The sequence below is a fragment of the Aquimarina rubra genome (assembly GCF_042684305.1).
In the GTDB taxonomy this organism is placed as follows: Bacteria; Bacteroidota; Bacteroidia; order Flavobacteriales; family Flavobacteriaceae; genus Aquimarina; species Aquimarina rubra.
Genome location: NZ_JBHULE010000035.1, coordinates 519,045 through 576,715, shown reverse-complemented (window position 1 = coordinate 576,715; position 57,671 = coordinate 519,045). Strand labels below are relative to the sequence as shown.

At 33.4% G+C, this 57,671-nt stretch carries 57 protein-coding genes (2 of these 57 cut by a window edge); 35 read left to right on the top strand and 22 right to left on the bottom strand.

The window, feature by feature from the left end; genetic code table 11:
* The 5 genes from ACFSR1_RS22350 to ACFSR1_RS22330 all read right to left on the bottom strand — a co-directional run.
* A protein-coding gene (locus ACFSR1_RS22350; RefSeq protein WP_378295248.1) for a thioredoxin family protein crosses the window boundary here: on the bottom strand, positions 1 to 412 show its 5' portion. Its footprint begins 29 nt before the window's first position; only the first 412 of its 441 coding nucleotides appear in the window; its start codon is at positions 410 to 412; the stop codon falls past the left edge of the window.
* A gap of 485 nt (positions 413 to 897) precedes the next feature.
* Complete coding sequence (locus ACFSR1_RS22345; protein ID WP_378295247.1) at positions 898 to 1,404, bottom strand: ferritin; 507 nt, start codon at positions 1,402 to 1,404, stop codon at positions 898 to 900.
* Positions 1,405 to 1,640: 236 nt separating this feature from the next.
* Positions 1,641 to 2,147: a cupin domain-containing protein gene (locus ACFSR1_RS22340; protein ID WP_378295246.1), complete on the bottom strand. Its 507-nt coding sequence runs from the start codon at positions 2,145 to 2,147 to the stop codon at positions 1,641 to 1,643.
* 76 nt (positions 2,148 to 2,223) lie between these two features.
* Positions 2,224 to 3,417, bottom strand: a complete 1,194-nt coding sequence (gene sucC, locus ACFSR1_RS22335) for an ADP-forming succinate--CoA ligase subunit beta (RefSeq protein WP_378295245.1) — start codon at positions 3,415 to 3,417, stop codon at positions 2,224 to 2,226.
* A gap of 157 nt (positions 3,418 to 3,574) precedes the next feature.
* The gene (locus ACFSR1_RS22330) at positions 3,575 to 4,210 is read right to left on the bottom strand and encodes an LON peptidase substrate-binding domain-containing protein (RefSeq protein ID WP_378295244.1); all 636 of its coding nucleotides are present in this window, start codon (positions 4,208 to 4,210) and stop codon (positions 3,575 to 3,577) included.
* 181 nt (positions 4,211 to 4,391) lie between these two features.
* On the opposite strand from ACFSR1_RS22330, the gene lysA reads away from it, so the two are divergent.
* Positions 4,392 to 5,624 (top strand): diaminopimelate decarboxylase, encoded by a 1,233-nt coding sequence (gene lysA / locus ACFSR1_RS22325; RefSeq protein WP_378295243.1) that lies wholly within the window; start codon positions 4,392 to 4,394, stop codon positions 5,622 to 5,624.
* An 81-nt stretch (positions 5,625 to 5,705) separates the two neighbouring features.
* Here lysA and ACFSR1_RS22320 read toward each other — a convergent pair whose 3' ends face one another.
* Entirely contained in the window at positions 5,706 to 7,235 is a 1,530-nt protein-coding gene (locus ACFSR1_RS22320; RefSeq protein ID WP_378295433.1) for an amidohydrolase family protein, read from the bottom strand.
* Positions 7,236 to 7,501: 266 nt separating this feature from the next.
* Here ACFSR1_RS22320 and ACFSR1_RS22315 point away from each other — a divergent pair, with 266 nt between their 5' ends.
* Positions 7,502 to 8,014: an SRPBCC family protein gene (locus ACFSR1_RS22315; protein WP_378295242.1), complete on the top strand. Its 513-nt coding sequence runs from the start codon at positions 7,502 to 7,504 to the stop codon at positions 8,012 to 8,014.
* 1 nt (position 8,015) lies between these two features.
* On the opposite strand, the gene ACFSR1_RS22310 is transcribed toward ACFSR1_RS22315, so the two are convergent.
* From ACFSR1_RS22310 to guaA, 4 genes are all read right to left on the bottom strand, one after another.
* On the bottom strand, positions 8,016 to 8,240 hold the full coding sequence (locus tag ACFSR1_RS22310) for a DUF3820 family protein (protein ID WP_378295241.1): 225 nt from the start codon (positions 8,238 to 8,240) through the stop codon (positions 8,016 to 8,018).
* A 21-nt stretch (positions 8,241 to 8,261) separates the two neighbouring features.
* The gene (locus ACFSR1_RS22305) at positions 8,262 to 8,795 is read right to left on the bottom strand and encodes a DUF922 domain-containing protein (protein ID WP_378295240.1); all 534 of its coding nucleotides are present in this window, start codon (positions 8,793 to 8,795) and stop codon (positions 8,262 to 8,264) included.
* Between the two features lie 362 nt (positions 8,796 to 9,157).
* On the bottom strand, positions 9,158 to 11,326 hold the full coding sequence (locus ACFSR1_RS22300; protein WP_378295239.1) for an amino acid ABC transporter substrate-binding protein: 2,169 nt from the start codon (positions 11,324 to 11,326) through the stop codon (positions 9,158 to 9,160).
* Positions 11,327 to 11,386: 60 nt separating this feature from the next.
* Positions 11,387 to 12,919, bottom strand: coding sequence for a glutamine-hydrolyzing GMP synthase (guaA, locus tag ACFSR1_RS22295; protein ID WP_378295238.1), 1,533 nt, complete (start codon positions 12,917 to 12,919; stop codon positions 11,387 to 11,389).
* A 134-nt stretch (positions 12,920 to 13,053) separates the two neighbouring features.
* Here guaA and ACFSR1_RS22290 point away from each other — a divergent pair, with 134 nt between their 5' ends.
* Together ACFSR1_RS22290 and ACFSR1_RS22285 are read left to right on the top strand one after the other, a co-directional pair.
* Complete coding sequence (locus ACFSR1_RS22290; protein ID WP_378295237.1) at positions 13,054 to 13,833, top strand: dienelactone hydrolase family protein; 780 nt, start codon at positions 13,054 to 13,056, stop codon at positions 13,831 to 13,833.
* Between the two features lie 82 nt (positions 13,834 to 13,915).
* A complete protein-coding gene (locus ACFSR1_RS22285) occupies positions 13,916 to 14,461 on the top strand; it encodes a pyridoxamine 5'-phosphate oxidase family protein (RefSeq protein ID WP_378295236.1) in 546 nt (181 codons plus the stop codon).
* On the opposite strand, the gene ACFSR1_RS22280 is transcribed toward ACFSR1_RS22285, so the two are convergent.
* Positions 14,458 to 15,468 (bottom strand): ThuA domain-containing protein, encoded by a 1,011-nt coding sequence (locus tag ACFSR1_RS22280; protein ID WP_378295235.1) that lies wholly within the window; start codon positions 15,466 to 15,468, stop codon positions 14,458 to 14,460. The genes ACFSR1_RS22285 and ACFSR1_RS22280 overlap by 4 nt on opposite strands.
* A 287-nt stretch (positions 15,469 to 15,755) precedes the next feature.
* On the opposite strand from ACFSR1_RS22280, the gene ACFSR1_RS22275 reads away from it, so the two are divergent.
* From ACFSR1_RS22275 to ACFSR1_RS22230, 10 genes are all read left to right on the top strand, one after another.
* On the top strand, positions 15,756 to 16,286 hold the full coding sequence (locus ACFSR1_RS22275; protein WP_378295234.1) for a hypothetical protein: 531 nt from the start codon (positions 15,756 to 15,758) through the stop codon (positions 16,284 to 16,286).
* A gap of 260 nt (positions 16,287 to 16,546) precedes the next feature.
* Complete coding sequence (locus tag ACFSR1_RS22270) at positions 16,547 to 18,076, top strand: CocE/NonD family hydrolase (RefSeq protein WP_378295233.1); 1,530 nt, start codon at positions 16,547 to 16,549, stop codon at positions 18,074 to 18,076.
* A 222-nt stretch (positions 18,077 to 18,298) separates the two neighbouring features.
* Entirely contained in the window at positions 18,299 to 18,715 is a 417-nt protein-coding gene (locus ACFSR1_RS22265) for a hypothetical protein (RefSeq protein WP_378295232.1), read from the top strand.
* A gap of 71 nt (positions 18,716 to 18,786) precedes the next feature.
* Entirely contained in the window at positions 18,787 to 19,809 is a 1,023-nt protein-coding gene (locus ACFSR1_RS22260) for a hypothetical protein (protein WP_378295231.1), read from the top strand.
* A 261-nt stretch (positions 19,810 to 20,070) separates the two neighbouring features.
* Complete coding sequence (locus ACFSR1_RS22255) at positions 20,071 to 20,451, top strand: nuclear transport factor 2 family protein (RefSeq protein WP_378295230.1); 381 nt, start codon at positions 20,071 to 20,073, stop codon at positions 20,449 to 20,451.
* A gap of 48 nt (positions 20,452 to 20,499) precedes the next feature.
* Positions 20,500 to 21,090: an HD domain-containing protein gene (locus ACFSR1_RS22250; RefSeq protein WP_378295229.1), complete on the top strand. Its 591-nt coding sequence runs from the start codon at positions 20,500 to 20,502 to the stop codon at positions 21,088 to 21,090.
* 161 nt (positions 21,091 to 21,251) lie between these two features.
* A complete protein-coding gene (locus tag ACFSR1_RS22245; protein ID WP_378295228.1) occupies positions 21,252 to 21,707 on the top strand; it encodes a hypothetical protein in 456 nt (151 codons plus the stop codon).
* Between the two features lie 278 nt (positions 21,708 to 21,985).
* Complete coding sequence (locus ACFSR1_RS22240; RefSeq protein ID WP_378295227.1) at positions 21,986 to 22,900, top strand: M12 family metallopeptidase; 915 nt, start codon at positions 21,986 to 21,988, stop codon at positions 22,898 to 22,900.
* A 198-nt stretch (positions 22,901 to 23,098) separates the two neighbouring features.
* The gene (locus ACFSR1_RS22235; RefSeq protein ID WP_378295226.1) at positions 23,099 to 23,635 is read left to right on the top strand and encodes a helix-turn-helix domain-containing protein; all 537 of its coding nucleotides are present in this window, start codon (positions 23,099 to 23,101) and stop codon (positions 23,633 to 23,635) included.
* Positions 23,636 to 23,755: 120 nt separating this feature from the next.
* The gene (locus tag ACFSR1_RS22230) at positions 23,756 to 25,432 is read left to right on the top strand and encodes a serine hydrolase domain-containing protein (protein ID WP_378295225.1); all 1,677 of its coding nucleotides are present in this window, start codon (positions 23,756 to 23,758) and stop codon (positions 25,430 to 25,432) included.
* A 31-nt stretch (positions 25,433 to 25,463) separates the two neighbouring features.
* Here ACFSR1_RS22230 and bshC read toward each other — a convergent pair whose 3' ends face one another.
* Positions 25,464 to 27,059, bottom strand: a complete 1,596-nt coding sequence (bshC, locus tag ACFSR1_RS22225) for a bacillithiol biosynthesis cysteine-adding enzyme BshC (protein WP_378295432.1) — start codon at positions 27,057 to 27,059, stop codon at positions 25,464 to 25,466.
* Positions 27,060 to 27,272: 213 nt separating this feature from the next.
* Between bshC and ACFSR1_RS22220 the strand changes: the two genes are divergently transcribed.
* The 12 genes from ACFSR1_RS22220 (at position 27,273) to ACFSR1_RS22165 (ending at position 39,332) form a co-directional block, all read left to right on the top strand.
* Positions 27,273 to 29,753 (top strand): M14 family metallopeptidase, encoded by a 2,481-nt coding sequence (locus tag ACFSR1_RS22220; RefSeq protein WP_378295224.1) that lies wholly within the window; start codon positions 27,273 to 27,275, stop codon positions 29,751 to 29,753.
* Between the two features lie 245 nt (positions 29,754 to 29,998).
* Positions 29,999 to 32,167 (top strand): M3 family metallopeptidase, encoded by a 2,169-nt coding sequence (locus ACFSR1_RS22215; RefSeq protein ID WP_378295223.1) that lies wholly within the window; start codon positions 29,999 to 30,001, stop codon positions 32,165 to 32,167.
* 45 nt (positions 32,168 to 32,212) lie between these two features.
* Positions 32,213 to 32,863 carry a DinB family protein gene (locus ACFSR1_RS22210; RefSeq protein WP_378295222.1) on the top strand — a complete coding sequence of 217 codons (651 nt, stop codon included), beginning with the start codon at positions 32,213 to 32,215 and terminating at the stop codon, positions 32,861 to 32,863.
* 8 nt (positions 32,864 to 32,871) lie between these two features.
* Positions 32,872 to 33,582 carry a hypothetical protein gene (locus ACFSR1_RS22205; RefSeq protein ID WP_378295221.1) on the top strand — a complete coding sequence of 237 codons (711 nt, stop codon included), beginning with the start codon at positions 32,872 to 32,874 and terminating at the stop codon, positions 33,580 to 33,582.
* Positions 33,583 to 33,595: 13 nt separating this feature from the next.
* Positions 33,596 to 34,108, top strand: a complete 513-nt coding sequence (locus tag ACFSR1_RS22200; RefSeq protein ID WP_378295220.1) for a GTP cyclohydrolase — start codon at positions 33,596 to 33,598, stop codon at positions 34,106 to 34,108.
* A gap of 67 nt (positions 34,109 to 34,175) precedes the next feature.
* Positions 34,176 to 34,799, top strand: coding sequence for a hypothetical protein (locus ACFSR1_RS22195; protein ID WP_378295219.1), 624 nt, complete (start codon positions 34,176 to 34,178; stop codon positions 34,797 to 34,799).
* A gap of 527 nt (positions 34,800 to 35,326) precedes the next feature.
* Positions 35,327 to 35,452: a hypothetical protein gene (locus ACFSR1_RS22190; RefSeq protein WP_378295218.1), complete on the top strand. Its 126-nt coding sequence runs from the start codon at positions 35,327 to 35,329 to the stop codon at positions 35,450 to 35,452.
* A gap of 45 nt (positions 35,453 to 35,497) precedes the next feature.
* A complete protein-coding gene (locus ACFSR1_RS22185; protein WP_378295217.1) occupies positions 35,498 to 35,662 on the top strand; it encodes a hypothetical protein in 165 nt (54 codons plus the stop codon).
* A gap of 165 nt (positions 35,663 to 35,827) precedes the next feature.
* Positions 35,828 to 36,763 (top strand): AraC family transcriptional regulator, encoded by a 936-nt coding sequence (locus tag ACFSR1_RS22180; protein WP_378295216.1) that lies wholly within the window; start codon positions 35,828 to 35,830, stop codon positions 36,761 to 36,763.
* Positions 36,764 to 36,857: 94 nt separating this feature from the next.
* Positions 36,858 to 37,571, top strand: coding sequence for a pirin family protein (locus ACFSR1_RS22175; protein WP_378295215.1), 714 nt, complete (start codon positions 36,858 to 36,860; stop codon positions 37,569 to 37,571).
* Between the two features lie 12 nt (positions 37,572 to 37,583).
* The gene (locus ACFSR1_RS22170; protein WP_378295214.1) at positions 37,584 to 38,213 is read left to right on the top strand and encodes an NAD(P)H-dependent oxidoreductase; all 630 of its coding nucleotides are present in this window, start codon (positions 37,584 to 37,586) and stop codon (positions 38,211 to 38,213) included.
* A gap of 615 nt (positions 38,214 to 38,828) precedes the next feature.
* The gene (locus tag ACFSR1_RS22165; RefSeq protein WP_378295213.1) at positions 38,829 to 39,332 is read left to right on the top strand and encodes a hypothetical protein; all 504 of its coding nucleotides are present in this window, start codon (positions 38,829 to 38,831) and stop codon (positions 39,330 to 39,332) included.
* Here the strand turns inward: ACFSR1_RS22165 and rimO are convergent.
* A complete protein-coding gene (gene rimO / locus ACFSR1_RS22160) occupies positions 39,329 to 40,630 on the bottom strand; it encodes a 30S ribosomal protein S12 methylthiotransferase RimO (RefSeq protein WP_378295212.1) in 1,302 nt (433 codons plus the stop codon). The two genes, ACFSR1_RS22165 and rimO, sit on opposite strands and share 4 nt — an antisense overlap.
* A 140-nt stretch (positions 40,631 to 40,770) precedes the next feature.
* On the opposite strand from rimO, the gene ACFSR1_RS22155 reads away from it, so the two are divergent.
* A complete protein-coding gene (locus ACFSR1_RS22155; protein ID WP_378295211.1) occupies positions 40,771 to 41,868 on the top strand; it encodes a serine hydrolase domain-containing protein in 1,098 nt (365 codons plus the stop codon).
* 6 nt (positions 41,869 to 41,874) lie between these two features.
* Here ACFSR1_RS22155 and ACFSR1_RS22150 read toward each other — a convergent pair whose 3' ends face one another.
* Genes ACFSR1_RS22150 through ACFSR1_RS22140 form a run of 3 tightly spaced genes read right to left on the bottom strand, consistent with a single transcriptional unit; the run spans position 41,875 to position 45,862 of the window.
* Entirely contained in the window at positions 41,875 to 44,424 is a 2,550-nt protein-coding gene (locus ACFSR1_RS22150; protein WP_378295210.1) for a TonB-dependent receptor plug domain-containing protein, read from the bottom strand.
* Positions 44,384 to 45,295, bottom strand: a complete 912-nt coding sequence (locus ACFSR1_RS22145; RefSeq protein ID WP_378295209.1) for a FecR family protein — start codon at positions 45,293 to 45,295, stop codon at positions 44,384 to 44,386. The genes ACFSR1_RS22150 and ACFSR1_RS22145 overlap by 41 nt, the downstream gene beginning before the upstream one ends.
* 48 nt (positions 45,296 to 45,343) lie before the next feature.
* On the bottom strand, positions 45,344 to 45,862 hold the full coding sequence (locus ACFSR1_RS22140; protein WP_378176928.1) for an RNA polymerase sigma factor: 519 nt from the start codon (positions 45,860 to 45,862) through the stop codon (positions 45,344 to 45,346).
* A 112-nt stretch (positions 45,863 to 45,974) separates the two neighbouring features.
* On the opposite strand from ACFSR1_RS22140, the gene ACFSR1_RS22135 reads away from it, so the two are divergent.
* The 4 genes from ACFSR1_RS22135 to ACFSR1_RS22120 all read left to right on the top strand — a co-directional run bounded on the left by ACFSR1_RS22135 (position 45,975) and on the right by ACFSR1_RS22120 (position 50,422).
* Positions 45,975 to 47,054, top strand: coding sequence for a hypothetical protein (locus ACFSR1_RS22135; protein WP_378295208.1), 1,080 nt, complete (start codon positions 45,975 to 45,977; stop codon positions 47,052 to 47,054).
* A gap of 35 nt (positions 47,055 to 47,089) precedes the next feature.
* The gene (locus ACFSR1_RS22130; protein ID WP_378295207.1) at positions 47,090 to 47,809 is read left to right on the top strand and encodes a hypothetical protein; all 720 of its coding nucleotides are present in this window, start codon (positions 47,090 to 47,092) and stop codon (positions 47,807 to 47,809) included.
* A 623-nt stretch (positions 47,810 to 48,432) separates the two neighbouring features.
* On the top strand, positions 48,433 to 49,470 hold the full coding sequence (locus ACFSR1_RS22125; protein ID WP_378295206.1) for a zinc metalloprotease: 1,038 nt from the start codon (positions 48,433 to 48,435) through the stop codon (positions 49,468 to 49,470).
* A 118-nt stretch (positions 49,471 to 49,588) separates the two neighbouring features.
* Positions 49,589 to 50,422: a M57 family metalloprotease gene (locus ACFSR1_RS22120; RefSeq protein WP_378295205.1), complete on the top strand. Its 834-nt coding sequence runs from the start codon at positions 49,589 to 49,591 to the stop codon at positions 50,420 to 50,422.
* Between the two features lie 79 nt (positions 50,423 to 50,501).
* Here ACFSR1_RS22120 and ACFSR1_RS22115 read toward each other — a convergent pair whose 3' ends face one another.
* The 5 genes from ACFSR1_RS22115 to rpmB all read right to left on the bottom strand — a co-directional run bounded on the left by ACFSR1_RS22115 (position 50,502) and on the right by rpmB (position 53,955).
* Positions 50,502 to 52,172: an amidase family protein gene (locus ACFSR1_RS22115; RefSeq protein ID WP_378295204.1), complete on the bottom strand. Its 1,671-nt coding sequence runs from the start codon at positions 52,170 to 52,172 to the stop codon at positions 50,502 to 50,504.
* Between the two features lie 101 nt (positions 52,173 to 52,273).
* Positions 52,274 to 53,227, bottom strand: a complete 954-nt coding sequence (ftsY, locus tag ACFSR1_RS22110) for a signal recognition particle-docking protein FtsY (protein WP_378295203.1) — start codon at positions 53,225 to 53,227, stop codon at positions 52,274 to 52,276.
* Positions 53,228 to 53,351: 124 nt separating this feature from the next.
* Positions 53,352 to 53,504, bottom strand: coding sequence for a DUF4295 domain-containing protein (locus ACFSR1_RS22105; RefSeq protein WP_378295202.1), 153 nt, complete (start codon positions 53,502 to 53,504; stop codon positions 53,352 to 53,354).
* Positions 53,505 to 53,508: 4 nt separating this feature from the next.
* A complete protein-coding gene (gene rpmG / locus ACFSR1_RS22100) occupies positions 53,509 to 53,691 on the bottom strand; it encodes a 50S ribosomal protein L33 (protein WP_013868805.1) in 183 nt (60 codons plus the stop codon).
* 24 nt (positions 53,692 to 53,715) lie between these two features.
* Entirely contained in the window at positions 53,716 to 53,955 is a 240-nt protein-coding gene (gene rpmB, locus ACFSR1_RS22095) for a 50S ribosomal protein L28 (RefSeq protein WP_118461811.1), read from the bottom strand.
* Between the two features lie 513 nt (positions 53,956 to 54,468).
* Here rpmB and ACFSR1_RS22090 point away from each other — a divergent pair.
* From ACFSR1_RS22090 to ACFSR1_RS22075, 4 genes are all read left to right on the top strand, one after another.
* Positions 54,469 to 54,870, top strand: coding sequence for a hypothetical protein (locus ACFSR1_RS22090; RefSeq protein ID WP_378295201.1), 402 nt, complete (start codon positions 54,469 to 54,471; stop codon positions 54,868 to 54,870).
* Between the two features lie 135 nt (positions 54,871 to 55,005).
* A complete protein-coding gene (locus ACFSR1_RS22085) occupies positions 55,006 to 55,410 on the top strand; it encodes a hypothetical protein (protein ID WP_378295200.1) in 405 nt (134 codons plus the stop codon).
* Between the two features lie 287 nt (positions 55,411 to 55,697).
* Complete coding sequence (locus ACFSR1_RS22080) at positions 55,698 to 56,099, top strand: hypothetical protein (protein WP_378295199.1); 402 nt, start codon at positions 55,698 to 55,700, stop codon at positions 56,097 to 56,099.
* Between the two features lie 253 nt (positions 56,100 to 56,352).
* Positions 56,353 to 56,754, top strand: coding sequence for a hypothetical protein (locus ACFSR1_RS22075; RefSeq protein WP_378295198.1), 402 nt, complete (start codon positions 56,353 to 56,355; stop codon positions 56,752 to 56,754).
* Between the two features lie 7 nt (positions 56,755 to 56,761).
* On the opposite strand, the gene ACFSR1_RS22070 is transcribed toward ACFSR1_RS22075, so the two are convergent.
* A protein-coding gene (locus ACFSR1_RS22070; protein WP_378295197.1) for a CinA family nicotinamide mononucleotide deamidase-related protein crosses the window boundary here: on the bottom strand, positions 56,762 to 57,671 show its 3' portion. It continues 332 nt past the right edge of the window; the window shows 910 of its 1,242 coding nt (coding positions 333-1,242); the start codon falls outside the window, past its right edge; the stop codon is at positions 56,762 to 56,764.

Here is a 57,671-nt window from a genome sequence, read left to right as displayed (position 1 = left end):
TATATGCATCAGGAGTAACCTTTTTATAACCTATTTCTCCAAGTTTTTTTCCTTCTTTATCCAGCATTACTACCAATGGAAAACCACCACTTTTGTTATAAGCTTCTGCCAATTGCTTATTTTGTTCTTGTAAGTTCTCTGGTAGTTGGTTTTTCCTTTTTCTTGGAAAATCTGCTTTCACCAGAATATAATTCTCTTTTGCATATTTTAGAAACTTTTCAGTATTCAAAATTTGTCTTTCTAATTTTATGCAAGGTGCGCACCAATCAGAACCGGCAAATACTAGAACTATATTTTTATTAGTATTAGAAGCAATATCTTTAGCTTCATTAAAATTAGTTAACCACTCTTGTGCAGTCAATGAACTCATACTCATTAACATTAAAGTGATTATAGAAATAATTTTTCTCATAGGATATGTATACCTAATCATAACTAGTAAAATAAACTATTAGTATTAGAAGCCATTAATAAAAGTATGACTAACACTCACCTTCAAATATGACAAAAATCATACCCCAAATATTTATAATTAATACTGTAAGAAAGATAATCCAAAAATAGTACACCAAACAAAAAAGCGAATATATCCGAGACATATTCGCTTTTTTGTGATAACTATATATTTATTGAAAGGAATACTCTTATAATTTAGGGCATCTCTTACAATTTGATTTACCTTTTTTCTTGTATTTCTTGCAACATTTTTTCTTTTTTCCTCCACAACTAACCTCACAATTTAAGGAAGCACAAGGAGAATATAAAGAGGGTATATCGGAGCTCTGCACTAGTCTTTAATTTTTATTGAATCTAAATAAAGCGCAAAAATATAAAAAAAAGGCTCTTAAAAAAAGAATCTTTTAATTTTATTTAGTCACTTATTAACAACGAGTTACCCTACTCCTGTTGTGAATTACTTATCTGAAAAGTATTGATATCCCTGTCAAATAAATAATGACCTGATTTATCATCGCCAATAATTTTTAATTTATCCAATAATGTTCTCGCCACTGCTTCTTCTTCTAATTGCTCTGCTACATACCACTGCATAAAATTATGAACGTTATAATCTTTATGTTCTAAACATTGAAAAATAACATTATTGATCTGCGCAGTTACAAACTCTTCACTTTCTAAGAAAATTTCAAATAATTCTCTTAATGACTTAAAATTATCTCTTGGTTTTTCGATTGCAGGTATTACTGCCTGTCCATTTCTTTCATTAATGAATTTGACCAGTTTAGTCATATGGACACGTTCTTCTTCAGATTGTGTATAAAAAAAGTCAGCGATCCCATTGTAGCCATTTACATCCGCCCAACATGCCATAGAAAGGTATTGTGCAGATGCTGTAGCCTCATATCGTACTTGTTCATTTAATGATTTCTCTATTTCAGGTATCATATTTATTTAATTTCTTGTATTTGTAATATTATTAAATATAAAAAAACAACTCGCCAATAATCATCTCCGATATTCATCAAAAATCTTATTGTAGTCCGTTTCATTGTAATTACTTAAAAATACAATAATTTATAACCTATTCAATAGTTTTGATTAGTGTTTCACTCTAATTTAAAATAAGACTATTTAATAATCAAAAGATCTGAAATGGTTCTCACTGTATTTTCTTTATAAAATTATTGGCGGGTATATTGCATAATTATCTCAGAATGATCTGGATATTGACTTACCAGATCATCCTTACTGGCCAACTCAAAATCTTCAAAATCAAAACCCGGTGATACCGTACATCCTACAAAGGAATAACCTTCTACATCTTTTACACTAGATGCAAACCAACAACCCGCAGAAACTACCAATTGAGGAGTTTCTCCTTGATCCAGGTTCATTCCTACTGTGTGTTTAATATACTCTCCTTCTGCTGTAATCACATGAACATATAACGAACTTCCTCCGTAAAAATGCCACATCTCATCTTGTTTAATACGATGAAATGCTGAAAAATTTTCTGAAGTAAGTAGAAAATATATTGCAGTACAATAATTACGATCTCCAGAGAATCCTTCTTTTAGCACTGCTTTAGGTATTATACCATCACTTCTATATGTCTCCTTATAAAAACCACCTTCTGGATGTGGTTTCATATGTAATCTGGCAACTATTTCTTCTACTTCTTTACTCATACTATAAGTTTTTCATATAAAAAAGAAGCGATCCAAAATATGGATCGCTTCAGAGTTTACTATATTATTTCAGACATTATGCCAGCACTGCTTGCACTTTATCTGCAGCTTCCTGGAACTGTACAGCACTTTGCACATCCAATCCACTGTTATCGATTAATTCTTTAGCGATATCTGCATTCGTTCCTTGCAAACGTACAATGATAGGAACATTAATAGCATCCCCCATATTTTTATATGCATCTACAACACCTTGAGCTACTCGATCACAACGAACAATTCCTCCAAAGATATTAATCAGTATTGCTTTTACATTAGGATCTTTAAGAATAATTCTAAAGGCTCCTTCCACACGTTTAGCATCCGCAGTTCCTCCTACATCTAAGAAGTTAGCAGGTTCTCCTCCCGCTTGCTTAATTAAATCCATTGTTGCCATCGCAAGACCAGCTCCATTTACCATACATCCCACATTTCCATCAAGGTCTACATAGTTAAGTCCAACTTCATTGGCTTCAACTTCAATAGGATTCTCTTCACGAATATCCCGCATATCCACATAATTCTTATGACGGTATAATGCATTGTCATCTATAGTCACTTTTGCATCAACAGCCATGATCTTATCATCACTGGTTTTTAAAACAGGATTAATCTCAAATAATGAAGAATCTGATTTTACATAAGCAGTATACAAAGCCATCACGAACTTAGTCATTTCTTTAAAAGCAGTACCGCTTAACCCTAGGTTAAAAGCAACACGTCTTGCCTGAAAAGGTAATAATCCAACAGCAGGATCAATTTCTTCTGTAAAAATTAAGTGAGGAGTTTCTTCTGCTACCGTTTCGATATCCATACCCCCTTCTGTAGAATACATAATCATATTACGCCCGGTAGTACGATTTAGCAATACAGACATATAAAATTCATCTGGCTCACTATCTCCAGGATAATACACATCCTCTGCAACTAATACCTGATGTACTTTTTTACCTTCGGCAGATGTTTGAGGAGTTATCAAATTCATACCGATGATCTGTCCTGCTATTTCTTCTACTTCCTGAAGATTTTTAGCAAGCTTTACTCCACCACCTTTTCCACGACCACCTGCGTGTACTTGTGCCTTGATCACGTGCCATCCGGTACCCGTCTCAGCAGTTAGTTGTTTTGCAGCAGCCACTGCTTCTTTTGCATTCTGTGCAACAATACCGCGCTGGATACGCACACCAAAGCTATTTAATATCTCTTTACCCTGATATTCGTGTAAGTTCATAGTCTTATTTTTAACCTTTTGAATAGGAGTCCCAAAAATAGGAAAAGTGAAGTTACTGTGCCAATCTTTTGTAGTAAAAAAAATGATACCGAAATCGCGGTTATATAATTAAAAAAAATAAAGAAGCTAATTATTAAAAACCTAAATAATGAGTTTATTATAGTTTAAAATCCTCAAAATCTAATGGATCGAAATTCTTAAAATGCCCATTCATTTTAATCACTTCTTTGGCACGGTTCATTTCTCTAACTACCGGAATCGTAATTTTAAGATGGCCTATAAGGTAGTTAAGTCGTTCAAGTTCGCTGCGCAGTTTTAACAAATGATATTCTTGATGTAATGCCAGTCCAACTTTATGAGCCACCTGATAACTCACAAATGGGATATTGAAAATTGGAGGTTTTTCGATGGTTAGTTCTACATATAGAATGGCAATATTTTTTAACAATTCTTCTTGAAGCTCTTCTATTCCATTTTCGCTATCTTCTAAATATTCAACCTCTCCTCCTGCATATAATTTGCCGGGCATTTGTGGATAAAAACTTTTGATTCTAAAAACTCTTGTACCCATACAAACCACATCACTAGCACCATTAGGATACTTTTTTTCTACTTTTTGTAATGTAACCTCGGTACCATATTCCAGTTTTTTATCAATAAAAGTAGGCACACCAAATGAAATTCCCTCACTCTCGCAATCCGAAATCAATTGCTGATACCTTTCTTCGAAGATATGAAGTGGTAACCGTTCACCGGGATACACTACCAATTGTAAAGGAAAAAGCGCTAACATGTTTTTGTTTTAAAAATACTAAATAAAATGACGACTATTTGTACGATATCTGTTCAAAAATTGAAAATTCGTTATTTGAAGCTTGTTTTTTTCAAGTTTAGATAATTTTATACTAATTACGCGCCTCTTAGAGATAATCTATCGTAAAAATAGTAATTTCGTATGCTTAATTTTAATTAAAATGGAAAACGCAAATTTATTAGCAATCGCAAAAGAATTTGGGAGTCCTGTATATGTTTATGACTCCGAAAAAATTGTTTCACAGTATGAACGCCTAACTAGTGCTTTTAAACAGGTGAAACATGTAAAATTGAACTATGCTGTAAAAGCATTGTCTAATCTTGCGATATTGAAACTAATGAATTCGTTAGGAGCTGGATTAGACACCGTATCTATACAAGAAGTTAAACTAGGCTTGCTTGCAGGTGTAGAGCCTGGAAATATAATTTTTACTCCTAATGGTGTTTCGTTAGAAGAAATTGAGAAAGTTTCTGAAATGGGTGTGCAGATAAATATAGATAACTTATCTATATTAGAACAATTTGGAACCAAACATCCTGACGTACCTGTTTGTATTAGAATCAATCCACACGTTATGGCTGGCGGAAACAGTAACATTTCTGTAGGACATATTGATAGCAAATTTGGTATTTCTATTCATCAGATTCCGCATATACTACGAATCGTAAAAAATACGGGGATGAATATCAACGGAATCCATATGCATACCGGTAGTGATATTTTAGATATCGATGTGTTTCTATACGCCAGTGAAATATTATTTGAAACTGCCAGAAATTTTAAGAATCTAGATTTTATAGATTTCGGAAGTGGTTTTAAAGTTCCTTATAAAGAAGGAGATATTGAAACCAATATTGAGGAGTTTGGAGAAAAACTCACAAAACGTTTCAATACCTTCTGTAAAGAATATGGAAAAGAATTAACGCTTGGTTTTGAACCGGGAAAATTCCTGGTCAGTGAAGCCGGTTATTTTCTAGCAAAAGTAAATGTAGTAAAACAAACTACTTCGACGGTTTTTGCCGGAATCGACAGTGGATTTAATCATTTGATCAGACCTATGCTTTATAATTCTTATCACCATATTACAAACATCTCAAACCCAAAAGGTAGAGAACGTTTTTATTCTATCGTCGGATACATCTGTGAAACTGACACCTTTGCCACAAACAGAAGGATTTCAGAAATTACAGAAGGTGATATTTTAGTCTTTAAAAATGCTGGAGCCTATTGTTTTTCTATGGCTAGTAATTACAATTCTCGTTTTCGCCCAGCAGAGGTACTTTGGCACAACAATGAAGCTCATTTGATTCGTAAACACGAAACCTTTAAGGATCTTACTAAAAATCAGGTAGATGTGGATATTTTTTCTAAAGTCACAGCACCTGCTTCATAAATAGTGTATAATGTTTAGAAAAAATGCATCAAGATATAACTACTTGATGCATTTTTCTTTTTAATAATGTTTGTTATAAACTTATTCCTTCATTCCTGGTTGAGTTATGGTGTAATCCTCATTACTTTTAGCTTCATCAACCATTCTTTTTACATCTGTGAGCAATTCTTTCGCATTATAAATGATACCATCTTTTATGGTATATTTAATTCCACCTGCTCTTATTACTTTATTTTCTTCTGTGAGCCTAATAGCGCCTGTACCATATAACACTTTTAAATTTTTAAGAGGGTTTTCATCAACCAATACAAAATCTGCCAACTTACCAACTTCTACTGATCCTATTTCATCCGAAACTCCTAAAGCTTCAGCTCCATTTAATGTAGCCGCTCGGATTACTTCTAAAGGGTGAAAACCTGATTCTCTTAAAAGCTCTAATTCCCTAATATATGCAAAACCATATAGCTGAAATATAAATCCAGAATCTGAGCCGGTAGTAACTCTCCCTCCTCTATTTTTATATTCATTAATAAAGGTCATCCAGAGTCTATAATTTTCTTTCCAGACTACTTCTTGCTCTGTTCCCCAATCGTGCCAATACGATCCGTGTGAAATTTTACTTGGCTGATAAAACTTCCATAAAGAAGGTAGTGTATAGGTTTCGTGCCACTCTGCTCTTCGTGCTCGTTGCAGATCTCTACTCGCTTCATAAATATTGAAAGTAGGGTCTAATGTAAAGTCTAATTCCAAAAGCTCATTCATTACTTTATTCCAATGATCAGAATATGGTTTAGCAGCTTGTTTCCATAACTTTCCGGCTTCTTCAAACCGATGTTGTTCATTCTGATAATTATAGTCTAAAGGATAATGCTGAATGGTTTTATCTTCAAACAATGCTTCTGGCAAACCGTACCAGTGCTCCATAGTTGTTAATCCGGCTCTGGCCGAATTAAGGACGTTCCAGCGAGCTACATCTGTTTGTGCGTGATGACAAGCAGAACCTAATCCTAATTTTTTATTCTCATCAAGAGCTGCTTTCATAATTTCTGGAGCGGCACCAAAAAACTTTATACCATCTGATCCTTTTTTTGCATTTTCCCGAACCCATATTCTGGCCATTTCCGGAGTACTTATAGGATCTTTACTTCCTTGACCAAAACCGGTGTATGCATAAATACGGGGAGCGATAATTTCATTTTTTTCGCTAGCTTTTTTAAGCTTCAGTGTCCAGTCGATTCCTCTTCCGCTTGGTTCCCTGACTGTTGTGATTCCGTGAGCCATCCATAATTTAAACACATAGTCTGAATCAGCTCCTTGGGCAACTCCTCCAATATGACCGTGCATATCGATAAAGCCGGGCAAAAGATACATTCCCTGAGCATCTAACTCTTTACCTCCCGGTTTCAGTTTTGGTCGTTTCGTATCATCTATCTCAACTCCGGGATAACCTACCACTACTATATTCTTAATGATATTCTTTTCTACAACAATATCTACAGGGCCTCTTGGCGGTGCACCGTTACCATTAACTAAAGTAACTCCTCTAATAATTAGCTGAGAAAAGGGGCCTTCGCTGAATTTTTGAGAATGGGTTTTGGTTTGAAGAACCATAAAACAAATAAAAAAAGCGATGAATGGTTTACATATTTTCATATAAAAAATGATTTGCATGATACAAAGTAACTGATAAAATTTCTTCAGAAATAAAGTTACCCATTTCTTAGTGGAATTATATAGTTCCTAATTAAAGTTTAGCCAAACTCGTGATAAATAATATTTAAAAACTTGAAAATAAGACTTTTAACACTTTTGGCTGACTAAGTTTAAGGCAGATTTTTCTTATATTTAGTATGAAACTAATCCAAATTTTTAGTAGCATGAAAAAACTACAGTGGAATTCATTTACCAAGAAGATTTATATTCATTCTTCAGCTAAAAAACTATATCATTTATGGGCAACCACAGAAGGAATTACATCGTGGTTTCTTAGAGAAGCCGAATATATTTCTAAGACCGGAAAAAAAAGAAAACAATCCGAACCCTTTCAAAAAGGAGATTCGTACACCTGGTATTGGCACAACTGGGATGAAAAGGAAGAAGGAGAGATTCTGGAAGCTAATGGGTCCGATTATTTAGCGTTACAATTTGGTGGTTGCAAAGTATCGATTACATTAGAAGAAAAAAAAGACATTACTATTGTAATACTAAAACAATTTGAAATTCCGGAAGATGATAACAGCAAATTGGAACTGCATTATGGCTGTAGCAATGGATGGACTTTCTGGCTTACCAACTTAAAAGCCTATGTAGAACATGGTATCCTATTAAATGAGAAAGAGATTGATCTGCGAGGGCACGAACTTGCAGGATATCAATTTGTAAATATGTAGCCTAAAGTTTCCTGATATTTCTTATTAGATATTCCAAACCATTTAATTTTAGCTCATAAACGGTCTGCATCTGCTGGCCTAGTGTTCCTTTTGGAAATCCTTTGTTATGATACCAAACAATATAATGCTCCGGAAGATCAATAAGATACCTGTCTTTATATTTACCAAAAGGCATTTTGGTATTGGCTAGTTTTATTAAAAAATCCTTCTGGGATTGCGAATTCATAAATTTGTAGAGAAGATAAATCTATTTAGCATATGCTCTGTAGTACCACATTAGGTTCTTTACCTTTTTTTCCCACGTCTTTTGACTTACCTTATTTTTAGAGTGGTCTGTTTCTAGATCGTATTGCTCCTGCATGTTAATTCTCATCCGCTCCACTCTTTTATACATTTTATTCAGTTCCTTACGAACATTCTTTCCTGGTTTGTATTCTTTCAATTTCTTACGCATAATCCTTGCGTGTAATTCTGAAATATCAAAGTGAAGTTGTTCATGTAATAGCAGGTATTGAGTAGACTGACCTTTCTTAACCCAAGATAATGATGGGTAACAAAAGCTGTCCACTTCGTACTTTAATTCAGTTTTCCCGTAATCTTTACTTATAGACCATTGATAAGTTATCCCTGTATTGACGCTAGCATCAAAATTACTGTCCCATTTAGGTTCTCCTCTAAAATCTGACCAATCTAACTTACTCTTTTCTGCATAAGAAAAACGCTCTACATATCCGTGATTAGCAAAAACTAAAACTAAGAGAATAGTAAAAAATTTACCCATAATTGCAATAATTATGCCCGGCTAAAGTTGTTGTTTTTTCTATTTCAGATAAATATCAAATACGGGGCTAAGTACTGATAATCTTTACTAAAATAGGTTTATTTATCTTAAGATATAGTTATTATATATCTATCCCAATTGAAACAATTTTTTCCAACGTATTATTATTAACTTCGATATATAAAAATTGTTGTTAAATCGTATATCAATTTTCATACCACGACTTTGAAACATCAACAAATCATTACCAAAGTTGTTATTATTTTGTCACTTACATTAGAAAACAAAATAATTTCAGCTTCTAAAAATAAAAAAAATGATTTTAAAATCAGCTGTAAAAATGATTATTGATGAAATAAATTTTATTCTATCACTGTAAGTTTCAGTTCATCATCAAATTTAATGATATAGGATGCTTTGTTATAATAGCCTCCTAACAGTTTTTTAGCATAATTAAATTTATTTTCAACGTATTCGGTTGTCCCTTCAAAGGTTGCTGCATGATATAAATCATCGGCCGAACCTAATCTCATTAAAATATCATAGGTTATATCAAAGCCTCTCACCGCATACTTGCTGGGAATAGTACCATATTCCTTTTTATATCTTTCTACAAAAGGAGTCATACTGTTCTCATCATAATTATCAAATTCCTTATCTATCGATGGATAATGTAAATGCAATTTAGATAAATACTCATTCTTAATACTATCATCACCAAATGCATCATCCTTATCGGTGGTGTACAAAGTAATTTTATGACTTTCGGCTTTTGCATTTAATAGTGTGGTTACATTACTAATCATTGCCACATCATCCGACTCCAGAAAAACCCAATTTGGGATATCTTTTGCCAGAACTTTGTTTAGGTGTACTTCATATAAATAATTACCTTCTTCAATCTTCGCTATTTTAGCATTCGGAAACTTAGCCACCAACTTATTCTTTATATCCTCATATTTCTTTTTTCCTTGTTGTACAATGATAACTATGTTTTTCTCAGTAGAATCTTTTTCTACATATGCTATCAGTTTATCCTGAAGCATTATGTCTGTCGGTCTTGTTTGGAAGAAATTACTATAAAGTTTGGATTCTCTGTTAGAAATAGGTGAAAAGACCGGAGTTTCATACTTCTTTAACTCCGCAGCAGCTGCCTCTACATTAGCCTGATACAGTGGTCCGATGACGGCATCCATTTCGTCAAAACTATTTTCATTAATAAGCTTTTTAATATGACCTGTATTATTATTCCGTTGGGTATCAAAAACCGTTAGATCGATACTAAGACCTTTGCTTTTAGCAGAATCTATCGCCATCTGAACACCTTTGTAAAAATCCAAAGCAACTCGTGTTCCTCTTGCTCTTCTGCTTTTCAAAAATTCCTCAGTTTCTTTTCTTGCATTCAGATCTAATGTATCTAATCCGAACGGAAGCATTATTGCTAATTTCTTTGTCTTAAAATTAGACAACATATTCTCTAACTTTAGCGATTTACCTTCCGGAAAATCAATAGCTAATGAATCCACTTCTCCTCTTTTAGGAAGCGTAATGACCATACCTGCTTTTAGACCATCTCTTAGGTACGGATTCATACTAAACAAAGAATCAGAAGAAATCTCGGTTCTTTTAAGAATACTATAGATAGTTTCTTTTGGCTGAACTTCATATAACTCGAATTCTGGTTCAATGATTTCTTCAAGTGGCACAAAAATGGTGGTTGGAACTATAATTTCCATTCCTATTGGAAAATTAGGATCCATTTCAGGATTTAATTGATTTAACTCTCCAACCGTTATACCGTGTCTTCTGGCAATACTATATCTTGTATCTTTTGGCTTTACAACATATTTGGTCGTTGTAGAAACCCTACTACTCAAAGTATCTTTAGGAGTTTCAATTGTTACAACTTCCTCTTTGGCATATATAGGAATTCTGATTTTATCACGTTTTCTAATTTGCTCCGAGTATAATCTTTTATTATGCTTTTTGATATCATCGACAGTGATTTCATATTTTTGCGCAATACCATACAAGGTTTCTTTTCTGCGTACTTTATGAGTTTTAAATCGAACAATTTGTCGAATCTCTTCCAATGGCTTAATGCTATCCAAAATGGGATCACTTACCGTTTCTGAGGTAGTATCTGTTGGGTTAGGATCTTTTTTATCAAGTTTACCAACTCGTAAAATTTGCCCTAGATTGATACCGTTAACCGCATCTGGATTTAAATTATAAATCGCCTCTGGCGTGGTATTATACTTCTTAGATAAATTATACACAGTATCATCTTCTACAACGACATGAATTTGATATTCTTGATCATCGATCACAGGTATAGCCAGAATTTGCCCTTCTTTTATTCCTTCTTTTGCAGTTGGATTTATTTTATAAATTGCCTCGGGAGTTGTATTATATCGTTTTGCGATTCTATATACATTTTCTCCTTGAACAACTTTGTGACTTTTATACTGCTGCGCAAAACCAAAATTGGTTACAAAAAGCACAAAAAAGAACAACAATACTTTTTTCATTCGATTTATTTTTAATGAATCTGATTCTTAAAGAATCAAAAGCGTTATGACACTGTTATATTATTCCCATTCTATGGTCGCCGGTGGTTTTGAGCTGATGTCATATACTACTCTATTAACGCCTTTTACCTTATTTATTATTTCATTAGAAGTTTTTTGCAAAAACTCATATGGTAGATTTACCCAATCTGCAGTCATCCCGTCTGTACTCTCTACAGCTCTTAAAGCTACACATTTTTCATAAGTCCTTTCATCTCCCATAACTCCAACACTCTGCACTGGCAACAACATTGCTCCCGCCTGCCAAACTTTATCATAGAGACCATTATCCTTTAGTCCATTAATAAAAATGGCATCAACCTCCTGCAAAATACTAACTTTTTCTGGAGTAATGTCTCCTAATATACGAATTGCTAATCCAGGTCCTGGAAAAGGATGTCTGCCTAACAACTCAGGATCGATTCCCATAGATCTTCCTACCCTTCTTACTTCATCTTTAAACAACATCTTTAAAGGCTCTACAACTTTTAATTTCATAAAATCCGGTAATCCACCTACATTATGATGTGATTTTATTGTAGCCGATGGACCTCCACTAACCGAAACTGATTCTATGACATCCGGATATATAGTTCCTTGCGCCAGCCATTTGGCATCTTCAATTTGGTGCGCTTCATCATCAAACACTTCGATAAATACGCGACCAATTATTTTTCTTTTTCCCTCAGGATCACTTTCTCCTGCCAAAGCATCCAAAAAGCGTGCCGAAGCATCTACTCCTTTTACGTTGAGCCCCATTCCTTCATATTGCGTTAATACGGATGAAAACTCATTTTTACGAAGCAATCCATTATTAACAAATATACAGTGGAGATTATCACCGATGGCTTTGTTTAGCAATACCGCTGCAACGGTAGAATCTACCCCGCCAGAAAGGCCTAAGACTACTTTATCATTTCCTAACTGCTCTTTTAAGTTTTTTACTGTTTCTTCTACAAAAGAATCCGGAGTCCAATCCTGGGCAATACCTGCAATATGCACTAAAAAATTCTCTAACAGCTGTGTACCGTCTTTAGAATGGTATACTTCTGGATGAAATTGAATCGCGTAGGTTTCTTCTCCTTCTATTTTAAAAGCAGCATTTTCTACATCTTGAGTACTAGCCAGAAGAGTTGCCTTAGTTGGTAATTCTTTAATTGTATCACTATGACTCATCCAAACCTGAGAACCTTCAGAAATATTTTGAAACAATTCATTTTTACTTATGTATGACAAATTTGCCCGACCATACTCCCTTGTATTGGATTCTGCTACACGTCCACCACCAAAATGTGCCAAATATTGCGCACCATAGCAAATACCTAATAATGGTTTTTTACCCTGTATTTCTGATAGATCCGGATGCGCAACGGCATTACCACGCACTGATAGTGGACTACCCGATAAAATAACAGCGTTATAATCACTTATATTTTTTGGAGGTTTATTGTACGGATGAATTTCTGAATAAATATTGAGTTCTCTCACTCGGCGTCCTATAAGTTGTGTTACTTGTGACCCGAAGTCTAAAATAAGTACCTTGTTATTTTGCATAGGCAAAAATAAAATTAAATTGAAAACCCTGAAATGCTAACTGACATAATTTTCAACTTAGTTGATTATTTTACAAACACCTTGTTAATTGTCCCAAAAAATAACCACTTACTTAGTATATTTATAGAAAAACGATGAAATCTTCATTTTTAAGTCATTTGCTATGTTTTTATATCATACTTACCGTGATTTCCTGTAAAAGTGGATTAGACACCAGAGGTTCCAATAATTATAAAAGTAGCATTAATGTAACGTCATTTAAAGAAATTCCTCTAACTCCCGGTAATATAATAAGTACAGTAAAAGTAAACGACAAAGAATCTGAATGGAAATACGACTTAACCATTCCTAAAATTAAAGACGGAGAAAAGGTTCCTTTATTTATCGTTTTACACGGAGGCGTTGGAAGCAAGAACTACACTAAATTTAGCAATTGCCTTGTAACTCCTGGATTAAAAGATGCAGGAGGATTTATATTCAGTCCTTCAGGAGCTTGGCGCACCTGGACCTTAGATTATCTCGAGAAAAGAATTTTAGATTTTATTGATTTGGCTAAAGAACACTGGCCAATAGATCCTAACAAAATAGTACTGGTAGGTTATAGCAACGGAGCTATTGCAGGATGGCAATATGCTAAAGATTATGAAAGTATTTTCTCTGGGATGGTACTTATGGGATCTAATTGTAAAGTAGAAGAAAAATTAAATATCCCAATTTATGTAATCCAGGGAACAGAAGATAAGTTCTTTCCTATTAAAAAAGTAAGAAAACGAGTTGCCGAAGCCAAAGCATTAGGGTGTAATATCACTTTTGTAGAAGCCGAAGGAAATACCCACGTAAAAGCTTGTGAATATCAGGAAATTTTAAAAACAAGTATTCCATGGATGGAAAAAGAAGTATGGAAAACTAAGTAAATTTTTAATATTAATATCTGCTTTTTGAGGTTGATTCATAAATTGATTAACTTTAAGGTAATCCTTAAAAAAGTAACAAGCCATGACGGATATCATATTTTCTTCCATTATAGTCGACCTAAAAAGTGCTATTGAAACTAAGACACATCCTTTTAGGTATTTTACACTGGCTACTTCTGATTTCAATAGCATACCTAGACTAAGAACTGTCGTTCTAAGAGATGTGGACGATGATTTAAATATGATAGTATACACCGATGAGAGGTCTAAAAAAATTGCTAATATCCAAGCGAATAATCGAGTAAGCCTTTTATTTTATGATCAGAAGCGATTATTACAAATCACGATAAAGGCTAAAGCCGAAATAATTACAGATGAAAAAGTAATACAACAAATATGGAAGCAAATCCCTGAAAGAGCCAAAAAAGACTATACAACAGAATTATCTCCAGGAAGAGAAATACAAGACCCTAAAGAGGTTGACTATCTAGAAGGAAAACATTTTTTCTCAGCAATTAAGATTATTCCAGCCCGAATAGAATACTTAAGATTAAAAAGACCCAATCATATCCGAGTGGTCTTTAAAAAAGAAAATGGTAACTGGAAAGGAACCTATATAGTTCCTTAATTCTTTTTCACAAGTTTGAAATTGCTTTTCTGACTTCCTGATACAATACTTCCTAAATACAATCCATTAGACAAATTCTCTATGTTGATATCTACCGAAGCAACTTCAGAGGGTATTTCTCCTTCATAAACCAATTGCCCATTAATGTCATAAATCATCAATGATTTTGTTTTTACAACATCAGAAGTAGAAAACCTGAAGATACTACTTACTGGGTTTGGACTAATCTGAAAAGATATTTGTTGACTGGGTCCGCCCACACTCAAGGTATTACCAATCACATATTTTATACCTTCTTCTACATGTTTTATAAAATCAGTATCGTTTGTATAATCACTAGAATTGTGTCCTAAGGCAGTATAAAATGATCGACCACCTCCATATTCTTTATACCAGGAAATAGGCCTTGCTTCATCATAATCATTAGACCCGGTCGACTCTACCATCAATAGATCTATATTGCCCGGAAATAATTGCCCTCCGTTATTTTTCCAATAATAATATTCTTCGGATTTGTTCCAGGTAGTTCCCAGAAAATCCACAGACGGATGAGAATTAACAACCGTCATATCTGCATTAAAATTATTACTGGTATGATTGGGACTAGTCTGAACAATTCCTCCTACAAGTTCATTGTAGAATGGCCAACTTCGATCTCTGTAGGTATCTGTTGCCGCGTGGATACCTAAAAAACCACCTCCCGCAGCTATAAAATCTTCAAAAGCCTGACGTTGTGAAGCATTCAATAAATTATTACCACTGGTATTACACCAAATTACCGCACTATATTGCGCTAAGTTACTTGCATTAAAGTCATTGGCATTATCCGTTTGATCCGTTGTCCAAAGCCCATTGGTATTACCAAGATTGGTAATCATGGTAACTCCAGCTCCGATGGAAGGATGCGTAAATCCATTGGTTTTGGTAAAGACTAATACCTTATCCTGAGCAGATAAACTAAACAGCGAGAATAGAAATAAGGTCGTTAAGAGGTTTTGTGTTTTCATGATGTTAAGAGTTTGTTACTCAATAACGTTAGGTATTGCTATAAAATTATAGCCTCTTCTAATTAGTTTTATAATAAGACCTGATACCCCAAAAAATTAGAAGTTATAAATCCTGAACTCATGTGATAATCTTGTTTGCTAATCACTATCTACTTTCTGGGTGGTCACTTTTATATCCCGGAAATTTTATCTTTCTTTAAAAAAAATAATCGTATCCGTAGAATTAAACAGTTGTTATAAATAAAAATAAATACAATTGCTGTTATACGGTAGTTAGCCACAATTAAATGAACTTGAGAATAATCATAATTATATCACTAATATTCCTGACTGAGTTAAGTTTTGGACAACACACCTTTGACATTCCAGATTTTGAAACAAAACTAGACACCATTTATGATAAGCACGATAGTAGTTTTGCTATAGGATCAGTTGTGCAAAACGGAGATTTCAAAGGACATAGATTTGGTTATTGGAAGGAGTATTATAGCACTGGAGAATTGAAAGGTTCAGGCTTAATGCTAATTGAAAAATATGTTCAATGCTGCTTTTCCGGACCTTGTACACAACATTACAGTTACAAGATTGGCAACTGGACTTACTTTTATAAAAACGGTTCATTTAAAGCAAAGGGAACATATGAAACCCAGATCTATAATTATCCAACTTCTTGTAGAGGAGGTTATGATATAATTATTCAAAAAGTAGGTTCAAAATGGGAGTTTTATGATACTGAAGGTGAAGAAATTAAGAAAACCAAAGAAATCGTTAATGAACTTGAAACATTTTATACAAGTTGGGGAAAACACAGTGGCTAACACTGTATATAGCAAATAGGGCGTTTGGTAGTTTAGGAAAGTTCAGTGCTAATTACCAACACCGCCAAATCGTTGATTTGGCTTTTAAGAATGAATAAATTAAAAACAAAATACAACGTTTTGGCTCAGTACAAACCCGAAAGTTTATCGCTTTCTACTACCCTACTTGCCATATACTAATCGTTACCTGCAAGCTGAAAAAAGACCTGTAACAATTATCAAAATAAGGCATCTTTAGTATGGACACTAATTCAAAAACAATGCGATTAATAATATTCATTACAGGCTTATTAATATCAACAATATCATACGGACAAACATCCTTAAAAGAAATCGGACTTAAAGCAGAAAAACATAAAGTCGGATTTAAACACTATACAATTAGTGATAGTACAAGAACTTATCGAATTCATAATGAGTTTAACAACCAACTCATCAAGAGACCAATTCCAATAAGTATTTGGTATCCTGCGAAAATAGAAAATAGTAATTCTGAACCATTAACAGTCTTGGATTATGTAGAGATTTTTAAGGAAGAAGAAGAATGGAAGGACTTACCAGACTATTTTTTAATGGATTGGTTTCAACATTTACCGAATACACCAGAAAACGAAGCTCATCTTTCTGAAAAAGTAAATGCATTTCGCAATCCAACATTTTTAGATGGAAAATTTCCAGTTATAGTTTATGCATCAAGCTATCAAGCCTCGTCAATTGAGAACTTTGCGCTTTTCGAATATTTAGCAAGTAATGGTTTCGTAGTGATATCAAGTCCTTCAAGAGGAACAGAAACACGTTGGTTAGAAGGAGCAACCACGAAAGATATGGAAACGCAGTCAAGAGATGTGGAGTTCCTTCTCAAAGAAATTCATAGCTACGAAAGTATCAATTCGGAAAAAGTAGCATTAATGGGATTTAGTTTTGGTGGATTGTCAAACGCCATAACTGTTATGAAAAACAAGAATATAAATGCAATTGTAAGTCTAGATGGAGCAGAAAGATACAATTATGCTGTCTTGGAAAAGTCACCTTATTTTAATTTAGATAGGTTTTCGATTCCTTATATCCATTTCGCTCAAAAAGAGATTCCAATTCAAATTCTAACCACGGACAAAATCCCTGAAGAGTTGAATTACAAATTTCAACTGTATGATTCTTTAAAATATAGTAATATTCACAGATATAGATTTCACGACCTTACACATTCTTATTTTAGTTCTTTTGGTGTCCTATTCGCAAACAGAGACAAAAGGCAAGATAAAAGTGATGAGAAAATTATGGCTTCCTATAATTTGCTATGCCAACATACCTTACAGTTTTTGAATGCGACACTAAAAAATGAGGAAGAGGCAATTTATTTCATTGAAAATAAGCCTATTGCAAACGGATTTCCCGATAGTTTGATTTCTAAACAAACGAAAAACGCTATCAAAAAAGACTTTACATATAAAGATTTTAATGATTTAGCATATAAACAGGATTATAAAGATTTAATCCCGTTATATAAAAGCACTATTGTTGAATATCCAAATCTTGAACTTCAAGAAGGAATGTTGAATATTTTTGGATTACGATTGTCCTTTAACCCTGAAAAGAGAGAGCAAGGATATAACGTCCTTCTTTTAGCTTTACACTTATATCCAAAATCGGCAAATTTATATGATAGTTTAGCCGAGGCATATTTTTATAATAAGGATTACTCAAACGCTATTTTGAATTACAAAAAGTCATTGGAATTAAATCCAAAAAATCAAAATGCAATTGACAGATTGAAACAACTAAAGGAATAAAGCCAGCAGGTAACATTGTACATAAAAATAACTCAAGTCATTGCTAACACTAAGGTTTGGACATTTTTGGAAAGTTGCCAAATTTTTAAATTTGACGATTTCCAATAAAAAAGATAAATAATAAAATTTAAAAATTTGGCTTGTGTTCATCCGAAAAGTAACAGCTTATTTTCAGCGCTACTTTTCATATACGGAGCCGCTGTAAACAATTTAACTCAACCTATGAAAAAAAGTATTATCCTAACCTGTCTAATCACAATTTCATTGTCATTATCTGCGCAAATTTCTGACAAATCTATATTAGTTGGTAAATGGAACGTAGAAAAGACAATTAAACAACCACCCGTTCCTCAAATAACACCTCTTGTCCAATCATTCGAACAGGCAACCTTTGATTTTAAAGATAATGATGTATTCGAACTCTCTACTACCAAAAGTACAGAGCTATTCGAAATGATGATGTCAGAAGTTATGATTGACACCAAATGGAAGTTTAATAAGAATAAACAGCTCCTACAAATTGGAAATGAAGCCGATCGATATACAACTATGAGCATTATAGTTAATAAAAAAAATGATAAAATTATATTTGAACTAGAGGAAAGCGGATTAGTATTTTTAATGAAAAAAGTAGATTAAAACTGTTTACAACAATACCTAATCTTTAACTTGCGTAAACTATGTATCTTAAGGAACATTAAAACAAATCTATGAACAAAACATTGGGCCTTCATAAAAATCTATTAATATTCGGAATACCAATACTGATTATTGGGATGATGGTAATACTCGCTAAATCATCATTTTTCACAGCAAACCCGAATACACTCTCAATTGGAATTACGTTCGACTTATTATTGACAGTTCCTATCATCTACTTTATGCTTATCAGAAAAACGAGTATCCCAAAGACTACCATCTTACCTTTTTTCGTTATCGGAATGATAATTTGTTCCATAATTCTTCCTATACAAAATCAATATTATCTCGACCTCTTTAAAACTTGGATATTTCCAATAGTTGAACTATCAATAGTGTCATTTATTATCTACAATGTGACTAAAGCTATAAAACTATATAGGCTAAACAAAGACGAAAAAGTTGACTTTTTTACAACATTAAAAAACACTTGCTATGAAATACTTCCGAAAAGTGTGGTTATGCCTGTAGTTACAGAAATTGCTGTTTTTTATTACGGGTTTATTTATTGGAAAAAAAGAAAAATTAATGAAAATGAATTCTCTTACCATAAAGATAGCGGAACTATTTCATTGCTAATTGCAATAATTTTCATTGTTGCTATTGAAACTTTTGTTTTACATATTCTTCTTCAAAAATGGAATATTACAGTTGCTTGGATTTTGACTTTTTTAAGTATATATTCTGGTATTCAGCTTCTTGGATTTCTAAAATCAATGTCTAAAAGACCAATATCCATTAAAGATGATAAACTATACCTTAGATACGGAATAATGAACGAAACAACTATCGATTTAAAAAGTATCGAAAGCATTGAGATTTCGTCGAAAGATTTAGAACTGAATACGGAAACACGAAAACTATCTTTTTTGGGTGAATTGGAAAGTCATAATGTTGTTATCAGATTAAAGGAAGAAAATACATTGATTGGGCTATATGGAATTAAACGAAAATATAAGAATTTAGCATTACACATTGATAATAAAAACGAATTTAAGAATCGAATAAATAACGCCTTACATCAAGGGTTATAATAAATACGGGATTTGGTGTCTAACCCAAAGTTTAGTGTATTTTTATGAAGTCCTCCAAATCTTTTGATTTGGCTTTTAAAACGAAAAAGATAAAACAAAATAAAAAGTTTTGGCTACGTGCTTGATCAAAAGTTCACTGCTTTTAATTCCCGTACTAACCATAGCCGAGACTTTGGCAACAATATTAGAAATACCGAAATGAAATATCTAAAGCTAACTTTATTACTAATTCTAACTTTGAGTTGTCAATATAAAAGCACTATGAAAGAACATCAGAAAAAAATAATTGAAAGTTATGTAGACTCATACAACAATTTTGACATTAATGGAATGGTAAAAAACCTAAATGATAATATTGTATTCGAAAATATTTCCAATGGCAATGTTGATTTAAGAACTGAAGGAATAAATGAATTCAAAAAACAAGCGGAATCGGCAAAACAATACTTCTCGAAAAGAAAACAAACTATAACTTCCTGGAATTTTAATAATTCGAAAGTTTCTATTAATATTGATTACAAAGCAGTATTGGCAATTGATTTACCAAACGGAATGAAGTCAGGAGACACATTAGAACTAAAAGGAAAGTCAGAGTTTGAATTTGAAAACGGAAAAATCAAAAGTATATCTGACAAAAGTTAATACAGTATACAACAGTGTTGGGCACATACAAAAAAGCAACAGATTTAAATGATTACAGAAGATTTATTAAAACAAATAGAGTTCATTAAAGAAATTGACAAAATCAAATACATACAACGTAAGACTAAACTTTTCAATAGTGATAGAAAAGAAAACGATGCTGAACATAGTTGGCATTTAGCTATGATGGCTGTAGTTTTAAGTGAATATTCAGACAATAAAATTGATTTATTGAAAGTTATCAAAATGGTACTGATACACGATATAGTGGAGATTGACGCCGGAGACACCTTTTTGTATGACAAGGAAAAAAGTCACGATAATACCGAAGAAGAGAAGAAGTGTGCGGAAAGAATATTTGGTATCCTTCCAGAAAAACAAGCAACCGAATTTATTGAAGTTTGGTCTGAATTTGAGAACGGAACTTCTAACGAGGCAAAATTCGCAAAATCACTGGATAATCTCGAACCAATTTTGCAAAATGCTTCAAATAACGGAGGAACTTGGAAAGAATTTGAAGTTAACTACAAGACGGTTTTTGAAAAGAAAAAAGTTATAAAAAAAGGTTCCGAAAAATTATGGGATTTCACCAAAAACATTTTGAATGATAGTGTGAAAAAAGGCATATTAGCTGAATAAAATACACGTTGCCAATAACGTGTATAGCTCATTGCAACTGAATTCCTAATAAGAATTCATTGAAATGAGCTATCTTTCGGTTACGGCCGAAAATCATAGCTGATTCCCCGCAACGATCCATACATAAAAACCGCTACCTACAAGCTTCAAAAAAATATAATATGAAAGCAAACCCACAACTTAAAAAATTCATAGAACCCTACGATCAGGGAATTCAGAAGTTGACACTAGAATTGCGGAATTTTATAACAGAGTTAGTACCGCAAGCCAACGAGTTGATTTGGGATAATTACAATGCCGTTGCAATAGGGTATTCAAAATCAGAAAAACTTAAAGATGCATTTTGTCATATTGCACTTTATTCACAACACGTAAATTTCGGATTTAATCGGGGAGCAGAATTAACAAACACAAGTGTTAAGCTAAATGGCAAAGGAAAACTAATAAGACACATTAAGGTAAAGGACTTCGAATCTTTTCCTAAAGAGGATATTAAAAAAATGATTTGGGAAGCTGTTCAAATTTCAGAGAAAATGAATAATGAATTGATTTATGAAAACAATACGCCAAAAAGTATCGTTATGTCTATTTCAGAAAAGAAAATGAGACCAAATTAAAAAGGCAAACCTGTTCCATAAACTCTTATCAAAACAGGTGTTACTTTAAAGATTTCTACTAGTAACTAAATTGTTTATTAGACTGATAAACAATACTTAAGATAACCCGAAATTAATTCCTTGGGCCGACAATTCTTCTATTTTATTAAAGTTTATAATACATAATTATCCTATTTACATTAATTATTACCCATTAATCAAGTGTATGCGTTTTTTTAACTTTTTAAATGTTAAATTTTAAGTTAATTAACAATAACCTTTAAAAAATCCAACTTATTATGAAAACATTAAAAATTTTGAATGTATTTAAAATACTATTCGCGGTTTTACCTATTCTTTTGTTCGTGTTAGTTTCTTGTGAATCTGATATACAAGAACAAACGGTAGAAAACGAAGTTCAAATTAGCGAAAAACTAAGGCTAACCTTAGAAGCTGAACAAACTGATCATCAAGGACCTATGGTGTCAAAAGTTTTATTTGGTACTGAAGTTAAAGTGGTCTCTTTAGGACACGGAAACTACGCATTGGGTGATATGATCTTAACTGAGGAGAATTTTGATCCCAAAGACGGAACCGATTCCAGTAAAGGAGTATGGGACAGACGCGTAAATAAATGGCCAAATCGGACTATTCTTTACAGATATTCTAATAACATGCCACAGGCTACAAAAGATAAGGTAATTTATGCAGCGAATTATATCACGAATAATACTGATTTAACCGTTCGTAGATGGAACAGCAATGACAGTGCTGGTTATGTGTGGGTTGGTTACAGTGAATCAAGCGGTTGTTCGGCTCAGTTGGGCTACCAGAATAAAAAATTCCCAGGACAGCGAATGAATCTAGCCTCTGGATGTTCTCAAGGATCTGCTATTCACGAATTCTTACATGTTGCAGGTATTATTCATGAACAAAATCACTGGAACAGAGACGCATATGTAGATGTATTATTTGGTAACATCTTGGATGATAAAGAATTTAATTATTTCAAGGTTTCAGATGCTAACGGTTGGGAAATATCAGATGTGCTTGATACAAATTCTATCATGATGTATGGATCATACTTCTTTAGAACACAACAAGCAATAAACAACGGTTGGAGATCAATGAGACGAGTAGATGGAAGTACCATAATTCCTAATCGAAGTTATATGACAACAAATGATATAAGGATTATCAATGCGGTTTATTAATACATAAAGTATTATTAAAATAAACACAGATTATTTAACATAAACCTTCTGTAAATTATTCAGAAGGCTTATATACTTTTTATGTCAAGCACTAAAATCCGCTAATTTTACTAAATTTGATTACTGCAAAATCGTTTATAGCTAACACAATACAGCGTGAAGTATGCACAGCTCAAAATATCAAAAGCAACTTAAAAAATGTCTAGATTAGTAGCATATCGAGAAAAACAAAATTTGACACAAGAAGAACTCTCTAAAAAGTCAGGAGTTTCTGTTCGCACTATTCAACGAATTGAATCGGGAATAGCTCCAAAAGGCTACACACTTAAAGCTTTAGCAAAAGCATTAAGTTTAGATGAAAAGGAACTGCTAAAAAGAGAGGCTGATCAAAAACAAATTAATTATAAACTTACCAATATAATTAACCTTTCCTCCTTACTTGTTGTTTTCATTCCTATATTAAGTATTGCTTTTCCTTTGGTTATAACACATTTCAAAAAGCAATATAATCCGCTTACCAAACAAATAATAACCATTCAAATTCTTTGGTCCATCCTGACTATTGCAATATATCTAATCGGAAGTGTTCTCAATTTAGGAGAATTAGGACGCAACTTCGCATTAGTACTTCTTTTACTTCTGGTCTTTGCAAACGTCTGTATTATTTTAAGAAACAGTATTGAACTTAATAAAAATAACACTCTTTATTTCAACTTGAAAAATAGCATTATATAAGAGTACAGCATCATTGGCGGCTTTCTGGCAGCTTTTTGGCGTGTTTATTTTAATACTTTGTTTGCTTGATTGTAGACTTTTGTATTGTCACAGAGTATTAAAAAAAACACCCATAATTTCATGAATACAAAAGGATTCTTTTCGCTAATAATAATCTTATCGTTTTCTATCCATACCGTCTATTCTCAATACAATAAAAAACATATTGAAAAAATAGATAACCTCTTTACCTCTTGGAATGCACCTAATCATCCTGGTGGTTCGATTATGGTAGTAAAAAATGGTACAACAATATTTTCAAAAGCATATGGACTAGCAAGTTTAGAATACAACGTATCCAATACTACCAACACGCTTTTTAATATTGGTTCGATATCTAAACAATTTACCGCAATGGGTATTGTACTGTTAGAAGAGCAAAACAAACTCTCCTTTAATGACAATATAAGGAAACACCTTACTGAACTTCCTGATTTTGGAAAAACTATAACCATACGTCATCTCCTGGATCATACCAGTGGATTAAGAGATATACACGGACTACTAGGAATTGCAGGATGGCGAAGCAAAGATCTAGAAACAAATGAAGACATTTCCAGAATTCTTAAAAATCAGAAAAATCTTAATTTTAAACCCGGAAAAGAATTTTCGTATTGTAATACAGGATATATATTATTGGCTAAAATCATAGAAAGGATAAGTAAGACATCATTTAGAGATTGGATGAAGAAAAACATCTTTGATCCTTTAGGTATGAAAGAGACCTACGTCGAAGATCAATATGACCGAGTTGTCCTAAATAATGCTACTTCATACTATTCTTCTGAAGAAATTAAACGAGCGATAGATCACTGGGGATATTATGGATCAGGAAACATGCATTCGACTACAGCCGATCTTAATCTTTGGTTGCAAAATTTTATTACCTCAGAAGAAAAATGGGCTAAATCTTTTCAAAAATTGTTAACTGTTACTCCTCTCACTAATGGATTCGATACGAATTATGGTTTTGGAGTACGTATAGAAAAACATATCGGCAGAAAAGTTATTCAACACGGAGGAGCTGTTGGAGGATTTAGATCAATAGTAAAAGTTTACCCAGAAGAACAGTTTAAGATCATAATTTTATCTAATTTTTCTGGAGGTGATATTTATAGAAAGTCAAATAAAATTACTCAAATTGTTTTAGGAAGTAAGGACATTAAACAAGAAAAAAAGCAAGAAAAACAATCACAAAAAGTGCAAGTCAGCCTTTCTAATAAAAACCTTTCTAAATTTGAAGGAATTTATTGGAGTTCTGAAGAAAAATATGGTAGAATCCTATATCTAAAAAATGATACCCTTAGATATAAAAAGCCTTCAGGCAATGAATATTTATTAGCACCTATAAACAAAAACACTTTCCGAATACTGAATACTAATGAAGACATATTGCTCAGTTTTGATGCAAAGGAAACTACTCCAAAAATCAAAGTCTCAATTCCAAATCAAATACCTGGTGTTCTAGAATTTCATCAAAGCATTACAAAAGACAATACAGTTGACCCTATTGAATATATTGGCGATTATTACAGTCCCGAGCTAAGAACTACCTATTCAATTTCGTTAGAGAATTCGAACCTTTATTGTGAACATGTCAGACATGGAAAAATAAAAATGATACGTTTATTTGATGATATTTTCAAAGGTGATTGGCCGGTTAGCATTCTGGAGATAAAAAGAGACCATAATGGAAAGGTGCAAGGCATATACATGTCAAATGGTCGAACCCGAAATGTTTGGTTCAAAAAGAATTGAGTTAGCCTGAAACTATATCTACAGTAATAATTTACTGCTTTAACACAATAAACTCTCCACACAAAGGATCCAACTGTTTGATTAACTCTGGAATCAAGTTCTCTCCATATTCCAGATACATTTCGGAGAAATTGGTATTTCTTTCCTGTAAACTTTGATTAGGAAATAGTTCGTTTTGAATCGCAGTTAATCGTTGTACCTGATCACTAAGCTTTAATCTTTGTGCCTTAAGCAATCGTTTTTCTAACATATCTAGCCCTTTGAGCTGTTTTACTTCTTGAGCCTTCACCGCGTTTACAAAAGTAACATCCGTTTGCTCAGCTAACTTATACATTCCTTCAAATTGCTCCTTTAGATGTATACGCTGAGAATCAAAATTAATATCAATATTGGATATTTGTCGCACCTTTCGATTAATCAGCTCATGTTGTTTTAAAAACAGTTCTGTATCAGTAATAGCCAACTTCTTAATTTTCTCTGCTTGTTTTTCGGTTTGAATTAAAACAGAATTACGCAGTAACAACATCGGAAACGGAATCTCCACAGCTTCAAAATAATCTTTTAACTCCAACCAATATGCTAATTCTCCTCCTCCACCGATGTAGCAAAGATTTGGTAAAATCACCTCTTGATACAAAGGCCTCATCATAACATTAGGACTAAACCGCTCCGGCACGTCATAGACGTGTTTTATTAATTCACTCTTGCTCCAGGAAATTTCTGTATCATTAACAAAATAATTACCTTCCTTTTCTATGATGCGTTCTCGTAATCCTTCAGAAAGATAAAACAGATTAATTTCTCTTGGATTGACTTGTACCTTATATCCTTTTGTATCTAATTTTTCTGCTTTTGGCAATACACTGTTATAAGAAACTTGTTCTTCTAACTCTTTCTTTACATAGGGAATAAAAAGGCGCTTCAGCTCTTTATCATCTGCATCAACAATCACTAAACCATATGCTGCAAATAGTTCATTCGCCAAGTATCTGGTAGCATCTGACAGTTTATTATGCTTCAAATAAGCTTCTTCGAAAAGATTTTTTAGTCGTTCTGCATTTCGCCCTGAACCAATTTCCGAAGAAAAAATTTCAAAAACCTTATCCAATCCTTCTGTATCAAAAACTCCTACTGCACCACCATCTTTGCGATTCCATTGGATTTTTTTTCCTTTAAAATTAAAATAATTGATCTCGTCAAAATCATGATCCTCCGTTGCCATCCAATATATCGGAACAAAATCATATTCAGGATGTTTTTCTTTCAATACACTGGTGAGGTTGATGGTAGAAATAATTTTATATAAAAAGTACAATGGACCCGTGAACAGATTTAATTGATGTCCGGTAGTAATGGTAAATGTAGTATTGGTATCCAGAAGATCCAGATTCTTTTGGGTAGCTTCAGAAATATTGACATTTTCATATTGAGAAGACAAAACCGTTTTCAATACCTGACGATTTTCTAACGGAAACGACCTCTGTTTTTCTAGTAGTTGATCCTTAAAATTATCAAGTTTAGGAAATCGATGATAAAATTCTCTTAGTTCTGGTTTTTCGTCTAAATAATCACAAATAAAAGATGAAAAGTAATTTGTTTCTCTAAACGGAATACAGTCACTAGGCATAGGGTCGTCTTTTTTGATCGATAAATATACGGTAGATTGTGATTGCATCTATTTTTTTATATTTTTTTTAATAGTCAAAAAAATCAACCGCACTCCTGAAACCGTCAAAAACCTAAATTTATAAATACGAGTTATTTCAAATCCTAAAATTTAGTTAATACAATTTATATCCTAAATTTAAGGCGGTATTTTACAAAAATTAAAAACTCATCAATGAAAAAAATTCTCTTAACGCTCCTTATTGTATCCACAACTTGGGTATTCGCACAAAATAATGTTCAATCTCCTGATTCATTTTTAGGATATGAATTAGGCAGTCAGTTTACGCGTCACGCAGATGTAGTAAACTACTTTAATCATGTTGCTGCTAACTCTGATTTAGTTACGTATCAAACCTATGGAAAAACAAATGAGCGAAGACCATTAACATATGCCATCATCACCAGTGCTGAGAATCAAAGAAATATTGAAAACATTCGTCTTGACCACCTTAAAAACACCGGTATCGTCGCCGGAAGTAGTAATCCACAAATTGCGGTGGTATGGCTTAGTTATAATGTTCACGGGAACGAAGCTTCTAGTACCGAAGCTGCTATGAAAACTATTTATGAGCTTATTACTACAAAAAAAGAATGGCTAAACAATACGGTAATTATTATGGATCCTTGCGTGAATCCAGATGGTAGAGACCGATATGCAAATTGGTATAACCAAACCAAAGCTACACCTTATAATACAGATCAAAATGCCACGGAACATAACGAACCTTGGCCAGGTGGAAGACCTAATCATTATCTTTTTGATCTAAATAGAGATTGGGCTTGGGCAACACAGGTAGAATCCTATAGCAGATTAACCGCTTATAATAAATGGATGCCACACGTTCATGTAGATTTTCATGAACAAGGTATTAATGAACCATACTATTTTGCACCTGCAGCAGAGCCTTTTCACGAAATCATCACACCTTGGCAAAGAGATTTTCAGACGCAAATAGGTAAAAACCATGCCAAATATTTCGATGCAGAAGGCTGGTTATTCTTTACCAAAGAACGCTTTGACCTACTATATCCTAGTTATGGAGATACCTATCCTACTTTTATGGGAGCAATCGGTATGACCTATGAACAAGCAGGTCACGGACGTGCAGGATTAGGTATACAAACCGATGAAGGTTATGTTCTTACTTTAAAGGATAGATTATCACATCATACTACAACCGGATTATCTACGGTGGAAATTTCATCAAAAAATGCAGCGAAACTAAATGCCGAATTCAAGAAATTCTTTAATAATTCAGGTCTGAAATATAAAAGTTATGTACTCAATGGTGAAGCAGACAAAATTAATGCATTAACTAAATTATTAGATAAGCATGAAATAAAGTATGGATATACAAATAGCACCAAAGTATCAGGTTTTAATTTTAGAGAAAATAAACAAGGTAGTATCAATGCAGATGGAGCTTTAGTAGTCAGTACGGATCAACCAAAAGGTAAAATGGTAAAAGTACTTTTCGAACCTGATGCGAAATTAAATGAACCTCTCACCTATGATATTACCGCTTGGAGTATTCCGCACGCATATGGGTTAGATGCAATTGCCTCGACCTCGTTGATTCCGGCTAACGGAAGTAAGAAAACCAAACAAATAAACAATACTGGAAATACTGCGGGAGCAGGATATATCGCAAAATGGAATAGCCTGGATGATGCAGCTTTTCTTGCAGATCTTTTGAAAAATAAAATTAGGGTCCGATTTAGCGAAAAGGATTTTGGCAACAATGGTGAAAAATTTAAAAAAGGAAGCCTGATCATTACCAAAAGTGACAATCGAAAAACCAAAGATTATGACAAAACTGTGATTGACATTGCCAACAAACATAATCGAAGACTTTATACTACTAATACTAGTTTCGCATCCAATGGAGTAGATTTCGGTTCACCAGATGTAAAGTTGATCAATGGGCAACGTATAGCTGTGTTAAAAGGAAACTATACTTCATCCTTAAGTTATGGTGAAATCTGGCACTTCTTTGAACAACAACTACAATACCCAATCTCTTCTATTGATACAGATTATTTCAAAAGAGTTGATCTGGATAAGTACGATGTATTAATACTTCCTAATGGATATTATGGTGGATATCTGGATAAAAACTCACTCGATAAATTAAAGGAATGGATTCGAAGCGGAGGAAAAGTAATCGCCATTGCTAATGCAGTAAATGCCTTTGCTAACAAAGACGGTTTTGACTTAAAAAGTAACAAGCCCAAAGAAGAGAAAAAAGATTCTATCGGCAACCTGACACCTTATGACAAACGTGAACGCGAAAGAGTTAAAGACTTTATCACCGGAAGTATTTATAAAACAAAAGTAGATACTTCACACCCGTTAGCCTTTGGTTATGAAGACACCTATTTTAGCCTAAAACTAGGAAGCAGTTCGTATAAGTTTTTACAAGACGGGTATAATGTAGCCTATATGGAAGAGCCAACAAGTGTCTCAGGTTTTTCTGGTAAGAATGCTTTTAAAGGATTGAAAAACTCATTAGTTTTTGGTGAAGCCAGAATGGGTAGCGGAAGTATTATTTATATGGTAGATAATCCATTATTTAGATCATTTTGGGAAAATGGGAAACTGTTTTTAGTAAATGCTGTTTTCCTTACCAATAATAATAAGTTTAGGTTATAGGTTAGTTGATAGATAATGATGTTTAGTTAATAGTAGAATATTTATGATGGCGTTCCTGCCTCAGGCAGGTCGGGCTATTCGTTATATCTTTTTACTTGTTCTCGATAGTTCTGCTGAGCTTGTCGAAGTACACCACATCAAAATGTGACACTCGAACTGATAAAAAAAAGAATAAACCTGTCCTGAGCTTAGTCGAAGGGCTACTATCCCTAACGCAAAAGAACAAAGGAATTAAATATACTAACATGAATACACAACACATCTCAAAAACGCTCCAAACTATAGCGATTTGTTCAATGATTGTTATGACAAGTTGTAATAAAAAGAAAGAAACCGTGGAAGATTCAAATCAGAAAGAACAAACCGCAAATGTTTTATTAACAGAATGGACCGGACCTTATGGGGGCACACCCGCTTTTGATAAAATGAATATTGCCGATATCAAACCTGCTTTAGAAAAAGGTATGGAGTTGAACCTCGCGGATATCGATGCTATCACAAGTAATACCGAAGCGCCTACTTTTGAGAACACTATTGTTCCGTTAGAAAAATCCGGACAAGAATTAAACAGAGTTTTTACATATTACGGAATTTTAAGCAGCAATATGTCATCTCCCGAATTTAGAGAGATTCAGAAAGAAATGGCACCGAAATTATCTGATTTTCGCTCTAAAATATCTCAGAATAAAGCCTTATTCCAGAGAATAAAAACGGTATACGATAACGCTCAGAAACAACCTTTGGAAGCAGATCAGCAACGAGTAGTACTATTGACCTATGAGCAATTTGCAATGAATGGTGCAGAATTAGATAAAGAAAAGAAGAAACGATATGCAGAGATAAACAAAGAGTTATCCGAACTATATACCAGTTTCTCGAATAATATTTTAGCAGATGAAGAAGGGTATGTAACGTATCTTACCAAGGATCAGTTAGGTGGTTTATCCGAACCATTAATAAAAGCTTATGCCAAAGCCGCAGCGGATAGAGGAAAAGAGGGTATGTATGCTGTTACAAACACAAGATCTTCAATGGATCCGTTTTTAAAATATTCTACAGAAAGAGAACTGAGAGAAAAAGTCTGGAAAAATTATTATTCCAGAGGTGATAACGGAGATGATAAAGATAATAATGAGAACATTGCTAAAATTCTAAAGTTAAGAAAAGAACGTGTAGCATTATTAGGATATGATAATTACGCGGATTGGCGATTACAAAACCGAATGGCCAAGAACCCTGAGAACGCTATGAAGTTAATGAATGCTGTTTGGCCAGCTGCTATTGCCAGAGTAAAAGAAGAAGTAGCCGATATGCAAGCTGTAGCCAATGCAAATAAAGACAATATCACTATAGAACCTTGGGACTACAGATACTATGCAGAAAAAGTAAGAAAGAAAAAGTATGATCTAGACTCTGATGAAGTAAAGCAATATCTTCAGTTAGACAAATTAAGAGAAGCCATGTTTTTTGTGGCTGGAGAATTGTTTAACTATAAATTCACTCCGGTAGCAGAAGGAACCGTTCCTGTATTTCACGAAGATGTAAAAGTCTGGGAAGTAAACGACAAAACCTCGGGAGATCATATTGGATTATGGTACTTGGATCCATTTGCCCGCACAGGTAAACGCTCTGGTGCCTGGGCAACAACCTATAGAAGCCATACCACTTTTGATGGTAAGAAAACAGTATTGGCATCTAATAACTCCAACTTTGTAAAACCGGCTCCGGGAGAACCCGTATTAGTTTCCTGGGATGATGCCGAAACATTTTTCCATGAGTTTGGTCACGCACTACATTTCTTCTCCTCAGAAGTACGATATCCGACCCTTAATGGTGGTGTTCGTGATTATACGGAGTTCCAATCTCAGTTGTTAGAACGCTGGTTATCTACAGATAAAGTAATAGACAATTATTTGGTTCATTATAAAACTGGAGAACCTATTCCCAAATCATTGGTTGATAAAATCAAAAAAGCAGCTACATTTAATCAAGGATTTGCTACTACAGAGTATTTAGCTTCTGCATTGATGGATATGAAATTTCATTTAGCAGACCCAACAAATATTGATGTAGATGCATTTGAAAAAGAAACCTTGGCAGCATTGAATATGCCAAAAGAATTGGTCATGCGTCATCGTTCTCCACATTTTGGTCACGTATTTTCTGGAGAAGGATATGCAACTGCCTATTATGGATATATGTGGGCAGATGTTCTGACATCGGATGCTGCAGAAGCTTTTGCTGAAGCTCCTGATGGATTTTATGACAAAGAAGTGGCAGCTAAACTAGTTAAATATCTCTTTGCTCCAAGAAATGCTATGGATCCGGCAGAAGCCTATAAACTGTTTCGCGGGCGTGATGCCAAAATAGAAGCCCTAATGAACGATCGAGGATTTCCTGTGACAGGAAAATAAAACTTTAGGTACCAACCTAATTATTCATTTTAAAATAGTTTAATGATGAAGAAAGAATCAAACAAAACTAGTAGAAGAAAATTTATTAAAGGGTCTGCCATGCTTACAGCAGGTATTGCCACAACTCCTTTTATGAGTTTTACTAATGAACCGCAAATTGCTGATACTTCTGATAGTATCTATTTAGTCGGTCCGCAAAAAGGCTATTCTCCTCAAGTAGGAACACTATTATCTACAATGACTCTAATGAGAACTTGGGTAATTGGAACTGTGAAAGATCTTAGCATAGAACAATTAGATTTTCAAATAGATGAACAATCTAATTCGATTGGCGCTATGTTATTGCATCTTGCAGCAACAGAAAGATATTATCAGCTTAATACTTTTGACGAAATTACCTGGGGACAATGGAGTGATGACATAAAAAACGAATGGGATGTCCCTATGGGTTTAGGAAAAAAAGGCAGAGAAGTTATTAAAGGAAATCCTATTAGCTACTACCTTGATAAACTTGAAAAAGTTAGAGAAGTAACTAAAAAAGAGTTTGCCAAAAGGGATGATGATTGGATTATGAAATCTGAACCGTTTTTTGGTAATCAACCTACCAATAATTATGCAAAGTGGTTTCACGTATGTGAACATGAATCTAATCACCGAGGGCAGATAAAGTTTATAATCAAGAGGCTACCGTCATAAGTAAACATATGAGTGAAATTGCACGTTTGGATCCCGAAAAAATCATTCATACTATCGCACTTTTAGAAAAGCGTATTGATGATAGATTTCCTGATTCTGGTCTCAAAAAAGTATGCCATGATTTTGTACAAACTGCCCGAGCAAGTAAGCAGAATATTGATTGGATCTCCAAACCTAATTTGTCCTTAAGGATTTTCGCGTATCTGGTAATACTTATTGGATTAGGTGGATTGATTTACAGTATTACCTATGTAGATTTACAAATCAAAAACACTACACTTGCTAATATTGTTTCTATATCAGAAGCTATTTTTAATGACATTATACTTATTGGTGCTGCGATTTTCTTTTTGGTATCTTTAGAAACCCGATTAAAAACAAAGCGCGCTCTAAAAGCCCTTAATGAACTAAGAGTGATTGCTCACGTAATTGATATGCATCAATTAACCAAAGATCCTAATCTAACCGATTTACCCGAATCTGCAACAGAAAATTCTCCAAAAAGAACTTTCACCAGGTTCGAACTCCAGAGATATCTAGACTATTGTTCTGAAGCTACAGCACTTGTTAGCAAAGTAGCTGCGTTATACTCTCAAAGCTTACCGGATGAATCAGTGGTTCGCGCTGTGAATGATATAGAGGCACTCACTACCGGTTTAAGCCGAAAAATCTGGCAAAAGCTTATTATTCTTAACGATTCGAGTCCTAATAAAAACTAAAACACATAGTAAAATGATCGTTAAACTAGCCGAAACTAATCTAAAAACCAAATTTGGAGAGTATCGTGAAATTTTGTTCTACGATGGTCAGAAAGAATCTTTCGCCCTAGTTATGGGAGATATAGATGGTGAAGAAAACGTATTATGCAGAGTACATTCTTCCTGCATCTTTGCACATCATTTTAACAGCATAGAGTGTGACTGCAGAGAACAGATGGAGATTTCTCAACAACTTATACAGAAAAAAGGCAAAGGAATTATCATTTGGCTCGATCAGGAAGGTAAATCTAACGGTCATTATGCACTGCTTAAAAGTATTCAATACAAAAAAAGTGGTTTATCACAAGCTGAATCATATGAAGCAGCAGGATTTAAAAAAGATGCAAGAGATTTTTCTCCTGCTGCAAAAATTTTAAACGAATTAGGTGTAGCTTCTATTTGCATGCTAACCAATAACCCGAAAAAAGTTTCTACGCTAAGTCAACATGGCATTATTGTTTCTGGCACACAACCTACAGTTTTATGATAAGAATTAGTAGAATAAAAAATTAGGTCGCATAAAGAATGATGAGATTATTAAACTAAAAAATATCATGACGCTAACTTCTTTTTATGGAAACCTTCTTTATCAAACGGATCAATACCCTTTAATAAAAGATCACTTGTCTATAATCGCAGAGAGAATGTGGGAAGGTATTAGAGCGAATCACGATTTCATTTTTCAGGAAATTAATAATTATCATCCGGATTATTTAGGCAGAGCTATAGAAGAACTAAAAACACTTAGCTTAACAATTGAAGATTGCAAAACAACCATTGCCAATGAATATAGTTTTAAGAATTGGGATGTAATTGAACAACTAGAAGATCTATACGATCATGATTTTGAGAAGGCTGTCAATTTTCTAATCGGCGGAAATTTAAAAGAATTAAAAAAACTAATCAAAACTAATCCTCTGTTAGTTACAAAAAGATCAAAATATGGACATCGAGCAACATTATTGCATTACACTGCCAGCAATGGAGTAGAAATGTGGAGACAAAAATCACCTTCAAACCTTCCTGAGATAACACAGTTTTTGATTCATCAGGGTGCTGATTGCAAAGCTACGATGCAAGTGTATGGAGGTGAATTTACTACATTGACCTTATTAAAATCAAGTGTTCATCCCTTTGAAGCAGGTATTGGAGAAGAGATGATCAACATTTTAAAATAAAAACAATAAAACATAATCATTGAAATCATATACATAATGATAAAATCTTAGATCATTATCCGCAAATAAAGGGCTCTAATCAATTTGAGGATTAACAACTACATAAAAGTGAGCTAATTCAATCATACATAAGTTCCATGATAGTTCTTATTTTTTAAAGATATATTAAAAAAATACCTTTTTAAATACAAATAATTTAATTTATACTTCATTTTCGGGCTCAATGTTACCATATTGTTAATTAATGCCTTTTTTGATTTTTATTACATTCTTAATACAAACATCTAAAAATTACACATAATTTATAGATTCATTTCCGTACAGTATTAAATATTAATTTTTTTCTCTTTTTCTTTAAGAACTAAGCATTCCATTTTCCTTCAAAACCCCCATAAACAAAAGGGTGTTAAGATAATTTTATGATTTCGAATCAGTTTTTTGAATACATTTGCGCCCGGTTTTGAAAAACCAGATTAAAAACATTTATAATTTTTAATAAGATGATTAAAAAAATCCCATTTCTTTTTATGCTAGTCGTTGTACTTGCATCTTGTGAAAAAACTTCTATAGAAGAAGAAACGTTAAGTGAAGAAAATAACAAGCCAGAAATTATACACGTCCATGAAGAGGAAAATCATGGTTTAGGAGACTAAAAATATAATACCTCAAAATAAAATTAAAATCATAAAACAAAAAAAATGAAAAAAATTACATTCTTATTAGTATTAGTATTAGCTACAACATTTGTTTCTTGTGAAAACGAAACTATTGAAAGCCAAGTTGTCAATGAAGAGAATAACGATGACAACAACAATGAAGATGATAACACAGATGGTGATATCGTATTAGATGGTAATCAATAATTACTAACAAACCTCATTTTATAGATCACATTTAGATACATAAAAAGAGTAGCAATTTATAAAAAGGGAAAGCCTAAAACGGCTTTCCCTTTTTTATTGTATTTTATTATGAATATAAGATCAAACTATGAATCTCCTACAAATTACAACTTAGCTATTCTTCTTATGAATAGGAAAAGTTGTAATATAGATCGTATATTAAACCAAAAAAATAGAACTGCTTACAACCAACAAATGGCCTCCATAAAAACATACAAATTAACAGATGAAACTGAAAACCAAATCGTTTTTGACATCAAAAAAATGGAAGACATTTATGATAAAACCGGTGGTGTAGTCGATACACCTCACCGTCACGATTTTTATATCATACTATTAGTTTCTGAAGCAAAAGGAACCCATATTATTGATTTTAATGAATTTGCGCTTCAGGATCACCAAGTCTTTTTTCTTAGTCCCGGACAGGTGCATCAAATCAAAGAAGAACAAAAGTCCTATGGATGGGTGATTACATTTTCCCCACAATTTCTTGCAAAAAACAATATCGATTATCGTTTCATTGAAGATATCAGCTTATTCCAAGATTATGGTCATACTCCTCCTCTTGTTTTAAATGAACTTCAATTAAAACAATTAAGCGCATATAGTTCTCAAATTTTTGACACCTATTACTCCGATTCCAAGTTTAAACTTGAAGCTGTTGGAGCCTTATTAAAGCTATTCCTGATTTATAGTAATAACATTTGTGATATTCACCCAAAAGATCCCCAACAGCTCCATGTAGGTTCTGTTATCCTAAAGGAATATAAAAATTTAGTCGAAGAACATTTCTCAGATTGGCATAAGGTACAACAGTATGCAGAAGCATTACATGTTACACCGGATCATCTCAATAGGACCATCAAATCACTTATCGGAAAAACCGCCAAAGAATATTTACAATCCAGAATTATTGTGGCCGCAAAAAGACTTTTAAGCTTTTCAGATAAAACTACTAAAGAAATTGGATATGAGTTAGGGTTTACTGAACCAGCTAATTTCAGTAATTTTTTTAAAAAATGTACCAGCTTTCCTCCTTCACACTTTAGACAAAAAATCTAAAGATCGGATTTTTACAATATTCTTCCGTATTCTCACATTTCAGACCATCATATAATACCAGAACTTTGTATTCAAATATAAAGAAAGGAATATTATGAAAACTATATTGCACACATCAGATAGCAGGGGAACTGCAAATTTTGGATGGTTAAACTCATACCATTCTTTTAGTTTTGGAAATTACTACAATCCTGAAAGAATGAGTTTTGGAGCCTTAAGAGTGCTGAACGATGATACAGTTTCTGCGGGAATGGGGTTTGGTAAACACCCTCATGATAACATGGAAATTGTATCTATCCCTCTAGAAGGAGATTTAGAACATAAAGATAGTATGGGTAACATCACGGTTATCAAACAAGGAGATATACAAGTTATGAGTGCAGGAACTGGTGTTTTTCACAGTGAGTTTAATAAAAACACCGATAAAGAAGTTAAGTTTTTACAAATTTGGGTAACACCAAATAAAAAAAATGTAGCCCCAAGATATGACCAGATCAGTATTGATGAGGAAAATTTAGAAAACAATCTGTATCAAATTCTATCTCCTAACAAAGATGACGATGGTGTTTGGATTCATCAGGATGCTTGGTTTCATCTCGGAAAACTAGAATCCCAAAACACACAAACCTATACGTTAAAGGATAAAAAAAATGGTGTGTATGCTTTTGTATTAGAAGGTAGCATTTCTATCGAAGACAAAGTGCTGGAAAAAAGAGATGGATTAGGCATCTGGGATGTTGAGCAAATTAAATTTACCTCAAATGAGCCTTCAAAAATATTATTAATGGAGGTTCCGATAACACAATAAAATTATACACAAATGCAACTATTAAAAAATCTGGAATGGCGTTACGCTACCAAAAAATTTGATTCAGAAAAGAAGATATCTGAATCCGATCTGGAAAAAATCAAAAAAGCAATTTCTTTATCTGCCTCATCTTATGGATTACAGGCTTATAAAGTTTTAATTATAGAAGATCTGGAAATTCGAAAAAGATTACAACCAAAATCCTGGGGCCAATCTCAAATCGTAGATGCCTCTCAATTGATTGTATTTTGTAATTATACAAAAGTGGATGAACACGTGATCGATGACTATCTAAAATTAAAAGCAGGCATTCAAGAATTGAATTTTGATGATTTAAAAGGTTATGGTGATTTTATGAAATCTAAAGTTACTACGCTTTCTGATGAAACCACAAAAGCCTGGACAGCAAAACAAACATACATAGGATTAGGGAATCTGCTGGCAGCCTGCGCAGAATTGCAGATTGACGCTTGTCCGATGGAAGGTTTTGAACCCGAAGGATATGATGAAATTTTAGGACTATCAGAAAAAGGACTATCTGCTGCAGTTATCGCTACCATCGGATATCGCTCAGAAGAAGATGCAACGCAGCACAACAAAAAAGTTCGTAAGCCTTTTAGTAAGTTGTTTGAAACTATTTAGTTAATTTATCGGACTATGGAAATAGAGGTTTGAGGTTAAAAACTCAAGCCTTTTTTTGTATGCCCCAAATATATCATCAATAGAACTAGCAAGGTACCAAAACCCACTTATTGCTTTTTCATCAACTATTTTTATTTATTATCAAGGATAAAATAGCTAAGATTGATCTTAACACTCTAATGTTATCAAATTGTTAAGTTTGATGTTTTTTGAAGAAAAAAAGCATTGAATATATTTCAATAAAAATCAAAAAATAATACATTCAGACAACTCATTTTTCTATTATCCTATTAATCTCTCAACCCCTGTCTTTTCGACATTACGAAAATGGTAACGTTATCTTCTTGTTGATTAAAAAAATGCAAAGATACTAGCTCAAAAATTGAGTTTTCGTATCCCTTTTTTGAATACTTTTGCGCCCGAATAAAATTAAATGAAAAAAAATGCGTTTAACATAAAACTTTGTCCCCATAATAAAATAATGACATAATGTTCTCTTATATATAGAATTAGCCAAAAAATCTAGAAGAGTAAGACGCAGCAAAATCGAGGATAATCTTAATCCTCGATTTTTTTTATCTTTAAGTATTAGACAATCCCAAAACCATATCTTAAATGATTAAATTCGGCATACATTTTTTGCTATTACTTTTGGTGATCACCAATGTGTCAGCTCAAAAAAATAAGGATCATAAATACTCGGAATTTGATTTTTGGATTGGAGAATGGAATGTCTATAAACACGGAACCGATACTATTGTTGGTAAAAGCACAATTGAAGCTATTATTGACAATAAAGTTATCAAAGAAACCTATCACGCTACCACATCCAAATATCACGGAACTAGCTTAAACAAATACAACCCAAGAACTGATCAATGGGAACAATTTTGGGTAGATAACTCTGGACTAACATTACATATTCAGGGGAACCTTATGGATGGAAAGATGATTCTTCAAAATAATATCAGTACTAAAAAAGGATCACTATCCAATAAAATATCTTGGCAAAAAAACGCTGATAATACGGTTAGACAAATCTGGTCACAAAGTACCGATCAGGGTAAAACCTGGAAAATAGTATTTGATGGTGATTATAAACCCATTACAGAAAATTAGACAACCTCTCCATACAGATCAAAATCTTCAGCTTCATATATTTTCACGGTAGTATATTCTCCAGTTTTAAGATAAAATTTAGACGCATCTATAAGTACTTCATTGTCCACATCTGGGGAGTCAAACTCGGTTCTACCCACAAAATACGGTCCTTCTTTACGATCAATTACCACTTTAAACTCCTGCCCTATTTTCTGTTGGTTTAATTCCCAGGAGATTTGTGACTGTATCTCCATAATCTCGTTAGCACGATCCATTTTCACCTCCTCCGGCACATCGTCTTCCAAATTGTAAGCATGTGTGTTCTCCTCATGAGAATATGTAAAACATCCAAGACGTTCGAAACGCATTTCTTTTACCCAATCTCTTAATGTTTCAAAATCTTCTTGTGTCTCACCTGGATATCCAACAATTAATGTAGTACGAATTGTCATTTCCGGCACTGCTGCTCTAAACTCCTTAAGAAGTTTAGTCGTTTTAGCCTTAGTTGTACCACGACGCATCGATTTTAAAATTGGATCTGCAATATGCTGCAATGGGATATCGATATAATTACAAATTTTAGGTTCTTGCTTCATTACTTCTAAAACTTCCATCGGAAATCCTGTTGGAAATGCATAATGCAAACGTATCCATTCTATTCCGTCAACCTTAACCAATTCCCGAAGTAAATCTGCTAATTTTCTTTCTTTATAAAGATCTAAACCATAATATGTGAGATCCTGAGCAATTAAAACTAACTCTTTTACTCCGTCAGCAGCTAACTTTTCTGCCTCTGTAACCAACTCTTCAATTGGAGTTGACTTATGTTTACCTCTCATCAATGGTATTGCACAAAAAGAACAAGGACGATCACAACCTTCAGCTATTTTTAAATAAGCATAGTTTTTAGGTGTCGTCGTTAATCTTTCTCCAATGAGTTCGTGTTTATAATCTGCTCCCAAAGCCTTCAGTAATCCAGGAAGTTCTGTAGTTCCAAAATATTGATCCACATCTGGAATTTCCTTTTGCAAATCCGGCTTATATCTTTCAGATAAACATCCTGTAACAAAAACCTTATCTACAATACCCTGATCCTTTTTCTGCACATACTCCAAAATAGTATTTACTGACTCTTCTTTTGCATTTGCAATAAAACCACAGGTATTAATGACCACAACATTTCCTTCTTCTTCATGTACCACTTCTTTGTTATTGGCCTTCAGTTGTCCCATAAGAACCTCACTATCATATACGTTCTTACTACATCCCAATGTAACCACATTGATCTTATTCTTCTTTAAAGTCTTTGTTCTCATATCTTCTGAATAAAGGTTTGCAAAGATACAATGAATAACTAAAGTTTAGCATATAATTACCAATAACTCTAGGCTTTAAGAAATAAGTCTTTTAAACCTTTTGTATATTGCATAGTCTTAATCTATGCAAACCCCAACATATGAAAAACAAAATGACTCCTCTTGTATTCCTAATTCTTGGTTTTATCTTTTCCTGTTCTGATGACTCTAATGAACTTTTTATTGAAGAACCGAATCCTGATCAAAACAGCATGTATTTCCCGCCTATAAATTCTGAGGAATGGGAAACCATAACAATTGCTGATTTGGGATGGAATGCTGATGCAGCAGCACCTCTTTATAATTTTCTTGAGGAAAAAGACACCAAAGCTTTTATAATCCTCAAAAATGGAAAAATTGTCATTGAAAAATATTTTAATGGAGGCTCAGCTTCAGACAACAATCCTTGGTACTCTGCCGGAAAGACGTTAACTGCATTTACTGTAGGCATAGCGCAACAAGAAGGTCTATTGAATATCAACGAACCTTCTGCAACATATTTAGGAACACAATGGGCAGATATTACCAACAATCAAGAACAAGCAATCACTGTGAGAAACCATTTAACGATGACTACTGGTCTAAATTACAACGTATCGAATCAAAATTGCACTGATTTTGACTGTCTAACGTATCTTAACGAAGCAGGTGATTTTTGGTATTATCATAATGCTGCCTACACCTTACTTACTGATATTGTAGCTGGAGCCGTTAATACAGATTACAGTACTTATTTTGACACCAAACTAAAGGATAGAATTGGAATGAATGGCACTTGGGTGAGTCTTGGATATGCAAACATTTACTACAGCACAGCCCGAAGTATGGCTCGTTTTGGTCTCCTAAACCTCAATAAAGGAACATGGGATACCACTGAAATCCTTACAGATCAAAATTACTTTAGCGAAATGACTACTACTTCACAAAACCTGAATCAATCTTACGGATATTTATGGTGGTTAAATGGTAAATCAAGTTTTAGAGCACCAGCTTTCGAAACTGAATTCTCTGGAGAATTAATGCCGGATGGTCCGGATGATCTTATTGCCGGCCTGGGCAAAGATGATCAAAAACTATACGTAGTTCCTAGTCAAAATTTGGTAATTGTTAGAATGGGAGGCGATACTGGTGAAGCTTTATTGGGACCCTCAAGTTTTGATAATGAATTATGGATTAGAATAAATGCATTAATAGACTAAAAAATATTAAAAAGATACTCTAAAAGTTGCATTAGGAGTGATCCCTAGAGAAGAATTGACTATTTCTTTAGGCTGATTATCTTGATCGATCCGGTAATAGTTACTAATGGTATTATTCCTGTCAGAAAAATTCCAAACAGAAATACCCGCGTGACACTTTAACTTTTTAGTAAGTTCAAAATCATAAGTAGCAGAGATATCCAATCGCATATATTCAGGAAGTCTACTACTGTTAGCAGGGTTATAATTAATTTCGTTGTTTGATACTTCATTCTGGAACTCGGGTCTTGTAGTAGGCAAACCAGAATGCCAATTTAAACCTGCAGATACTTTTAAGTCTTTAATAGTATATGCTACTCCCAAATTGAATGAATGCGTTATGTCTATATTATTCGGAAACCGATTCTCCTCAAAAGCTTCAAAAGTATATTGGTTATTTGCATATGAATATCCCAACCAGGAACTTAGATTTCTAAATCTTTTATTCACAAGAAAATCTACACCCGTAACTGTATATTCACCGATTGCTGTTACAAATTCGTATTGATTCTGAAATCCTTGGCTTCGTGCAGTTATTCCTTCTACAATTTTATGGTATCCTTCAGAACTGATCAGCCATCCTTTTCGATTGTATTGTAATCCTGCAGAAACTTGCTTGCCTTTAATCACAGGAATATCTTCATCATTCGCTAAAACCCACCTCCGTTTTTCTATACCTAGAAAATCATTTTGAAAATTAATAATTTGGGACGTATTCTGATGTTTGAATTCTCCTAATATTTCAAAATTAAAATAATTTAGAAACTTCTGATTATAGCTAAATCTTGGTTCAATAATATGGGTATTGAATTTCTCATTAAAACTATATCGAATTCCGACATTAACCGAATTACGTATGTTTCTTCCTTTATAACCAATTTGTGAAAATACACTATGATTTCTTATGACTCTCACTCGATTTCTTCGAAAAACAGGATTATCAATATCATTAAGATTAGACACTCCGGTTTCCATAAGTTGATAACCATTAAGCCAGGTAATATGATCTTTTAATACATAGCGAGTATTAAGTTTTACACCTGTCTCAGATACAATATTCTCTTGTAAAAATCTTTGCTGATTCTGTAGGTCAGCATTCTCAGATTTCAGCGTATAGTCTGTTTCATAAACTTGTAAAGTAGTTGTAAACTTATCATTCCAGTTTCTCTGATACCAAATTCCACCTGCTATACTATTCTGATTTAGACTACTTTGTCTGGAAGTATTCACTGAGTTTATGGTAGCATTTTCAGTAAATACCAATTCATTACTAATTCCTAGAAAGTTGATTCTTACGAAGTCCTTTTCTGAGATCTTCCAGTTCCATCGCAGATTAATATCATAAAAGTCAAATCCTATATCTGTCTCATTATTGTCACCAATCTCACTATCCTGAGAGATTCTATCAAAGTATTGCTCATACGTTGGCGTTTCTAAAAATTCATTTATCGCTTTTCTTGCAGAAACTTGTACAGATGATTTTTTACCTACAGGAATATCTGCGAATATGTCGGCATTTATGAGATTAACTCCAATCGTACTCTTAAAATCTGAATTAATCCGAGTATCTGTATTCATTAAAATTGTCCCTGAAATACCGTCTGCATATTCTACATCTGTTCCATTTTTAATTACAGTTGCTTTTCGTGTAATAGATGGATTAAAAATTGAAATAAGACCGAAAAAATGTCCGGATTGATACATTTTAATTCCATCCCAAAGAATTAGATTTTGATCGTGTGTACCACCGCGTATATTTATATTGGAAACCGTCTCATCTGCACTTTGGATACCCGGAAGCGCCTGTATCGTTTGTAGTACATCGGCTTCAATCAAACCCGGTAAAATCCCAAATTCATCATAGTCAATCTGAAAAGCACCATCATCCGTTTTATTAATCCCTTTTGTTAAGTAATTCTTTAGAATTACCTCTGCTAAAATTTCAGTTTTTGGTGTTAAGTAAATAGGTGTACAAGTGTCTCCAACAAAGGAGCTGATTATTCTGGAAATAGTTCTAAAACCTAAGTGACTAATGATTACAATTTCTTTTCTATCAAAAACTTCTAATTCAAAGTACCCTTTTTCATTACTTATGGTAGATGTTTTTTTTCCTCTTATCGTTACTCCAGAAAGTGCTTGTTCTTTGTTCAATTCTTTGATGAATCCGCAAATAAAGAAAGACTGATTCCCTTTATTAATAGCAATAAAAGTATCGTTAACAACGGTAAATTTAAGCCCTGTTTCTTTCCTTAGAAAATCCAAAACCTGATCAAAAGACACATCTTTTGGAACAGCCGAAACAAAAATATCCTTTATCGTATCGTCTGCATATGTAAATTGATAAGAAAATTTTGTTTCGATCTGTGTTAAAACATCGATCAAGGGCAAGGGTTCTTTTACCTCAGTATTTTGGGCATTTACCGGAAAAAAAATAGTAGCAAACAGTAGGAATATGAGAATCTCTCTTCCAATTCTATTATTCTTTGGTGCGTAGTATGATATTGTTTGAAGTTTCAATAGTATAAGTCAAATCTAAGGGTAAAGTTATAGATTTTAACCCATCTTCCATATCATTATGTATAAAACCTCCTGTAAATAGTCTTTTTGTATCAACATCTTTAACAATAATGCGCACGCCATATTGTCTTTCGAACTCATTTATGACTTCATAGAATGGAATACTTTTAAAACTACTGATATTACTTAACCATTGGGGACGGTTCAGATCGATAGTTTCAAAAGTAATCTTTCCATCTATGATTTTCAAAGCACTTCCCGCTGGTAGGTTTTGGTCGTGCTTTAAAGTTTTAACTTTTACGAGGCCTTCAAAACATTTAACTTCAAAATAGTTATCCCTATTTTTTACATTAAACTGAGTACCTAAAACGGTAACTTTACCATCTTTTGTGATCACATCAAAGGCAGAACCTTTTTTTACTTTAAAAAATGCTTCTCCATCCAGATTTACTTCTCTTTTATCATTCCAGGTATTTTCATTAAAGAAAATCTCTGATTTTGAATTAATAACTACTTCAGACTGATCCGGAAGTTCAAAACTTCGTTTCTCACTTGCCATTGTTTTGAATGCACTATCGCTATTTGTAAAGAAAAAGAACGTTATACCAATCAGCACAACTAGGGCCGCAGCAATTTTAAATAGCGGTTGGTACCAATTTCTTTTTTTAGAAACTGTTTCAAAAGGATAATTCATTTTAGCATATATTTCATCAACATCTGCTATTTCTGAAACATCTGAGGCCCTAAAGTACTGAGCACCTTCAAGAATTTTGGTATGCATGTGATAATCATCCAATTTCTTAAAAGCCTCAAGTTCTGGGTCGGTTAGTTCTTCTGCTAACCATTTCCTTATTAGATATTCTTTATCCATTTTTACTTTTGGGTCTATATATATAACAACTAACTTCTAAAAACTCCTTTATTTAAATCCTTCTATTTCGTTTTTTAGCTTTTTATACGCCGCATATATTCTATTTTCTGCAGCTTTTCTGGTAATTCCCAGCATCTCGGCAATTTCTTCATGTTTTTTTCCTTCTACTTTATTTAATAAAAAAGCAGTACGTTGATCATCTGTTAATCTACTTAATGCCTCCTGATACCTTTGCAAAAACTGTTGTTGTTCTAAAATAAATTCTGGTGATTCATTGGTGTAATCTTTTGGTTTTATCTCTCTATGCTTAAGTACTACCTTTTGATGTTTGATTGCATTGAGCATCATATTTTTTGCCACTTTAAATAAAAAACCTTTTGCTTTTTGAGGTGAGACCTCCTTACAGTTAGACAATAGTTTGATAAAAACATCCTGCATCTTATCGTTAGGCTCTAAAGTCTCTCCATATTTATAGTATAAAAAATTATATATGTCCTTAGAGTACTTTCGATATATCATCGAAAACACCTTTTCATCACAAACATTTTCCTGTAATTCTTTTGACATACGCAAAGAAGATTTGAAGGTAAATGTAGAAAAAAGCAAAAAAATAAAAGGAGTTTTTAGAAGTTAGTTGTTTTAGTATCTACAAGACCGACTTATTAGCACCCAAAATATCATGAAAACACAAATCAACTCTTTACTACTTTATTTAACGATCTCTATGTTCGTCCTAACCTCGTCATGCAGAACAGAACTTGATGAAGAAATTGGAGCACCACAGGATCGAACACTTGCTGCAAATTCAAAAGTTGCTGATCTAATGCTCAAAACAGCCATGAATGATGGATCAGGTGATAATATTCTTGATGGCACCAGCTGTTTTGATGTAGCATTACCTGTTATGCTAAATGTTAATGGGATTGATGTAACGATCGACAGCGAAGATGACTTCGTACTTATAGAGGACATTTTTGACGAATTCGAAAATGATATTGATAATTTAGAATTTATTTTTCCGATCACGATAATTTTTAGTGATTTTTCTGAAATGATTATAGAAAATGAAAATCAATTAGAAACATTGATAGAAGATTGTGAGGAAGATGAAGAAGATGAGGACGATGATATCGAATGTATAGACTTTCAATACCCTTTTTCAGTATCGGTATTTAACGAAAATAGTGAATTACTAGAAACGATCACTTTTACTAGTGATCAAGAATTATACAATTTTATTGAGGATCTAGATGAAGATGATATAGTAAATATCGGATTCCCTATCACTGTAATTCTTTCTGATGGTTCAGAAATTCTTATCAATAGCCTTGATGATCTTGAAGAAACAATTGAAGACGCCATAGACGATTGCGATGAAAATGATTTAGGCGAAGAACGTTTTACACGAGTTATAACAAGTCAGTTACTAGAAGTTCAAAAATATAAAGACAACCAAAGCAACGAAACCAATAATTACAGAAACTACACTTTTGATTTTTCAGAAGATGGCACTGTAATCATCACATTAGAAGACAACGACGGTGATGATAGCAACAATGAAATCACCAACGGTACCTGGTCCGTGCGTACCAGAGCTGATGGTGGACTAGAAGCTATACTGGATTTTGGAACTGAAGCTCCTTTAAACAAGCTGAACAACAATTGGAATGTCAAAAAAATAAAAGAGAATAGAATCATGCTTGATGACAGAGATGGAGATGGTATTAGTAACGATGAATTATTCTTTGACAGGGCTTAAATAAAAACCTCAAAATAACACACAAATTAACTATTATGACAAACTACTTTAAAATTAAAATCACCTCAGTTTTATCGCTAATCTTTATTTCGTTAACCACGTTATTTTTATCAAGTTGCGAAAACGAAGCATTAAATTCATTTGATGAAACAAAAGAAATAGAAACAGGAATAAATATAAAATCTTTAACTGTTTCAGAAAATGGCGAAGTCCTTCCTTTTAGTATGGATCTTATGGCAGGACAACACCACCTAGCAGGTACAGTAGAAGTTACTGCCGACGAGACAAACCTTTATGTTACCTATAAAACCAATTGCTCTCAAGAAGACGAGACTGAAAGTCGCTTAAACACATCTACAAACACCGGTAGCTGGACGCTAAAAGCAACACACTTATATGTAGGTAATTGCGAAGACCTACCAACAACTAAAAAAGGAAATCCTAAAATAGGTAAATTTCCTTATAAAACTGAGCACGGTGATGGTGTAAGTGAATTTACGTATACAATTCCATTAGCAGATATCGGAACATGTTTTTGTCTTGCTGCTCACGCCGAAGTTGACTGCGGAGATTGTGAAGATGAAGACAATGATGATGACACGGATGATGAAGACACTAAGACTACAAAATCAGACAATGATGATTATTGTGGTGAAGAAACAGCTTGGGCTGCCGGAAATGATTTCCCTGGAAATAGCTGGGCAATGTTCACAGAATTCTGTATCGAGGATGATCAAGATGATGAAGACTCGTAGAAAAGAGTATAAATAATAAAAAACACTAAACTATTATAGAATTGACACATCACAAGACGCGTAACTTTTACATCAAATAATTTATTAGAGGATTATTGATTACAAGTAGATACTCACTGAATTAAACCTAACAAATATCACTACCCTATGTCAATATTAAATTTAGTAGAAAAACATCAGATCTTAGTATATGGAGGCTTTATAGTTATCTATTGCACCTCATTATTTTTAATAACCGTAAAATTATAAACTACCAACAAATAAGTTGGGGAAAATTGAGTTGAATCTGTAGTAAGTATTCAACCATCCGAAATCTCTGAGAATAGCATTAATTTTTCATACGTAAGACCAATTTCTCTATCACTGCAGAGGTTTCAATTATATCTTTATTTTGGTAAAAAGGAGATGTCCCAAAAGGACCTCTCCTTTTTTGTTAACTTATTTTTAGTAGTAAAAGTACTACTTTATTTATTATAGCATAAAATACTAATTATTAATAAGTTAAATCAAAACAACCAATATATTTACTTAAAAAAATCGCAAGTTTTTATAAAATATTTTGCGTATTTAATATTCTTTTAATTACATTTGAGCGAATCATTTAACTCAATTTATATTTTTTTATGAAAAAAGTATTTGTGGGCTTTGCAGCCCTTGCACTAATCGTAACGGCTTGTTCTAAAGATGAAATTTCTGAACAAGAGATAACACAACAACAAATCATCAAAGAAAACGGGGAAATCACAGGAAAAGCTAGAGCTTGTCATTCTGATTACAACCTAAAAAAACAACTAGAAGAAAATCCTGAACTTGCTAACAAATTAGCTGCAATCGAATCCAAAACTAAACGTTTTGTTGACTCCAAAAGACCAGGAAACGGAAATGGAAACGGTGGCGGCGGAAACGGCGGCGGAGGTGGTGATGAACCAGCAACTGATTTTCCTGTAGTTAATATTCCAGTATATGTTCATGTAATCTACAACACAAGCCAAGAGAATATTAGTGACGCTCAAATCAATTCGCAGATGGCAGTTCTAAACAAAGACTTTAGAATGACAAACTCTGATGCTAATCAAATTCCTAATGAATTTGCAGATAGAGCTGCTGATACTCAGATCAACTTTACGCTTGCCGGAGTTACCAGAACTTTTTCTTCAAGAACTTCCTGGGGAACCAGAGACGATATGAAAAAATCAAGTCAAGGTGGCGTTGACCCAATAGATCCTGCAAATTATTTAAACATGTGGGTTTGTAATATCGGTGGCGGAATCCTAGGATACGCACAATTTCCAGGAGGAAGTCCAGACACAGACGGAGTAGTAATCGCTCCTCAGTATTTTGGAACACAAGGCTATGTTGCCGCTCCTTTTGATGGCGGTAGAACCACCACTCACGAAGTAGGACACTACCTAAACCTAAGACACATTTGGGGCGATGGTCGTTGTAGACAAGATGATTTCGTAATTGACACTCCATCTTCAGACAGAGCAAACTATGGATGCCCAGCGTACCCAACGACTCATTGTAAATCTACTGATATGACTATGAACTATATGGATTATGTAGATGACGCATGCATGTACATGTTTTCTAATGGTCAAAAACTTAGAATGAGAGCTGTGCTAGAAGCTGGTGGCGCCAGAGAATCTTTAGCAAATTAAACATACTACACAAACGCATCTATTTCATATAGATGCGTTTTTTTATACATTTTTTCGACAAGTCTTTTCAAGATCTTGTTGTACATCTATTTTATTTAACTCAAAAAACACTCAACTTATGAAAAAAGGTAGACTATTACCAATGTTCGGAGCTGCGTTACTAACAGCTTCTTTGTTTATTTCTTGTGAATCTGATTCAACAGAAGAAATACAATCAATTGACCCATTAGTAAAAGCCAAACTAGAAACTTTAGGCTTTGACACAGAAACAGCGTTTGAAGACACTTTTAACGGGAAACAAGGTATCGCTGTTGAAGACATCTTTCTAACAGAAAAACAAATCGAAGAGATGTTACCAACTGTAGGTTTTGGAAATGAAAACAACAAACACTACAGAACAACAAACGTAGTAAGCACTCCAAGAACGGTTATGGTTTATATGGATTCTAAATTCAATTCAACTATGCAAGCCGCTTTTGACGACGCATTAAACCGTTACAATTCTCTAGGCCTAGACATCTCTTTCCAAAGAGCCAACGGTGCCGGTGCTGATATTGATATTTTAGCACAGAAACTAAAAAGAGTACCAGGAGGCGGTATTATCCTTGGTAGAAGCGCAGGTTTTCCTGATGCAAATGGAAATCCAGCTACTCCAATTGTACTAAATTCTGACATCTACAATCCACGTAGAGGAGGTATTCCAGCAGATGCTGCAACCGTTATTGCTCACGAAATTGGACATGCTATTGGATTCCGTCATACAGATTATTCAGACCGCTCATTTAGCTGTGGTGGATCTACAGCCGACGAAGGACAAGCTGGCGTAGGCGCAATCTACATTCCAGGAACACCAGCTGGACCAGAAAACGGTTCTTGGATGTTAGCCTGTAGCAACGGCACCGATCGTCCTTTTACTTCTGGAGACAGAACAGCATTACAAACTGTATACTAACAAACTATACTCCCAAAGACTTATACGGTTTTTAAAACACATTTAAATAGCTACCTAATCGGTAGCTATTTTTATTGACTTATTCCAAATATTTTTCTGGCATCTCACGTGCTTCTGATATTGATTCATATCCATGTCCCAATTGCAGTAATTGATATTCTGTAAAAGGCTTACCAATGAAAGTAAGCCCCTTGGGCTCTCCGTTATCAGTATACCCCATTGGCACAGTTAAAGCAGGGTATTTAGCTACAGCAGCATAACCCGCATGATAGTTATTTATTGACAATACTACATCTAGGCTATGTTTATCAATTTGATCATTAAAAAACTTACAGGCTGTAGTATTAAGGTTCTCTTTTATTCTTTCAAGATCCTCTGTGGCAGTACTATCCTTTACAATTCCTTCAAAAACACCTTGTCCATATGGAATTCTAACGAGGTTATCCTGCAAATTAAAAGCGATTATATCTTCAACAGTTTTAACAGTAATATTATTACTTGCATATGAATTCATATATTCTGGAAGATCGTTTTTCATATCCATATTCAAAATACTAAGAAAACCCGGTAATGCCACTTGCTCTGGTTCTACGATAACCATTATTCCTCCTGCTTTCTTTATTTTATCTACAGATTGAGCATACAAAGAATCTTCTAAAAACGATTTCACAACTCCAAAACGCTTTCCTTTAATAACTGATTCTTTTATTGATTCTAAAAAATCAACCTTAGAAGATACTGAAGCCCTGTCACTAGAATCCATACCAACCATAGCATTCAGCAAGATTGCATTATCGATAATACTTTTTGTCATAGGCCCAGGCGTATCCAGCGTACTAGAAATTGGCACTATCCCTGATCTACTTAATAAACCGATCGTTGGTTTCAATCCTACAATAGAATTCTGACTAGATGGTGACAGAATAGAACCACTCGTTTCTGTTCCAACTGCTGCTACACAAAAATTTGCAGCAACAACAGCACCACTTCCAGAACTTGAACCGCCACTTTCAAAAATCATTCTACCATATGGATTTAGAGTTTGACCTCCAATTGCACTATATCCAACCGGACAACCAACACAAAGGAAATACGCCCATTCACTAAGGTTTGCTTTACCTAAAATCAATGCGTTCTGATCTAATAAACGCTGAACTATAAAAGCATTATCCGTTTTGTTGTCTTGTAATACAATAGCCCCTGCTGTTGTAAACATATCTTTAGTACCAATATTATCCTTAAGCATAATTGGTATTCCAAAGACAGAATTAACATCAATAGTGTTTTTATCCACTTTATCCAATTCTCTTGCTTGTTTTACAACTTTTGGATTTAAAGATATAACTGCATTTAGAGATAAAGAATTATCACTCTCATATTTTCTAATTCTATAAATAAAAAACTTAACCAACTCTTCATATGAAAGCTTACCTTCTTTTACACTTTGCTGAATAGCAGGTATATCCTTTTCAATGATAAATTCCTTCAACTTATTGTAATCTTCTGCGGAAAAATAATCCAGTTCCGATTCTAAGGATCTCCATATATCATTCTTATCTAAAACTTTAGAATTTACAAGTTTCAAATGCATTCTTTCTTGATCAAGATTCCTTGTAACCTTTAAGTCTTCAGACTCATCATAAGGCTCCCAAACTACTTTAGATTGTATCTCTTTTCTGGATTCTTGTTTTTCTCTTTTACAGGAAATCAAAACCAAAAGTGATATAAAAATAAATACTAATTTTCTCATAGAATGACTGTTATGAAGATGTTTTAAGAACTGAAAATATAAAAAAAAGGCGCTATGACTAGATCACAACACCTTTTTAACTATTTCGTAACAGTAGTATACTACTTAAAAAAAGAATCTACAAATTCGTATTTATTAAACACCTGAAGATCTTCAATCCCTTCGCCTACTCCAATATATTTTACTGGAATCTGAAATTGATCACTTATCCCTATAACAACTCCTCCTTTTGCAGTTCCATCCAGTTTTGTTACCGCCAGTGAAGTTACCTCTGTTGCTGCAGTAAATTGTTTTGCTTGCTCAAACGCATTCTGACCTGTAGAACCATCTAAAACCAACAAAACATCATGAGGAGCATCTCCGATAACCTTCTGCATAACACGCTTCACCTTTGTCAACTCATTCATTAAGTTTACTTTATTATGTAATCTTCCTGCCGTATCAATAATAATAACATCTGCATCCTGATTCACTCCGGATTGCAAAGTGTCAAAAGCCACAGATGCCGGATCACTACCCATATCTTGCTTCACAATCGGAACATCTACACGGTCAGCCCAAACTTGCAATTGATCTATAGCAGCAGCTCTAAATGTATCAGCTGCACCCAAAACCACCTTTAATCCTTTTTTATTAAATTGATAAGCCAACTTACCGATTGTTGTAGTTTTTCCCACTCCATTAACACCTACTACCATCAAAACGTATGGCTTCTTATCTTTCGGAATCTCAAAGTCGGTAGCCTCACCGGAGTTAGTTTCAGAAAGCAACCCTGCAATCTCTTCTCGCAAAATTTGATTCAACTCCTCGGTACCTAAGTATTTATCCTTAGCAACCCGATCCTCTATTCTTTCTATTACTTTTATCGTCGTTTTAACACCTACATCACTTGTTACCAAAACCTCTTCCAGGTTATCCAGTACATCATCATCTACTTTGGATTTACCAGCAACAGCTTTGCTTAATTTAGAAAAAAAGCTGGTTTTGGATTTCTCTAACCCTTTATCCAGGGTTTCTTTTTTCTCAGAAGAGAATATTTTTTTAAACAAACTCATGTGTTATATTCAGAATGCTAATAAGTTAAACTTATGGACTCACCATAATATCCCATAAATATAAAAAGAAAGAGCCATTCCAATTAAATTGAAACGGCTTCTTTTTAAAATATTTTCTTACGAATTACTTTTTGTTAAAAAAGTCATTTACTGCATCAGGCTGCACAATTGACTCTACAAAAGTATATGCTCCTGTTTTTGGAGATTTTACCATTTTAATAGCTTTTGTCAATCTCTTTGATCCTGTCTGTAACGATGCTACTGATTTCTTTGCCATTTTCTTATTTTATTTCTTTATGAACAGTCATTTTCTTAAGAATAGGATTAAATTTCTTTATTTCCATTCTATCAGGAGTATTCTTCTTATTCTTTGTTGTAATATATCTAGAAGTACCTGGTTGACCAGAAGCTTTATGCTCTGTACACTCTAAAATTACCTGAACTCTATTACCTTTCTTTGCCATTATAGTATCTTTTTAAAAGCTGATTTATTTTGTTAAGAAACCTTTAGCTCTTGCTTCTTTTAAAACAGCAGCAATACCGTTTTTGTTTATATTTTTTAACGCAGCAGTAGACACCTTAAGTGTTACCCAACGATCTTCTTCTGGAATATAAAAACGCTTTTTTATTAAATTCGCGTTGAATTTACGTTTTGTTTTATTCATCGCATGAGAAACGTTATTTCCCACCATCGCTTTTTTACCTGTAAGCTCGCAAACTCTTGACATCTCTTCTTGATTTTGGTATTATTTCAAAACAGGGTGCAAATTAACGAATTATTTACCGAACCACCAATAATAGTTTTGTAATTTTTTGCTCTTTTTTAAAATTTTATTCTAATCCTATAGTAAACATTAAAACCAAGTGCCTTTGAAGCTATATGATTACCATTAAATAACCTTCTCAAAAACCTTCGCAAAGGTATTATAGTCATATAAATATATAAGAGTTTAAAGTTTTTTAGGCTAAAACAGGTATTTATACCTATATAACATCTCACACATACCAATTACTTTTACACCAGTTAGTTTTCATAACTGTAACTAACTACTTGATATGGGGTAATTGAGTAGTAAACAAGCGGATCTTAGGATCCGCTTTTTTTTAAACCTTCGTCATCATCGCCCATAAATTAAAATTCTTACAAACTTTCTTTTGTCCTACTAAAAAAAACTTAAAATACTTGTTTCTAATAATTGATTTTTAAAGCTCAAAATCGTATCTTCGGTAAAAAACTTGCTATGCCCCCAGATATTACCCGTAAACTTGTTCGCAAACATATTCTTGATATTGGATCTTTTTATTTTTATGATCACTTTCTCATATCAGAAATGAACGAAGGAGTCACAGTTGATTATGACAAGGCCACAAAGTTGCTCTTATTAATTAAAGATTATTATGGAAACAATATTCCATTTGTTTATATTACAAATAGAGTAAATTCATATTCATTTGAACCTACGGCACACTTTAAATCAGCAAAACTCTTTCCTAATCTAAAAGGATATGGAGCAATTATATACGACTCTATTAATAATAAAATAGCCTCTCTTGAGCAGTCTTTCCTAAATGTACCTACTAAAATTTTTGATAATGTAGAAGATGCTGTACAATGGGTTAATGAATTAATTCTGCATGACTAGATTACCCTAAGAGATAATAAATACTCAAAAAATTAACAATAAATATGATTTATATTTAAATTCTATATTATTTTATTGAATATTTACTGCAAAAAAGGTATATTACAACTGTAATTGGAAAACATCTCATTTAAAATGATTCATGATTTTAATAAGAAGCTTATTAATAAGCACGACCTTGCTGTTGGAGCATTTTACTTTTATAAAAATCATATCATTTCTGAAATAAAAGAAGGTATTATCCTCACTTTTGAAAATTGCACGGATTTATTTGAATTAATCGATTCTTACTACGGAACAACGATTCCTTTTGTTTATATTTCTAACAGAAAAAATTCATACTCTTTTGTACCAACAGGGCATTTTAAATCCACTAAACTTTTTCCTAATTTCATTGGATATGGTGTGGTAGCCTATGATGCTATTAATAGTAAAGTAGCAACTTTAGAACAGTCGTTTCTTGAGAATGAAACTAAAATTTTTGATAATCTAGATGAAGCCATCCTCTGGGTTGATCAGTTAATAAAACCTTTAATATAAGCAACATTATTTTTCTTGTACCAAAAAGCAACAAAACTCTTCAAAACCCCTATGAATAATTAACATAAGTATGAACAGTAGAGATTACTTCACTTAAGGATGATTAACTATTTTGACAAAATCTTGAGCAATCATTTATCTTTTGCTTGTGCGACAACAAAAATCCGCTTGTATTTATTTGAACTAGTAAATCATTATAAAATCTACAAGTGCAAGAATAACACAGACCTACTTATTATCTGTAAAAGAAAACCAAAACACCATAATAATTTAGCATAAGAAACAACATGCCTGAAAATTTAAATAAAAATTTAATAAACAAGTATGATCTTACTATTGGATCATTTTATTTTTACAACAACTTTATGGTATCTGAAGTAAAGAAAGGTGTTACATTCAGTGTAGAAAATTCTTCCGAGCTTTTTAAACTTATCGAAAAGCATTTTAATAAAAACACACCTTTTTTCTATATTGCTAATCGTAAAAACTCTTACTCTTTTAATCCAACTGGACACTATGAATTCATTGAACTCTTTCCAAACGCAAAAGCCTTTGCAGTAATTGCCTATGATCAACTTAGTATTCGAATAGCAAAATTCGAGCAATCTTTCATTAAAGCTCCAACCGGTATTTTTGATAATTTAGAAGATGCTATTATATGGGGAAAAGAGAAAATCAGATCACACTAATCAACTCAACTTCTCTTACCTAAGAATAAAAAATATCAATATTTTTAAGAAGTTAATAACCTGAATTCTATCATAAAGCATCCATCCATTTTTAAAATTTTCATAATTTAAAAAGAACAGAAAACTAATTCAAACTGAACTATAACGTTTGAAATTCTTAAAAATATTTTAAAATACTGAATTTCAATACCTAAAAAGAAATTATTACCATCCTTTCTCGACCTATTCATAACTAACAGAAAAAATAAAAGTTATGGGCGTTACACTAAATGACACATTGATTCAAAAGTACGATCTCAATCTAGGTACTTATTACTTTTATGATCAATATATCATTGCAAAGATTAAAGAAGGTGAAGTAATTACTTTAGGAAAACTTGACGACCTAATACCCGTAGTACTAAAACATTTTGGAGACGGAAGACCTTTTACCTACATTTCCGACAGAGTCAACTCACATTCTATCGTACCTACAGATTACCTGAATTGTCCGCTAAGATATATGGATAATTTTAAAGGGTATGGTGTGGTTACTTACAACCCTATAAGCACAATATCTACTGAAATTGAAAAGCATTTTGCTCAGAGACCTTTTTTTAATTTTAAAAACCTTCAGGATGCCATTGAATGGACTAAAAATGAAGCACTCAAATAAGACCCGACTAGTTCAATTCATTTAGGAGTAACTCAAAGGATTTATTTACTGCTTTTCCTATAGTTCGTTCTCTTGAATTACTAAACACAAACTTTTCTGAAAAAACACGATTGGGGGTAGCGATAGAAATAAAAACCGTCCCAACCTCTACATCTCCATCTCCTTTTAATGGACCAGCGTTACCCGTTGTAGCAATAGCATAATCAGACTTAAACTTATTTTTGACACCTATTGCCATAGCTTTAGCAACTTCGTGACTTGTGACAGTGAATTTTTTAATCAAATCCTCATCTACTCCCAAAATATCGGTTTTAGATAGAGTAGCATACGTAACCGCCGCTCCCTTAAAAAAAGATGAGGAACCTTCATTAACAGTAATGGACTGTGCTATTTTTCCACCTGTACAACTTTCTGCTACAGCAAGAAATTGTCCTCGAGAAGTCAAAATTTTACCAATTAAAATTTCTATGGATTCATCTTCTTCATAACCAACAATAATATCTCCTATAAGACTATGCAAATCAGTAATCCTTTTTTCAATCGTATCAAATAAGAGTTTTTCGTTGGTTCCACGTGCAGAAAGACGCAACCTCACTCTTCCCAGATTAGGAAGATATGCCAACTTTATGAAAGACGGTAAATCATCTTCCCACCGCTCTATTTTTTTTGCAATTGCGCTTTCGCCCAAACCATAAGTCAAAACCGTTTTATGAATAATAAATGGACGTTCGAACCTTTTCTGAAGTCCTGGTAGTACCTCATCCTTCATTAAATTCTTCATCTCAAAAGGCACTCCGGGCATAGAAACAAAAACAGTATCATCCTTTTCTAACCACATTCCGGGTGCAGTACCAAAATTATTCATTAGTACCGCAGATTTGCTAGGAACAAGTGCTTGCATTCTATTGATATCCGTA

Coding starts and splice junctions, on each gene's coding strand:
- ACFSR1_RS22170 (WP_378295214.1), top strand. CDS start 37,584: ATGCAACTATTAAAAAATCTGGAATGGCGTTACGCTACCAAAAAATTT.
- ACFSR1_RS22075 (WP_378295198.1), top strand. CDS start 56,353: ATGGGCGTTACACTAAATGACACATTGATTCAAAAGTACGATCTCAAT.
- ACFSR1_RS22280 (WP_378295235.1), bottom strand. CDS start 15,468: ATGAAAACACAAAACCTCTTAACGACCTTATTTCTATTCTCGCTGTTT.
- ACFSR1_RS22320 (WP_378295433.1), bottom strand. CDS start 7,235: ATGGTTCTTCAAACCAAAACCCATTCTCAAAAATTCAGCGAAGGCCCC.
- ACFSR1_RS22175 (WP_378295215.1), top strand. CDS start 36,858: ATGAAAACTATATTGCACACATCAGATAGCAGGGGAACTGCAAATTTT.
- ACFSR1_RS22210 (WP_378295222.1), top strand. CDS start 32,213: ATGAAGAAAGAATCAAACAAAACTAGTAGAAGAAAATTTATTAAAGGG.
- ACFSR1_RS22290 (WP_378295237.1), top strand. CDS start 13,054: ATGAAATCTTCATTTTTAAGTCATTTGCTATGTTTTTATATCATACTT.
- ACFSR1_RS22085 (WP_378295200.1), top strand. CDS start 55,006: ATGATTCATGATTTTAATAAGAAGCTTATTAATAAGCACGACCTTGCT.
- ACFSR1_RS22265 (WP_378295232.1), top strand. CDS start 18,299: ATGAAAAAAAGTATTATCCTAACCTGTCTAATCACAATTTCATTGTCA.
- ACFSR1_RS22305 (WP_378295240.1), bottom strand. CDS start 8,795: ATGGGTAAATTTTTTACTATTCTCTTAGTTTTAGTTTTTGCTAATCAC.
- ACFSR1_RS22310 (WP_378295241.1), bottom strand. CDS start 8,240: ATGAATTCGCAATCCCAGAAGGATTTTTTAATAAAACTAGCCAATACC.
- ACFSR1_RS22185 (WP_378295217.1), top strand. CDS start 35,498: ATGAAAAAAATTACATTCTTATTAGTATTAGTATTAGCTACAACATTT.
- guaA (WP_378295238.1), bottom strand. CDS start 12,919: ATGCAAAATAACAAGGTACTTATTTTAGACTTCGGGTCACAAGTAACA.
- ACFSR1_RS22215 (WP_378295223.1), top strand. CDS start 29,999: ATGAATACACAACACATCTCAAAAACGCTCCAAACTATAGCGATTTGT.
- ACFSR1_RS22285 (WP_378295236.1), top strand. CDS start 13,916: ATGACGGATATCATATTTTCTTCCATTATAGTCGACCTAAAAAGTGCT.
- ACFSR1_RS22235 (WP_378295226.1), top strand. CDS start 23,099: ATGTCTAGATTAGTAGCATATCGAGAAAAACAAAATTTGACACAAGAA.
- ACFSR1_RS22090 (WP_378295201.1), top strand. CDS start 54,469: ATGCCCCCAGATATTACCCGTAAACTTGTTCGCAAACATATTCTTGAT.
- ACFSR1_RS22145 (WP_378295209.1), bottom strand. CDS start 45,295: ATGGATAAAGAATATCTAATAAGGAAATGGTTAGCAGAAGAACTAACC.
- rpmB (WP_118461811.1), bottom strand. CDS start 53,955: ATGTCAAGAGTTTGCGAGCTTACAGGTAAAAAAGCGATGGTGGGAAAT.
- ACFSR1_RS22345 (WP_378295247.1), bottom strand. CDS start 1,404: ATGATACCTGAAATAGAGAAATCATTAAATGAACAAGTACGATATGAG.
- ACFSR1_RS22340 (WP_378295246.1), bottom strand. CDS start 2,147: ATGAGTAAAGAAGTAGAAGAAATAGTTGCCAGATTACATATGAAACCA.
- ACFSR1_RS22125 (WP_378295206.1), top strand. CDS start 48,433: ATGAAAAAAGTATTTGTGGGCTTTGCAGCCCTTGCACTAATCGTAACG.
- ACFSR1_RS22195 (WP_378295219.1), top strand. CDS start 34,176: ATGACGCTAACTTCTTTTTATGGAAACCTTCTTTATCAAACGGATCAA.
- ACFSR1_RS22165 (WP_378295213.1), top strand. CDS start 38,829: ATGATTAAATTCGGCATACATTTTTTGCTATTACTTTTGGTGATCACC.
- ACFSR1_RS22245 (WP_378295228.1), top strand. CDS start 21,252: ATGAAAGCAAACCCACAACTTAAAAAATTCATAGAACCCTACGATCAG.
- sucC (WP_378295245.1), bottom strand. CDS start 3,417: ATGAACTTACACGAATATCAGGGTAAAGAGATATTAAATAGCTTTGGT.
- ACFSR1_RS22300 (WP_378295239.1), bottom strand. CDS start 11,326: ATGAAAAAAGTATTGTTGTTCTTTTTTGTGCTTTTTGTAACCAATTTT.
- ACFSR1_RS22180 (WP_378295216.1), top strand. CDS start 35,828: ATGAATAGGAAAAGTTGTAATATAGATCGTATATTAAACCAAAAAAAT.
- ACFSR1_RS22190 (WP_378295218.1), top strand. CDS start 35,327: ATGCTAGTCGTTGTACTTGCATCTTGTGAAAAAACTTCTATAGAAGAA.
- ACFSR1_RS22130 (WP_378295207.1), top strand. CDS start 47,090: ATGACAAACTACTTTAAAATTAAAATCACCTCAGTTTTATCGCTAATC.
- ACFSR1_RS22315 (WP_378295242.1), top strand. CDS start 7,502: ATGAAAAAACTACAGTGGAATTCATTTACCAAGAAGATTTATATTCAT.
- ACFSR1_RS22155 (WP_378295211.1), top strand. CDS start 40,771: ATGAAAAACAAAATGACTCCTCTTGTATTCCTAATTCTTGGTTTTATC.
- ACFSR1_RS22120 (WP_378295205.1), top strand. CDS start 49,589: ATGAAAAAAGGTAGACTATTACCAATGTTCGGAGCTGCGTTACTAACA.
- rpmG (WP_013868805.1), bottom strand. CDS start 53,691: ATGGCAAAGAAAGGTAATAGAGTTCAGGTAATTTTAGAGTGTACAGAG.
- ACFSR1_RS22250 (WP_378295229.1), top strand. CDS start 20,500: ATGATTACAGAAGATTTATTAAAACAAATAGAGTTCATTAAAGAAATT.
- ACFSR1_RS22205 (WP_378295221.1), top strand. CDS start 32,872: ATGAGTGAAATTGCACGTTTGGATCCCGAAAAAATCATTCATACTATC.
- lysA (WP_378295243.1), top strand. CDS start 4,392: ATGGAAAACGCAAATTTATTAGCAATCGCAAAAGAATTTGGGAGTCCT.
- ACFSR1_RS22080 (WP_378295199.1), top strand. CDS start 55,698: ATGCCTGAAAATTTAAATAAAAATTTAATAAACAAGTATGATCTTACT.
- bshC (WP_378295432.1), bottom strand. CDS start 27,059: ATGCCTAGTGACTGTATTCCGTTTAGAGAAACAAATTACTTTTCATCT.
- ACFSR1_RS22270 (WP_378295233.1), top strand. CDS start 16,547: ATGCGATTAATAATATTCATTACAGGCTTATTAATATCAACAATATCA.
- ACFSR1_RS22260 (WP_378295231.1), top strand. CDS start 18,787: ATGAACAAAACATTGGGCCTTCATAAAAATCTATTAATATTCGGAATA.
- ACFSR1_RS22115 (WP_378295204.1), bottom strand. CDS start 52,172: ATGAGAAAATTAGTATTTATTTTTATATCACTTTTGGTTTTGATTTCC.
- ACFSR1_RS22200 (WP_378295220.1), top strand. CDS start 33,596: ATGATCGTTAAACTAGCCGAAACTAATCTAAAAACCAAATTTGGAGAG.
- ACFSR1_RS22275 (WP_378295234.1), top strand. CDS start 15,756: ATGAACTTGAGAATAATCATAATTATATCACTAATATTCCTGACTGAG.
- ACFSR1_RS22240 (WP_378295227.1), top strand. CDS start 21,986: ATGAAAACATTAAAAATTTTGAATGTATTTAAAATACTATTCGCGGTT.
- ftsY (WP_378295203.1), bottom strand. CDS start 53,227: ATGAGTTTGTTTAAAAAAATATTCTCTTCTGAGAAAAAAGAAACCCTG.
- ACFSR1_RS22105 (WP_378295202.1), bottom strand. CDS start 53,504: ATGGCAAAGAAATCAGTAGCATCGTTACAGACAGGATCAAAGAGATTG.
- ACFSR1_RS22230 (WP_378295225.1), top strand. CDS start 23,756: ATGAATACAAAAGGATTCTTTTCGCTAATAATAATCTTATCGTTTTCT.
- ACFSR1_RS22135 (WP_378295208.1), top strand. CDS start 45,975: ATGAAAACACAAATCAACTCTTTACTACTTTATTTAACGATCTCTATG.
- ACFSR1_RS22220 (WP_378295224.1), top strand. CDS start 27,273: ATGAAAAAAATTCTCTTAACGCTCCTTATTGTATCCACAACTTGGGTA.
- ACFSR1_RS22330 (WP_378295244.1), bottom strand. CDS start 4,210: ATGTTAGCGCTTTTTCCTTTACAATTGGTAGTGTATCCCGGTGAACGG.
- ACFSR1_RS22140 (WP_378176928.1), bottom strand. CDS start 45,862: ATGTCAAAAGAATTACAGGAAAATGTTTGTGATGAAAAGGTGTTTTCG.
- ACFSR1_RS22255 (WP_378295230.1), top strand. CDS start 20,071: ATGAAAGAACATCAGAAAAAAATAATTGAAAGTTATGTAGACTCATAC.
- rimO (WP_378295212.1), bottom strand. CDS start 40,630: ATGAGAACAAAGACTTTAAAGAAGAATAAGATCAATGTGGTTACATTG.